The organism is Ramlibacter sp. PS3R-8, from assembly GCF_037572435.1.
Classification (GTDB): domain Bacteria; phylum Pseudomonadota; class Gammaproteobacteria; order Burkholderiales; family Burkholderiaceae_C; genus Ramlibacter.
In genome coordinates, this window is record NZ_JBBHGT010000006.1 from 55,776 (window position 1) to 110,189 (window position 54,414).

Genomic DNA, 54,414 nt, shown 5'->3' on the forward strand with positions numbered 1-54,414 from the left:
CGCGCTCCGGCCAGCCGGGCAGCTTCTCCTGCACGTGCTCGAGCAGTTCCTGCGCGTACTCGGTGATCTTGAGGTAGTAGCCGGGGATCTCGCGCTTTTCCACCGCCGCGCCGGTGCGCCAGCCCTTGCCGTCGATCACCTGCTCGTTGGCCAGCACCGTCTGGTCCACCGGGTCCCAGTTGACGACCTGCGTCTTGCGGTAGGCGATGCCCTTTTCCAGCATCTTCAGGAACAGCCACTGGTTCCACTTGTAGTAGCTGGGGTCGCAGGTGGCGATCTCGCGCGACCAGTCGATGGCCAGGCCCATCGCCTGCATCTGGCCCTTCATGTACGCGATGTTCTCGTACGTCCACCTGGCCGGCGGCACGTTGTTCTTCATTGCGGCGTTTTCGGCCGGCAGGCCGAAGGCGTCCCAGCCCATGGGCATGAGCACGTTGTAGCCGTTCATGCGCAGGTAGCGCGTCAACATGTCGTTGATCGTGTAGTTGCGCACGTGGCCCATGTGGAGCTTGCCCGAGGGGTAGGGCAGCATGGAGCACGCGTAGAACTTCTTCTTGCGCGGATCCTCCGTCACGCGGTAGGCATCGCGCGCGGTCCATTCAGCCTGGGCGGCCTTTTCCACCGCCAGGTGGTTGTACTTGTCATCCATATGGGGAAATTGTAGGGCCGAGGGGAAATACGGACAGCCGGACGCAGAAGACGCAGAAACTACGCAGAAGACGCAAAAGGAATCCAAAACCCTTTTAAGGTTTTTTCTGCGACTTCTGCGCAACTTCCGCGCCTTCTGCGTCCGGTAGTTCGGACCCCGCTTCTACTTCGGTTGCTCGGCAACAAAGCCGATTCGCGAGAGCCCCGCCTTGTGCGCCACGCCCATCACTTCCACGATGCGGCCATAGGGCACGGCCTGGTCGGCGCGCAGCTGGATCTCGGTGTCCGGATTCGCCTTGGCTGCGGCCGCCAGTTGTTCGGCGAGCTGCGGCGGGGTGACGGGCTTGTCGTTGACGAAGACCTGCCCGGCCTTGTCCAGCACCACCGTCACGAAGCGTGGGGCGTCACCCGGCTGGGCGCCGTCGGCCTTGGGCAGGTCCAGCCGGATCGAACTGGCCAGCAGCGGCGCGGTGATGATGAAGATCACCACCAGCACCAGCATCACGTCCACCAGCGGCGTGACGTTGATCTCGCTCATCGGCGCGTCGCCCCTGGTGCGCTCCAGGCGGCCGAATCCCACGGTCAGGCTCCGGAGGCGGGATGCGCCAGCAGTTCGCGCAGGTCGCGGGCGAAACCTTCCAGGTCCGCTTCGATGCGCCCGATCAGCCGGCCGAAGATGTTGTAGCCCAGCACGGCCGGGATCGCGACGGCCAGCCCGGCCGCGGTCATGATCAACGCCTCGCCGACCGGGCCGGACACGCGGTCGATGGTGATCTGGCCGGCATTGGCGATGTTGGTGAGCGCGTGGTAGATGCCCCAGACCGTGCCCAGCAGCCCCACGAAGGGCGCGGTGGAGCCCACGGTGGCCAGCAGCACCTGGCCGAACTGCAGCTTGTCCAGCACGCGGTGCAAGGCGTCGCGCAGCACGCGGGTGAGTTGCTGCGACTTGTCGCCGGCGGCCGCCAGCGAGCCGGGCGCATGCGTCTGCGTGGCGGCGATCAGCGGCAGCACCAGCGCCTCGCGGTCGAACGCGCCGATCTTCTGCCGCGCCTCGTCGATCGTGGCGGCCTGCCAGAACGCCGCGGTACTGCGGGCGACGTCGCCGGTCGCCCGGCGCAGCATCCAGGCCTTCCAGAGGATGACGACCCAGCTGGACACCGACATCGCCAGCAACAGGATCGCCACCACCTGGGTGATCGCATCGCCCTGGCGGAACAGATCCATGAAGCTCATGTGGTGGTCAATCCCTCAAACCGAGCACGTCGAACATGTCGAACATGCCCTTCGACTGTCCGCCGAGGAAGCGCACGGCCCGCAGGCTGCCTTGCGCGTAGGTGGCGCGGCTGGCGGACTTGTGCGTGATCTCGATGCGCTCGCCGGTGCCGGCGAACAGCACCGTGTGGTCGCCCACGATGTCGCCGCCACGAATCGACGAGAAACCGATGGTGGAGGGATCGCGTTCGCCGGTGACGCCCTCGCGGGCGAAGACGCCCACTTTCTTCAGGTCGCGGCCGATGGCGGCGGCGATCACCTCGCCCATCTTCAGCGCGGTGCCGGACGGCGCATCCACCTTGTGCCGGTGGTGCGCTTCGATGATCTCGATGTCGTAGCCGGTGGCCAGGGCCTTCGCCGCCATCTCCAGCAGCTTCATCGTCACGTTCACGCCGACGCTCATGTTGGGCGCCATCACGATGGCGATGTCGCGCGCGGCGTCGGCGATCTCGCGCTTCTGGCCCTCGCTGAAGCCGGTGGTGCCGATCACCGCCTTCACGCCGAGTTCGCGGCACATCTTCAGGTGGGCCAGCGTGCCTTCCGGCCGGGTGAAATCGATCAGCACCTGCGCATGCTCGAGGCCGGTGCGCAGGTCGGCGCTGACGGGTACGCCGCTGGCATGGCCCAGGAAGGCCGCCGCGTCATTGCCGATGGCGGGGCTGGACGCGATGTCGAGCGCGCCGGCAAGCCGGCAGTCGTCGGAAGCGCGAATCGCTTCGATCAGCATGTGGCCCATGCGGCCCGATGCGCCGGCCACCGCCACCTCGTGATGGGCCGTAGGCGCGGCAGGGCGCTGCACCGCGCCCGCGACCGCAACCTTCTTGAGTGCCTGCGTGCCCTTGCTCATGCAGGCTCAGCGGGGCGTTTCGAGCGGGGGGTAGTTCGCCGGCGCGGCAGTCACCGGCTGGTCGACGACGGCAGCGGCCGGCGTGCGCTTGCCGTCGAAGGACTGCAGCTCCGCCTCGGTGGCCTCGAGGCGCGGCACCTTGCCGCCCTTGCGCCGGTTGTCCAGGGCCGTCACGAACTCGGCCTCGCTGGGCATGGTGTCGCCCTCGGCGCGGTCCATGGTGTCTCCCTGGAAGTACACGGTCAGGCGGCGCTGCTGGGGCTCGACGCCCTGGCGCTTGAGCGTGAACACGTAGTCCCAGCGCTCGCCGTGGAACACGCTCGTCACCAGCGGCGTGCCGAGCACCTGCCGCACCTGGTCGCGGCTCATGCCCTTCTGCAGCGCATCGACCTGTTCCTTCGACACGAAGTTGCCTTGCACGATCTCGATGCGGTAGGGCGTGAGGGCGGTGGTGATGCGGGCGCTGGAAGTCAGCGTCCCGCAACCGGCGAGCGCCGCGAGGACCGCGGCGGCAAGCAGGATGAGTCGCGACTGGCGCGGGAGCATGACGGGCATGGCGGGGGCAGGCGATATGATCGGGGCATTGTAGCGGGCACCATGGCGAACATCGACGAACTCAAGAGCACGGGACTCAAGGCCACGCTGCCGCGCCTGAAGATCCTCGACGTGTTCCACAAGGGGTCGCAGCGGCACATGACCGCGGAAGACGTGTTCCGCGTGCTGCTGGACGACAGGTCGGACATCGGCCTGGCCACCGTGTACCGCGTGCTCACGCAGTTCGAGCAGGCGGGGATCCTGAGCCGCAGCCATTTCGAAAGCGGCAAGGCCGTCTACGAACTCAACGAAGGCCAGCATCACGACCACCTGGTCTGCCTGGACTGCGGCCGCGTCGAGGAGTTCTACGACGCCGAGATCGAGAAGCGCCAGAACGACGTGGCCAAGCTCAAGGGCTTCGAGATCGCCGACCATGCGCTGTCGCTCTATGCGCATTGCACCAAGCCGAACTGTCCCAATAAGCCGTCTCGCTGAAGGCTAAACCCAACAGCAGGACGCAGAAGGCGCAGAAGTTACGCAGAAATCGCAAAAGGACATCCAAAACCTTTTTGGATTTTTCTGCGTCTTCTGCGTAACTTCTGCGCCTTCTGCGTCCGGTTGTTGGGAGTTCGGTGGCGCGTCGACTCTCACCCGCCCTTTTCCATCGCCCGCCGATGCCGCTCGACAAACTCCTGGTAGGTGTCCACGCCCCGTAGTTGCAGGATGGTGTTGCGCACCGCGGCTTCCACCAGCACGGCCATGTTGCGGCCGGCGACGACGGGGATGACCGCCTTGCGCACCGGCACGCCCAGCACGTCCTGCGTCAGCGGCTCATAAGGCAGGCGCTCGTACTCGCGCTCCATCGTCTCGCGCCGCACCAGGTGGACGATCAGCCGCAGCCGCATCTTCCGCCGCACCGCCGTCTCGCCGAAGATCGCGCGGATGTCCAGCAGGCCGATGCCGCGCACCTCCAGCAGGTTCTGCAGCAGCTCGGGACAACGCCCTTCGATCGTGGTCTGGTTGACGCGGTAAAGGTCCACCGCGTCGTCGGCCACCAGGCCGCTGCTGCGCGTGATGAGCTCCAGCCCCAGCTCGCTCTTGCCGAGGCCCGACTCGCCGGTGATCAACACGCCCAACCCCAGGATGTCCATGAACACCCCGTGCATCGAGGTGCGCTCGGCGAAGTGCTTGGACAGGTAGGCGCGCAGCACGTCGATGACGAAGGCCGACGGCTCGCCCGTGGAGAACATCGGGATCTGCGCGCGCTCGCACATGGACAGCAGCGCGTCCGGCGCGACCTTGTTGTCGGTCAGCACCAGCACCGGCGGCTCCAGCGTGACGATGCGCGAGATGCGCCGGGCACAGTCCTCCGGCGTGGCGTTGGTCAGGTAGGCGACCTCGCGCTCGCCCAGGATCTGGACCCGGTACGGATGGATGTAGTTGAGGTAGCCGACCAGGTCGGCGCCGGAGCGCGCTGCGCGCACGGCCACTTCGTCGAAGCGGCGCTCCGAGGCGCCGAGCCCGGCCACCCATTCCCACTTGAGCGTGGCGCGGTGGTCCTCGAACAGGACGTCGGCGCTGACGACGGTGGGTTTCAAGCTATTGCGGCTGCGCCGACTGCCAGCCGGCGATCAACTGGTGGAGCTGGGCAGCGTCCGCGCTGAACTTGACCTTCTCGCGCAGCGGCGCGTCGCTGAGCAGCTCGGCGATCTCGGACAGGATTTCCAGGTGCTTTTGCGTCGCCGCTTCCGGGACCAGCAGGAAGATCAGCAGGTTGACGGGTTGTTCGTCCGGCGCGTCGAAGCCGATCGGGTTGGCCAGCTGGAACAGCGCGGCCATCGGCGCCTTCAGGCCCTTGATGCGCCCGTGCGGGATGGCGACGCCGTGGCCGAGGCCGGTGGACCCCAGGCGTTCGCGCGCGAACAGGCTGTCGGTGATCAGGGCGCGAGACAGGCCGTGGAGGTTCTCGAACAGCAGGCCGGCTTCCTCGAAAGCGCGCTTCTTGCTGGTGGCGTCGACGCCGACCAGGACCTGGGCGGGCGGCAGGATGGACGCAAGGCGGTTCATGGCAGTGGGCGGATTATGCACAGGCGGGCATTCACATCACCAGAACGGCCGGATGCCTTTCGACGAAGACACCACACATCGCAAGGCCCCTTTCGGGGCCTTGTTTTACCGGGCATTCACATCAGGCGCTTGGGGGCCTCGAGGTGATGGTGGTCCTGGATGCGGGTCTTGTGGCGGCCCACCTGGCGGTCGAGCTTGTCGACCAGCTCGTCGAGGGCGGCATAGAGATCCGAGTGCGAGCTTTCGGCGAACATCTCGCCGCCCTTCACGTGGATCTTGCATTCGGCGCGTTGCCTTCGTTCCTTCTCCTTTTGCTTCTCCACGGTGAGCAGAACCTTGATGTCGACGACCTGGTCGAAATGGCGGGTGATGCGATCGAGCTTGTTGGTCACGTAATTTCGCAAGGCGGGGGTTACTTCGAGGTGGTGACCGCTGATCGTCAGGTTCATGGAGCCTCCTGTTTGCACTCGGGTGGATTGCGCCGACATGGCGCGGAAGGGAACGCGGAGATGTCGAAAAAGCTTCGATCCACTATGCGCCCGGGTCCCGCAAAACGCAATGATTTCCCTCAATGCCGAGGCGCGAATCCGGTGTAACGACGCTGCGCGAAATGCAATGAAAAAGAGAGCACAAAAGCGAAGCGGCCCCTGAGGGCCGCGACGTTGGGTCGGGTCGGCTTGCACCGCCCGCGACGATTCAATGAAGGGGATGCACGTTCAGCGCAGGCGCCAGGCGGCAGCCGCATCGATGCGGTTCCAGCCCGTGGCCTTCGGGTGCGCCTGCGCGCCCGGGCGCTCCAGGTTCGCATGCTCCACGCGCTCTGCATGGGGCTTGTCGCGCGGCGTGTCGTTGAATCGGTTGCTGGTCTTGGGCTCTTTGTACATGCTGTGCTCCGGTGCGTGCGGTCAGCTGCCGCTGTCGCTGGTATGGGTGGGCTTGCTTTCCTGGGGAGCCAGAGGCCGCTCGCCGTGCCGGCTGATGAAAGGCCAGGCGTGGGCGCTGCGGGGCTGCCGTTGCACCAGGTTGGCCTGGGCCTCCGCGGCTGCTGGACGCCAGGTCGAGCGGCTGGCGTTCGGGTCGGTCGCTAGCTGGATCATCTCGGCTCCTTGGGGAAAGCTGCTCCAGACCCAACTGGGCCGGAGCGATGAGCAAATTTAAGGGGGCCTCCTGGGCAATGCTGTCGGACGTTCTGGCCCAGCCGTGTAGGATTTGTCCTGCGCGCCGACCCAGCAGTAAGTGCCTGCACCCGAATGAGCCTTGAAACCATCATCCATGGCGGCCTGACCAGCCCGGATCGGCCCGTGAACGGGTTGGTCCTGATGGGCGGCGGCGCCCGCACGGCCTACCAGGTCGGGGTGCTGGCCGGAATCGCCTCGATGATCCGGCTGCAGCCGTTCAGCACCACCGGTTTCCCCTTCCAGGTGATGGTGGGCACCTCGGCCGGCGCGCTGAACGCCGCGTTCCTGGCCTCGCACGCCAGCCGCGGGCTGGCGGCCTTCGACGCGTTGCGCCAGTTCTGGGACGTCCTGCATTGCGACCGCGTGTACCGGCTGGAGGCGCCGATGTGGGTCGGCTTCAGCCGGCTCCTGGCCGCCGTCAAGCTGTGGGGACACGCCCGCAGCCGCGGCGCGGTGCTGGACACGATGCCGCTAGTGGACACGCTGCACCAGCGCATTTCCCTGGCCGGCATCGACGACGCCCTGGAGGCGGGCGCCATCGACGCATTGGCGATCACCGCATCGAGCTACACCACCGGCATCCACTGGACCTTCTGCCACACCGCGCGCGACAGCCGCCACAAGCCGTGGCAGCGCCCGGGCCGGCGCGCCGAGTTCCAGCCGCTGACCATCGAGCACCTGATGGCGTCCAGCGCCATCCCGTTCCTGTTCCCGGCGACGCCGCTGTGGGTGGACGGCCGCCGCGAATTCTTCGGCGACGGCTCGATGCGGCAGGTCTCGCCGCTGTCGCCCGCCGTGCACCTGGGTGCGCGCAGGGTGCTGGTGATCGGGGTCGGGCAGCCGGAGCGCGCCGGGCTGGGCAAGGCCGCGGCCGGGGCGCCGGGGCTGGGCGGCATCGCGGGCCATGCGATGGCGAGCGTCTTCCACGACACGCTGCAGGCGGACGTGGAGCAGACGCAGCGCCTTGCGCGCACGCTGCGTGAACTGCCGCGCGAGATCGCGGCCGTGCTGCCGTACCACGCCATCGAGGTGTTGGCGATCCAGCCGACGGAGTCGCTCGACGGGCTGGCGCGCAGCCACGCGCGGCTGCTGCCGCCCTCGGTGCGGCGGGCGCTCGGCGGCTTCGGCGGCATGGGGGACGGCGGCGCGGCGCTGGCGAGCTACCTGCTGTTCGAGCCGGAGTTCGTGCAGGCGTTGGTTGCGCTGGGCGAGCGCGATGCGTTCGCAAAGAAGGCCGAGCTGCTCGCGTTCCTCGGGCTCGGCGCGGCATAATCCCGCCGCCCATGCTCAACATCTTTTCACTCGCCAACGGCCGGCTCTTCCAGGAAGAGATCGAGTCGCTGGAGGAGCTGTCGAAATTCCAGCCGATCTGGGTGGACCTCGAAGCGCCGACGCTGGAGGAAAAGCGCTGGGTCAAGCAGTACTACGGCCTGTCCATCCCGGAAGACGCGATGGACGAGGACATCGAGGAGTCCGCGCGCTTCTACGAAGAGGACAACGGCGACCTCCACATCCGCAGCGATTTCCTGATCGCCGACGCCGAGCCGCGCACGGTGCGCGTGGCGTTCATCCTGAACCTGATGAACGAGGCGCTCAAGAGCCATGGCGTGCTGTTCTCCATCCACGACGAGGACGTGCCGGTGTTCCGCCTGCTGCGGCTGCGCGCGCGCCGCGCCCCCGGCCTGATCGAGGATGCCAAGGAGGTGCTGCTCAAGCTGTACGACGCCGACGCGGAGTACTCGGCCGACACGCTGGAAGGCATCTACGACGAGCTCGAGAAGTCCAGCAGGCAGGTGCTGTCCGGCGAGGTGACGGACACCCTGGCCGGCGAAGTGCTGGCTGCCATCGCCCGGCAGGAGGACTTGAACGGCCGCATCCGCCGCAACATGATGGACACGCGCCGCGCCGTGAGCTTCATGATGCGCAGCCGCATGCTGAATGCCGAGCAGTTCGACGACGCGCGGCAGATCCTGCGCGACATCGAATCGCTGGACAGCCACACGGCGTTCCTGTTCGACAAGATCAACTTCCTGATGGACGCCACCGTCGGCTTCATCAACATCAACCAGAACAAGATCATCAAGATCTTCTCGGTGGCCAGCGTGGCGCTGCTGCCGCCGACGCTGATCGCCAGCCTCTACGGCATGAACTTCCGTTTCATGCCCGAACTCGAATGGCGCGGCGGCTATCCGTTCGCGCTCGGACTGATGGTGGCGTCGGCGCTGGTGCCGATGTGGTACTTCCGCAGGCGCGGTTGGCTGCGGTGATCGGCCGGCGGCTCGGCTGCGGCGTCATGGTGGCGGCGCTCGTGCTGCTGTCGGCAGGCAGCGCGAGCGCGGCCGGCGGCCACCACGCGGTGGACGATGCCGGCATCCTGGGCCCCGGCGAATGCGAGCAGGAAAGCTGGTATTCGCGTGCCCAGGGCGGCGGCCAGTTGGTGCATGCCGGCGCGGGTTGCCGCGTCGGGCCGATCGAACTCGCCGCGGCGGGAGACCTCGCGCGCAGCGGCGGCAGGTCCGAAACTGCCTGGACCGTGCAGGCGAAGTGGGCCACCGAGGTGGCGGACGGCGTGAGCATCGGCCTGGCCGTGCAGCCGGCGCTCCTGCCGCAACAGAGTCCGCGCTTTGCGGGGACGACATTGGCGGCGCTGGCCACCTGGAAACCGCGCGACGACCTCGCCTTCCACCTGAACATCGGCCGCGACTTCGTGAACCAGGGGCCCGACGGCCCACGCAACGGGATCGCGGCGGAGTGGGCTCCCGTGGCACGCTGGTGGCTGCTGGCCGAACGCTATATCGAGGGTCGTACGCATTTCGTCCGCGCCGGCGCTCGCTGGGTGGCAGGCTCCAATTGGAGCCTGGACTTCAGCCATGCCCACCGCCTGAGCGGGCCCATCCCATCGCGCTGGACCCTGGGCCTGACCTTCGCGTTCGGCGGCGAGGACTGAAGGTCAGCCGGCTCGCAGGAAAGCCTCGACGATCGCCGCCGAATGGCGGCTGGCCACCTGATCGATGAAGCTGAGGAAGTCCCCGTGCGCGGCGTCGTCGGCGCGATCGGAAATTGTCCGCACTGCGGCGAAAGGCACCCCGTAATCGCGGCACACCTGCGCGCAGGCGGCGCCTTCCATCTCCACCGCCAGCGCATCGGGCAGCGCCTGCCGCAAGGCCTGGCTCTCCGCAAGGCTGGAGACGAAGCGGTCGCCACTGGCGACCAGGCCCCGGTGCAGCCTGGTGCCGGGCAACGCATGTTCGACGGCGGCGAGCAACTTGTGCGTGAGCACCGGGTCCGTGGCGAAGCGGTCGGTGCCATACAACGGAACCTCGTAGCGCGGAAAGAGCGGCGACGCGTCCAGGTCGTGCTGGAGAAAGGCGTCGGCCACCACGACGTCACCGCGCTGCACGCCGGGCGCGATGCCGCCGGCGACGCCGGTGAAGACGATGCGGTCGACCGCGAAGCGTTCGACCAGGACCGTGGCCGTGGTTGCCGCCGCCGCCTTGCCGATGCGCGACAGCACGGCCACCACTTCCTGCCCGTGCAGGTGGCCGACCCAGAACTCACGCCCCGCCACGACCTGCTTGTGCTCGTCCGGCAGCAGGGCCAGCACGGCGGACAGCTCCTCGTGCATGGCGGAGACGATAGCCGTTCGCATGGGAAGATTCTGTCACCCCGCGCAGGCGGGGGCCCAGGGCGCCCAAAGAAAAAGCGGCCTCGCAGCCGCTTCTTCGAAAGCCCTGACCCGTCCTGTATTGGGTTGACACCTTTCTGTTCATCAGAAAGGAAAGTCAATTGGATCAATGGGTTAAGAGGACGCAGCGGGATTACCCGTTGGCTTTTAAGTTGGCAGTGGTTGACCAGGTCGAAAGAGGCGAACTCACGTACGCCCAGGCGCAGCAGCGATACGGCATCCAGGGGGCATCGACGGTGCTGGTTTGGCTGCGCAAGCACGGGCGACAGGACTGGAAGGCGGCATCATCGGCATCCAAAGGGTTGCAAAAGATGTCCGAGCCGCCGAAGCCGCTGACGCCGGAGCAGCGCATCAAGGAACTTGAGGTGCAGTTGAAGGAGGCGCAGGAGAAGGCGCAGTTCTTCGAAGCAGTGGTGACTGTGCTCAAGCGCGACTACGGAGTCAAAGTCGCAAAAAAGCCTGTGGGCAAGTCCTCGCGCAAAAGCTCGTCCAAGGGCTGAGCGTCTCGAGGGCTTGCCGCTACATGGGGATCAGCCGGCAGGCGCATTACAAGCGCCTGGCCTGCGAGCGTCAGCGCATTGAGCAGCACACCGTCGTGGCGGAGCTGGTGAGCGCGGAGCGCAGGCATCAGCCACGCATTGGCACGCGCAAGCTGCACCACATGCTAAAGCAGCCGCTGCAGCAGGCGGGAATCAAGATGGGGCGCGACGCGCTGTTCAACATGCTGCGTGAGGAGCGCATGCTGGTGCTGCCGCGACGGGCGTTCCACAAGACGACCAACAGCCATCATCACTACCGTCGGCATCCCAATCTGCTCAAGGGTGGCGCCGGCAAGCTGGTGCCCACTGGGTGCGAGCAGCTGTGGGTTGCCGATCTGACCTATCTGCCGACCAAGGAGAAGACGGCCTATTTGAGCTTGGTGACCGACGCCTACTCGCGCAAGATTGTGGGCTGGCACGTTCACGACGGCCTGGAGACGAGGCAAGTCAGCCAAGCGCTGAAGATGGCGTTGCGCCACAGGCAAACCAGCCAGAAGCTTGTGCACCACTCGGACCGCGGGATCCAGTACTGCTCAGCCGAATACCAGAGCATCCACGCCCGCCACGGAATCACCTGCTCAATGACCGACGGCCACGACTGCTACCAGAACGCCTTGGCCGAGCGGGTCAACGGCATCTTGAAGATGGAATTCCTGCTGCAAAGACCAGGCGATCTCCAGCAGGCCCGCACCATGGTGGGCGAGTCGATTCGGCTGTACAACGAGCGCCGCCCGCACCTGTCCCTAGAATGCAAAACGCCCGATGCGGTGCATCGGGCGTCTCTTGCCAGCCAAATGCGGCTGGAATTTAGTCCCGGATAGGCGTCAACCTATATCAGGACGGGTCACCCTGGATTCCCGCCTGCGCGGGAATGACGGAGCAGTTATTCCTTGATGTCCACGCCGTAGAAGTTGTGGCGGCCGAAGGGCGACAGCTTGAAGTCGATCACTTCCTTGCGGACCGGCTTGAGCTGCACCGCGTGGGCGATGGTCAGCCACGGCTCCTGCTGCTTGAAGATCACCTGCGCCTGCTTGTACAGCGCATCGCGCTCGGCGGGACGGGTCACCGTCTTGGCCTTCACGACCAGGTCATCGAAAGGCTGGTGGCAGAACTTCGCCACGTTCGAGCCGTTGCCCTTGGTGGAATCGCAGCCCAGCAAGGTGTGCAGGAAGTTGTCCGGGTCGCCGTTGTCGCCCGTCCAGCCCAGCATGCCCATCTGGTGCTCGCCCGCCTGCATGCGCTTGCGGTACTCGCCCCACTCGAAGGTCTTGATCTCGGCCTTCACGCCCACTTTCGCCAGGTCCGCCTGCATCAGTTCGGCGATCCGCTTGGCGTTGGGGTTGTACGGGCGCTGCACGGGCATCGCCCACAGGTCCACGGTCAGGCCGTTGGCATGGCCGGCCTGCGCCAGCAGCTTCTTCGCGCCTTCCGGATCGAACGGGGTGTCCTTGACGTCGTTGTTGTACGCGGACATGGTCGGCGGGATCGGGTTCTTGGCCACCACGCCGGTGCCCAGGTACACGCCGTCGATGATCGCCTTGCGGTCGATGGCCATGCTGACGGCCTTGCGCACGCGCACGTCGTCGAAGGGCTTCTTGGTGGTGTTGTACGCCAGGTAACCCACGTTCAGGCCGGGTTGCTCCAGCACCGTGACGTTGGCGTCCTTCCGGATCGCTTCCAGGTCGGCCGGGTTCGGGTACGGCATGACATGGCACTCGCCCTTCTGCAGCTTGGCCCAGCGCACGGAGGCGTCCGGCGTGATCGAGTAGACGAGGTCGTCGATCTTGGCCTTGCCGCCCCAGTACTGCGGGAAGGCCTTGTAGCGGATGACGGCGTCCTTCTGGTACTGCACCAGGTAGAACGGGCCGGTGCCGATCGGCTCCTGGTCCACCTTGTCCGGCGTGCCGGCCTTGAGCATCGCGTCCGCGTATTCCTTGGACTGGATGGCGGCGTACGGCATGGCCAGGTTGGCCAGGAACGGCGCCTCGGGCTTCTCGAGCACGATCTTCACCGTGTAGTCGTCCACCTTGGACACCGACTTGAGCAGCTTGGGCATGCCCATGTCGTTGAAGTACGAATGGTTGGTGCTGGTGACCTTGAAGTATGGGTTCTCTTCCTTCCACTGGCGCTCGAAACCGAAGATCACGTCGTCGGCGTTGAAGTCGCGCGACGGCTTGAAGCCGCGGTGGTTGTGCCACTTCACCCCCTTGCGCAGGTGGAAGGTGTACTCCTTGCCGTCGGCGGAGATGTCCCAGCGCTCGGCCAGGCCCGGCACCACGCGGGTGCCGCCACGCTCGAATTCGACGATGCGGTTGTAGATCGGTTCGTTGCCGTCGAAGGACGTGCCGGTGGTGTTGACGCCGGGATAGAAGTTTTCCGGGCTGCCTTCGGAGCAGAACACCAGCGTCTTGGCGCCGGCGCCTGCGGCGGCCGCCAGGGCGAGTGCGGCGACTGCGAAGTGCCTGCGGTAGGGGATGCGCTTCATGGGGAACTCCTTGCGTGTGGTGCCGGACTCAGCCGGGAAGAGAAGCATTATCTGCAAGCGCCTCTTCGGGGAAACCCTTGGCCAGGAAGTCGTCCGCAAAGTGACAGGCGACGATGCGATCGTCCAGCGGACGCGGCAACGGCCGCTGCTCATGGCAGACGGCTTGCGCGTACGGACACCGGCTGGAGAACACGCAGCCGGCGGGAGGATGCAGCGGCGAGGGCAGTTCCCCCTGCAGCACGATGCGCTTGCGGGTGCGCGCACCGATGCCGGGCGTGGACGCCAGCAGTGCGTGCGTGTACGGGTGCAGCGGCCGCTCGAAGATCTTCTGCCGCGGCCCCTGTTCCATGACGTGGCCCAGGTACATCACCAGCACGTCGTGCGCGATGTGGCGCACCACGGCCAGGTCGTGCGAGATGAACAGGTAGGCCAGCTTGAATTCCTGCTGCAGGTCGGACAGCAGGTTCAGCACCTGCGCCTGGATCGACACATCGAGCGCCGAGACCGGCTCGTCGGCGACCACCAGCTTGGGCCCCGGCATCAACGCGCGCGCGATGGCGATGCGCTGGCGTTGGCCGCCGGAGAACATGTGCGGATAGCGGTTGGCGTACTCGGGGCGCAGGCCCACCTGCGCCAGCATGGCGCGCGCACGTTCGGCCCGCTCGGTCGGCTGGAGGTCGGTGTTGATCGCCAGCGGCGCCTCCAGCACGGCGCTGATCTTCTTGCGCGGGTTGAGCGACCCGTACGGGTTCTGGAACACCAGCTGCACGGCCTGCCGCAGGCGGCGGCGATCGGCCGACGGCGTATCGACCGCATCGGTGCCGTCCAGCATGAGCGATCCTTCGGTCGGCTTCTCGATCAGCGCCACCATGCGGGCCAGCGTCGACTTGCCGCAACCGGACTCACCGACGACCGCGAGCGTCTTGCCCTCTTCCAGCGTGAACGACACGCCACCCACCGCCTGCAGGCGCGCCGGTTCGCGGAACATGCCGCGGCGGATCGGATAGACCTTGCGCAGGTCCCTGGCTTCGACCACCACGCGGGATTCGGAAACCTCCGAGCTTCGCACTGCGGTACCAGCGCCTTCGGGCGGCCGTGCGGTGCTCATGCGGCCGCCTCGGCCTGCACCTGCACGGGCCCGTCCTGCTGGATCGCCAGTTGCCGCGCCGGGTCGCCCAGCGGGTAATGGCAGCGCACCTGCCCGCCCTGCCAGGCGCGAAGTTCGGGCCGCACCTGCATCGAATGCGCGGTGGCGTAGGCGCAGCGCGGCGCGAACAGGCAGCCGGTGGGCCGATCGAACACCCCCGGCACCACGCCAGGGATCGTCGCGAGGCGCTGGCCCGCCTCGCCCTGCTCCGGCAGCGCGGACAACAGCGCCTCGGTGTACGGATGCTGCGGCTGCGCGAACAGGGCGTCCACGGGCTGTTGCTCCATCACCTGGCCCGCGTACATCACCGCGATGCGCTGCGCCATTTCGCTCACCACGCCCATGTTGTGCGTGATCAGCACCAGCGCCATGCCGCGCTCCTGCTGCAGGTTGCGCAGCAGGTCGAGGATCTGCGCCTGGATCGTCACGTCGAGCGCGGTGGTCGGCTCGTCTGCGATCAGCAGCCGCGGATTGCAGGAGATCGCCATCGCGATCATCACGCGCTGGTTCATGCCGCCAGAAAGCTGGTGCGGATAGTCATTCATGCGCGAAGCCGCGGCCGGGATGCCCACCTGCTCCAGCAGCTCGATCGCGTGGCGCTGCGCCGCGCGGCGGTCCAGCGGCGAATGCAGCCGCAGCGCCTCCACCAGCTGGTAGCCGATGGTGAAGCAGGGATTCAGGCTGGTGGTGGCCTCCTGGAAGATCATCGCCATGTCCTTGCCCACCAGCCGCCGGCGCTCGCGGTCGGAGATCCCGAGCAGGTCGTTGCCGGCAAAGCGCATGGTCTTCGCCCGCACGCGGCCTGGCCAGGGGATGAGCCCCATGAGCGCCATCATGGTGACGCTCTTGCCGGAGCCGGATTCCCCGACGATGCCGAGCACTTCGCCCTCTTCGAGCGTCAGGCTCACGCCCTCGACCGCGTGCATCACGCTGCCCTGCGTGGGGAATTCGACGTGGAGGTCTTCGATTTCTAGCAGTGGCATAAGCTAAATCCAACTGCCGGACGCAGAAGTCGCAAAAGCCTTCGGCACGCAGAAGACGCAGAAGGACATCCATGAAAAGGGAATTTTTTCCCCTGACTCTTTTGCGTCTTCTGCGTCACTTCTGCGCCTTCTGCGTCCGGATGTCCGGTTTGATTCATCGCTTGAGCTTCGGATCGAGTGCATCGCGCAGTCCATCCCCCAGCAAATTGAAGGCCAGCACCGCGACCAGGATCGCCAGGCCGGGGAAGGTCACGACCCACCAGGCCCGCATGACGAACTCGCGCGCGTCCGCCAGCATCGTCCCCCATTCGGACGCCGGCGGCTGGGCGCCGAGGCCGAGGAAGCCGAGCGCGGCGGCGTCGAGGATCGCGGTGGACACGCCCAGCGAGGCCTGCACGATCAGCGGCGCGGCGCAATTGGGCAGCACCTCGCTGAACATCAGCCGCAGCGTGCCCGCCCCGCTCACCCGTGCCGCGGTCACATAGTCACGCGAGACTTCGGCGATGACGGCCGCGCGCGTGATGCGCACGTAATGCGGCAGCACCACCACCGCAACGGCGAGCATCGCGTTCATCAGCCCCGGACCGAGGATCGCCACGATCACGATCGCCAGCAACAGGCTGGGAAGCGTGAGGATGATGTCCATCAGCCGCATGATCGCGATCTCGACGATGCCGCGCGCGAAGCCGGCGATCAGGCCCAGTGCGATCCCCGCGGCCACCGAGATCAGCACCACGGCAATGCCGATCGACAGCGACAGGCGGGCGCCGTAGATCAGGCGCGACAGGATGTCGCGGCCGATCGCATCGGTGCCCAGCAGGTACTTCGCCGAGCCGCCGGCCTGCCAGACCGGGGGCTTGAGGAACGCCGCGCTGTTGGTGGCGTCCGGCGCATGCGGCGCCACCCACGGCGCGAACAGCGCGAGCAGCAGCAACCCCACCACCACGAACAGTCCGGCGACGGCGCCGCGGTTGGCGGAAAACGAAATCCAGAACTCGCGCCACGGACCGGGCGGCGTGCCCGCAGTGGCGATCGGCGAAGGAGTTGCGATGCTGCCCATGTCAGTGCCCCTGCTGCCGGATGCGCGGATTGATGAACCCGTAGGTCAGGTCCACCAGCAGGTTCACCGCCATCACCACGGCGCCGAGCAGCAGCATGCCGCCCTGCAGCACCGGGTAGTCGCGCCGGTTGATCGCCTCGATCAGCCACTTGCCGACACCGGGCCAGGAGAAGATGGTCTCGGTGAGGATGGCGCCGGTGAAGAGCACCCCCACCTGCAACCCGATCACGGTGACCACCGGAATGAGTGCATTGCGCAGCGCATGCACCCCGATGACGCGCAGCGGCGGCAGGCCCTTGGCGCGGGCGGTGCGGATGTAGTCCTCGCCCAGCACCTCAAGCATCGCGGAGCGCGTCATGCGCGCCACCACCGCCAGCGGGTTGGTGCCGAGCACGATCGTCGGCAGGATCAGGTGCTTCGCAGCGGACCAGAACGCGCCCTTCTCGTTCGACAGCAGGGAGTCCACCAGCAGCAAGCCGGTGGTGGGCTCGATGAAGTACTTGACGTCCATGCGGCCGGACACCGGGGTGAGCCCCAGTTGCACGGAGAACAGCAGGATCAGCAGCAGCCCCCACCAGAAGATCGGCATGGAGTAGCCGGTCAGCGAGGTGGCCATCACGCCGTGGTCGAACACCGAATTGCGCTTGACCGCCGCGATGATGCCCGCCGGGATGCCGAGCAGCAGCGCGAACAGGATCGCGCAGACGGCGAGCTCGACGGTGGCCGGGAACAGTGCCACGAACTCGCGGATCACCGGCTCCTGCGTGATGATGGACTTGCCCAGGTCGCCGTGCAGCACGCGTCCGATGTAGATGCCGTACTGCACGATCACCGGCTTGTCGAACCCGTATTCCTTCAGCAGCTTGGCATGCCGCGCCGCATCGATGCCGCGCTCGCCGGCCATGGTCTCGATGGGGTCGCCGGGGACGAGGCGGATCAGGAAGAACGCCAGCAGCGTCATCCCGAAGAAGGTCGGGATGACCAGCGACAGGCGGGTCAGGATGAAGCGGAGCATGGCTTATGGGAACGGGAGCGGGTACCGGACGCAGAAATCGCAAAAGCCTTCGGCACGCAGAACACGCAAGAAAAATCCATGAAGGTTTTCGGAATTCCTTTTGCGTCTTCTGCGCAACTTCCGCGGCTTCTGCGTCCGGCTGTCCGCTCCCGCATTCCTATTTCTTGTCGCGCAGTTCCCGCCGCAGGATCTTGCCCACCGGCGTCTTGGGCAGGTCGGTGCGGAACTCGATGACCCGCGGGCGCTTGTAGCCGGTCAGGTTGGCCTGGCAGAAATCGCGCACCTGCTGTTCGGTCAGCGCCGGGTCCTTCTTGACGATCACCAGCTTGACTGCTTCGCCGGTCTTGTCGTCGGCCACGCCGACCACGGCGCACTCCATCACCCCGGGCATCTGCGCCACGACTTCCTCGACCTCGTTGGGGTACACGTTGAAGCCGGACACCAGCACCATGTCCTTCTTGCGGTCGACGATCTTGAAGTAGCCGCGCGCGTCCATGATGCCGATGTCGCCGCTCTTGAAGTAGCCATCGGCCGTCATGACCTTGGCCGTCTCGTCGGGACGCTGCCAGTAGCCCGCCATCACCTGCGGGCCCTTGATCGCGATCTCGCCGGCCTGGCCGACCGCGACCTCGCGGCCTTCGTCGTCGATGCACTTCATGAAAGTGGAAGGAAGCGGCACGCCGATGGTGCCGGTGAATTCCGTGCTCGTGACCGGGTTGCAGCTCGCGGACGGCGAGGTCTCCGACAGGCCGTAGCCCTCGCAGATCGGGCAGCCCGTCTTCTGCAGCCACAGGTTGGCAACCGCGCCCGTCACGGCCATGCCGCCGCCCACCGAGATCTTCAGGTTGGACCAGTCCACCTTGTTGAAGTCAGGATGGTTGGCCAGCGCGTTGAACAGCGTGTTGACGGCCGGGAAGGTGTGGAACTTCTGCTTGGACAGCTCCTTCAGCACCGCCGGCAGGTCGCGCGGATTCGGGATCAGGATCAGCTTGGCGCCGGTGCGCATCGACAGCATCATGCCGACCGTGAAGGCGAAGATGTGATACAGCGGCAATGCGCACACGCCGGCGGGCTGCTCGTTGGGCGCGAGCTTGTCGGTGGCGGGCTTGTTCCACTGTTCGGACTGCAGCACGTTGGCGATCACGTTGCGGTGCAGCAGCACCGCGCCCTTGGAAACACCGGTGGTGCCGCCGGTGTACTGCAGCACCGCGACGTCGTCGTGGCGGATCTCCGGCTTGCGCAGCGTGCCGCGGGTACCGCGGTCGACCGCCTCCTTGAACCGCACGGCGCCGGGCAGGCTGTACGCCGGCACCATCTTCTTGACCTTGCGCACGACGTAGTTGACCAGCGCGCCCTTCAAGCCGCCGAGCATGTCGCCCATCGAAGCCAGCACCACGTGCTTGACCGGCGTGTTGGCGATGCACTGCTGCAGCGTGTTGGCGAAGTTCTCGATGATGACGATGGCCTTGGAGCCGGAGTCCTTGAGCTGGTGCTCCAGTTCGCGCGGCGTGTACAGCGGATTGACGTTCACCACCACGAAGCCGGCGCGCAGGATCGCCGCCACGGCCACCGGATACTGCGGACAGTTGGGCATCATGATCGCCACGCGCTCGCCCTTGGCCAGGCCCAGGCCCTGCAGGTAGGCGGCAAAGGCGCGGCTGAGCGAATCGGTCTCGCCGTAGGTGACCTCCTTGCCCATGAACACGTACGCCGTGCGGGCCGCATACTTCTGGAAGCTCTCCTCCATCAGCTGCACCAGCGAGGCGTATTGCGACGGGTCGATGTCGGCCGGCACGCCTTGCGGATAGGCGCCGAGCCAGGGGCGGTTGACCATTGACGTTGTCTCCTGTTTCATGACTTCAGCGCGCCGAGAACCTCGTCCAGCATCTTCTTCGCGTCCCCGAACAGCATGCGGTTGTTGTCCTTGTAGAACAGCGGATTGTCCACCCCCGCATAACCGGAGGCCATGCTGCGTTTCATCACGATGGAGGTCTTGGCCTTCCACACTTCCAGCACCGGCATACCGGCGATCGGGCTGCCGGGGTCTTCCTGCGCGGCGGGGTTCACGATGTCGTTGGCGCCGATCACCATGACCACGTCCGTCTTCGGGAAGTCCTCGTTGATCTCGTCCATCTCCATGACGATGTCGTAGGGCACCTTGGCCTCGGCCAGCAGCACGTTCATGTGCCCCGGCATGCGCCCGGCGACGGGATGGATGCCGAAGCGCACGTTGACGCCCTTGTCGCGCAGCAGCCGGGTGATCTCGAACACCGTGTGCTGGGCCTGCGCCACGGCCATGCCGTAGCCCGGGACGATGATCACGCTCCTGGCTTCGCGCAGCAGTTCCGCCGTCTCGGCCGCGGAGATCGGGGACACCTCGCCCTCGGGTTGGGAGGCATCGCCCTTGGTCACGGTGCCGCCGCCGGTGCCGAAGCCCCCGGCGATCACGCTCAGGAAGTTGCGGTTCATCGCGCGGCACATGATGTACGACAGGATGGCGCCCGAGGAGCCGACCAGCGCGCCCACCACGATCAGCAGGTCGTTGCTCAGCATGAAGCCCGTGGCGGCCGCGGCCCAGCCCGAATAGCTATTGAGCATCGAGACCACCACCGGCATGTCCGCGCCGCCGATGGCCATCACCATGTGCACGCCGAACAGCAAGGCGATGACGGTCATGATGATCAGCGGCAGCATGCCCGCTTCGTGCGTCCCGGCCTGCAGGAACACCCGCCCGAACCAGATCACGATGAGCAGGCCGGCCAGGTTGAGCCAGTGGCGGCCGGGCAGCAGCAGGGGCTTGCCGCCGACCTTTCCGGAGAGCTTGAGGAAGGCCACGATCGATCCCGAGAAGGTGACCGCCCCGATCAGGATGCCGATGTAGATTTCCATCTCGTGGATGGACTTCTCCGCAGGCGTCGGGAACACGGTGGAGGTGTCGATGTAGCTGGCGAAGCCGACCAGGCAGGCCGCGAGGCCGACCAGGCTGTGCATCAGGGCGACCAGCTCCGGCATCTGCGTCATCTGCACCTTCTTCGCGGCGATCAGGCCGACGGCCCCGCCGACGACCAGTGCGCCGATGATCCAGGCGTATCCGGCCGGGGTCACCCGCGGGCCGAACACCGTGGCGACGACGGCCAGTGCCATCCCGATCATGCCGAACAGGTTGCCGCGGCGGGCGGTCTCCGGATTGGACAGGCCACCCAGGCTCAGGATGAAGAGGATGGTGGCAGCGATGTAGGAGACGGTGGAGAGGCTTGCGTTCATGACCGTCTCTCTTTATTTGCGGAACATCGCCAGCATGCGACGCGTCACCGCGAAGCCGCCGAACATGTTGACGGCGGTGAGCGCCAGCGCGAACACGGCCAGGCCCAGGATCACCTGGTTGGGCCGGTCGGCGCTGCTCCCGGCCAGCGGCGGCGCCACCTGCACCAGCGCCCCGATCGCGATGATCGAGGAGATGGCGTTGGTCACGCTCATCAGCGGGGTGTGCAGCGAAGGCGTCACGTTCCAGACCACCATGTAGCCGACGAAGCAGGCCAGCACGAAGACGGTGAAGTGCGACAGGAAGCTCGCCGGCGCGTACAGGCCGACCAGCAGGAACAGCAGCGCGCCGACGCCGAACACGATGGCCAGCGATTGGGCCGACATCGGCGCGCCGGGCCCGTGGCCGTGGGACTTGCTCGCGACCACCGGCGCGGCCGCGGCCTTGGGCTTGGCCGCCGGGATCTTCGGTGGCGGCGGCGGCCAGGTGATGTTGCCCTCTTTCAGCACGGTGAGGCCGCGGATCGCGTCGTCCTCCATGTTGACGTCGAGGCGGCCGTCCTTGGCCTTGCACAACTCCTCGACCACGCGCAGCAGGTTGTTCGAATAGAGGGTGGACGCCTGCTTGGCCAGGCGGCTCACCAGGTCCAGGTAGCCGACGATGGTGACGCCGTGCTTGACCACGGCCTGGCCGGGCTCGGTCAGCTCGCAGTTGCCGCCCTGCTCGGCGGCCATGTCGACGATCACGCTGCCCGGCTTCATGCTGCGCACCATCTCGGCGGTGATCAGCCTGGGCGCCGGCTTGCCGGGAATCAGCGCCGTCGTGATGATGATGTCCGCGTCCTTCGCCTCGCGCGCATACATCTCGCGCTGCGCCTGCAGGAAGCCTTCGCTCATGACCTTGGCGTAGCCGCCGCCGCCCGAGCCTTCTTCCTCGTAGTCGACCTTGACGAATTCGCCGCCGAGGGAGACGACCTGGTCGGCCACCTCCGCGCGCGTATCGTTGGCGCGCACGATGGCGCCGAGGTTGGCCGCGGTGCCGATGGCGGACAGGCCCGCCACGCCCGCGCCCGCGATGAAGACGCGCGCCGGCGGGATCTTGCCCGCGGCGGTCACCTGGCCGTTGAAGAAGCGGCCGAATACATTGGCGGCCTCGATCACGGCGCGGTAGCCGGTGATGCCCGCCATGGAAGTCAGCGCGTCCATCTTCTGCGCGCGCGACAGCTGGCGCGGCAGGGAGTCGATGGCGAGCACCGTCGCGCGGCGCGCCGCCAGTTGCTGCATCAGCTCGGGGTTCTGCGCGGGCCAGACGAAGCCGATGAGCGTCGCACCTTCCCGCAGCATCCGGACTTCGTTCGGCGTGGGCGGCCGGACCTTCAGGACGATGTCGGCGCGCGACCAGAGCTGCGTCGCGTCCGGCACCACTTCGGCCCCCGCGGCCCGGTAGGTGTCGTCGGCGAAATTGGAAGCATCCCCCGCCCCGCTTTCCACCGCGACGGCGAAGCCGAGCTTGACGAGCTTGGCGACGACCTCGGGCACCGTGGCGACGCGCTTTTCGCCCGGGGCCGTTTCCTGCGGGATACCGATCAGCAGAGGCGGGCGGGCGATGGTCTGGTGGCCGGCAGCGGCGGACTCGCTCGCCGGCGGCACGGCAGGTGCAGCGGTTTGCATTTTTGTCTCTTCTCCTCGGTGGGGACCTGTTGATCTTCTGGAGCTGAACCCAAGCTTACATGAAGGCTTTGCATGTCCCTCCCCTCCGTCCTCGCCCTTTCGGCGCTCCTTCATCTTTATATCGGTGCGCGCATCGTCCCCAGCCTGGCCCGGCCGGGGGCGGTCGCCGTTGCTCTGCTGCTGGTCGCGTCGGCGGCGCTGGTGCCGGCGGGAATGATGGCGCGCCGGCTGTTGCGGCCGCCGGCGGCCGATCGGCTCACCTGGGTCGGCATGCTGTGCATGGGACTGTTCTCGTCCCTGCTGGTCCTCACCTTCCTGCGCGACCTGCTGCTCCTGGGTTTCGCATTGGCAGGCGGCGCGACGCCGGACCTGCGGGGCGACTCGGCTGCCGTCGTGGTGCTGGCGGCCCTGGCGCTGACGGCCATCGGCTTCTTCAACGCCCGGCGCACCGCGCGCGTGCGGCAGGTGCGCGTGGAGCTGCGGGACCTGGACCCGGCGCTGGCCGGCTTTCGCATCGTCCAGATCAGCGACATCCATGTCGGGCCGACCATCAAGCAGGACTACCTGCAGGCCATCGTCGAGCGGGTCAATGCGCTGGCCCCGGACGTCGTGGCGATCACCGGCGACCTGGTCGACGGCTCGGTGCCGGAGCTGGCGCGCCACGTGGCTCCGCTGGCCGACCTGCGCGCGCGGCATGGGGTGTACTTCGTGACCGGCAACCACGAGTACTACGCCGGCGTGCATCCATGGGTGGCCGAGGTGCGGCGGCTGGGCATCCGCGTGCTGCACAACGAGCACGTGGTGCTGGCGCACGAGGGTGCGTCGCTGGTGCTGGCCGGGGTGACCGATTTCAATGCGCATCTGTTCGATCCGGCGCATCGCAGCGATCCCGCCGCCGCGGTCGCCGACGCTCCGCCGGGCGCACTGCGCGTCTTGCTCGCCCACCAGCCGCGCAGCGCGCCGGCGGCAGCGCTCGCCGGCTTCGACCTGCAGATCTCCGGCCACACGCACGGCGGCCAGTTCCTGCCGTGGAGCCTGTTCGTGCCGCTTCAACAGCCTTACGTGGCCGGCCTGCACCAGCTCGGCCGTATGCGCATCTATGTCAGCCGTGGGACCGGTTATTGGGGTCCGCCGAAGCGCGTCGCTGCACCATCTGAAATTTCGGAGCTGCTTCTGGCGCCGTACGGCTGAGTCCTACAGACCGGCGGCGTCCCGTCCGACATGGATGAGCTTGGGCTGGGACGAACACTGACCGCATGGCACGTACGGCTTTCCTTCCTTTCCCTCCCGCCGGCGCTGGTGCAACCAACGTCATCTACCTCGGCGCGGCGCATGCGCGCCGCAAATTCGAACTGTTCTATCCCGATGGCTTCGAGGACGAGACCTACCTCGTGGCCGAGCGCTCGCACAAGGACCGGGCCCACCTGGAATGGGAAACCGAGCTGGGCGCCGCCGACTTTCGCAAGCTGCTCGCCCGCGGCGAGTTTCGCGACGTCGCCGATGCGGCGGTGCGCATCGAGGCCCGCGCCAGCCTGCTCTCCACTTTTGAACGCATGGCCTTGCGTGACGCCGTCAAGTCGCCCGCGGGCGCCCGGCTGTTCGCCACCGAGCTCTATGGTTTCCTGCACGGCCCCGGCTCGGCGCAACGCCGCTTCAACGACTGGCTGGAGGCGCTGGGCGACCTGCCGCAGCGCCAGAGCCGCGTCCTCACCTGGCCGGTGGCCACGGTGTTCGGCTTCATCGCGAGGCCGGACCGGCACCTGCTGTTCAAGCCGCGCGCCACGCGCCGCGCCGCGCATCTCTACGGTTACGCGCTCGGTTATGACGCCAGGCCTTCATGGGCCCTGTACCAGGACCTGATGACTTTTGCGGGCGTGGTGCGGCGCGACCTGGATCGCAAGCCGGGCTTCAAGTCGCGCGACATGATCGACCTGCAGTCGTTCATGTGGGTGCAGGGCGCGCCGGAATACGAGGCCTAACGCCGGGTGCGCAAGCACCGGATCGTCTCCTCCACCATCGGCAGGACGTTCAGCACCAGCACGGCCAGGCCGATGGCCGCCAGGTAGGCCGGCGGCCACGGCTCGGACTTGGGCTGCAGCCCGAAGTCGGGCGTGCCCGCGTCGAACAGCGCCAGCACCTGGTCCCACTGCATCACGGCGAGCAGCGCCAGGATGGCCAGCGGCAACAACTCCATGAAGCTGTGCACCATCTGCTCCACCGGGCGCACCTGGCGCTTTTCCACCGTGTAGCGCAGCTCCACGTAGGTGGTCAGTTCATGGGCCAGGAAGCCGGCGAACGCGATCAGCAGGACCGCCGCATCCACCTCGCACACGGCGACGGCCAACAGGACCAGCCCGCCCTCGGCCATCAGCAGCCAGTGCAGCAGGTTCTCGCGCAGGCCGCTGGTGCGTTCGATCGCGGTGCTGCGGTGGCAGGCCCAGTCCGCCAGTCCCGCCGCTATCCATAGCGGAAGCACCCCGTACATCAGGACGGCCTGGGCGGCTTGCACGCTGTTCACTGCGCGAACTGCTCCGATCCCACCAGGCCGATCCTGGCCAGGCCCAGGCGCTGGGCGCTCGTCAGCGCGGCGGCCACCGGCGCATATTTCGCACGGGGATGCGCGCGGACGTGGACCTCCGGCTGGTCCGGCTGTTGCGCCGCCTCGCGCAGCTTCGACTCCAACGCCTCGCGACCGGCCAGCAATTCGCCGTTCCACAGGAAGCGGCCGGCCGCATCCACTTCCAGTTGCACGATCACCGGCGGCGACGCAGGCACGGGCGCGTTGCGACCCGGCATCTCGAGCGCCACGGCGTGCAGCTGGATGGGGATGGTGATGATCAGCATGACGATGAGCACCAGCAGCACGTCGACCAGCGGCGTGGTGTTGATGTCCACCATCGGTTCGGGATCGGGCTCGGTGCCGGTGCGGATGATCATCGCGCGGGGGGCTCCGTCAGGAAGCCGATGCGGGCGATGCCGGCCTGCTGCGCGGCGAACACCACGCGGCCCACCGGCGCATACTCCGCGCGGACGTCGGCGCGGATGTGCAGCTCGGGCTGCGGCTGCATCGCGGACACCTTGGTGAGCAGCTCCACCAGGCCGCTCGCGTCCGGCAGCAAGGTTTCGAACCACCAGGTGCGGCCCTGTGCGTCGACCGTGACGATCACGTTCTCCTGCTGCGCGTCACGCCGCTGGTTCTGCTCCAGCGGCAGGGTGACCGCGATGGAACTGTTCACCACCGGGATGGTGATGAGGAAGATGATCAGCAGCACCAGCATCACGTCCACCAGAGGCGTGGTGTTGATCTCGGCGATGAGCGCGTCGTCGCCGCCCTGCTGGTCGCGATACCGGATCGCCATGTCAGACGCCCCGGCCGCCCGTGGCCAGCAGCACCGTGTGCAGGTCGGAACCGAAGGCCCGCACCGTGTCCATCGCCACCTTGTTGCGCCGCACCAGCCAGTTGTAGCCGAGCACCGCAGGCACGGCGACGGCCAGGCCGATGGCCGTCATGATCAGCGCCTCTCCCACCGGGCCCGCCACCTTGTCGATGGAGGCCTGGCCGGAAGCGCCGATGCGCACCAGCGCGTTGTAGATGCCCCAGACCGTGCCGAACAGTCCCACGAACGGCGCGGTCGATCCGACCGTGGCCAGCACCGCCAGCCCTTCCTGCGTGCGGCTGTGCACGGTGCCGACGGCGCGTTCGATGCTCTGCGCCATCCAGGTGTTGAGGTCGACCTTGCCGATCAGTCCATCGTGCTTTTGCGTCGCTTCCAGAGCGGATTCGGCGATGAAGCGGTAGGGGCTGCCCGGCTGCAGCGCATCCGCGCCTTGCCGCACCGAATCGGCCTTCCAGAAACTGGCGTTCGCCTTGCGGGCCTGGCCGCCCATGCGCGACTGCGCCAGCAGCTTGGTCACCAGCACGTACCAGCTGGCCAGCGACATGACGACCAGCACCGACAGGGTGGCCCGCGAGACGATGTCGCCCTGTGCCCAGAGCGCGCCCAGCCCGTAGGGGTTGGCGGAGGCCGGCGGCGCCTGGATGGCGGGGAGGTTGCCTTGTGCGCCGGCGGCGGATGCGGCGAGGAGAAGGAGGAACGCTGCGGCTCGATGCATGGACGATGGGTGGGCTGGGGCCCTTATTCTGCTGAAGACCAACATAATGCGCCATGGACAATCGCTGGAGACCGAGCGTCACCGTGGCCGCCGTGATCGAACGCGACGGCCGCTTCCTGATGATCGAGGAGGAAACCTCCGAAGGGCTGCGCATCAACAACCCGGCGGGCCACCTGGACCCGGGTGAGACGCCGGCGGAAGGCTGCGCGCGCGAGACGCTGGAGGAAACCACCTGGTCCTTCACGCCCACGGCGCTGCTGGGCGTGTACATCTCGCGCTTCCAGCGTTCCACCACCGGCGAGGACATCACCTACCTGCGCTTCGCCTTCACCGGCGAGCTCGGCGCGCCGGTGCCCGGCCGCACGCTCGACCATGGCATCGTGCGGACGATGTGGATGTCGGTCGATGAGCTGCGCGCCTCGGCGGACCGCCACCGCAGCCCGCTGGTGCTGCGCTGCCTGGAGGATTACCTCGCCGGCGTGCGCCATCCCATGTCGGCCGTGTACTGCGATCCGAGCATCCGCGGGCCGGGTGAACGCGACGAGCCGAGCGGGGACGGCGAAGGGCAGTAGCCGTCACGGCGGGGTGCGCGTTGCGCAACCGCCCTGCGATTCCGGCAATGGCGGGGTGCGCGTTGCGCAACCCGCCCTGCGACTCCGGCAATGCGCAATCCGCTACGACTCGGACCTGTAGGGCGGGTTCGCGCAGCGACCCCGCCGGGCATGCTTACCTCGCACACCGCCCCGACAGCGCCCGCCCGATCACCGACGGCGCCGCCAGCAGGCCGCCCGCCTGTTGCTGCTGGTCCGGCGCATGCAGGCAATCGTCGCGCCCCGCCCCTTCCATTCCTTCGGCCAGCGGATCCCTGGGCTTGCCGCGCCGCAATTGCTCGTTGGCCATGTCGGCCAGGCTGCGGCGCGGCGTGTTCCACGGCCCTGGAGCGACCTGCCGCGGCGCGGGCGGCAGGATCAGCGGCGCCGGCGGCAGGGCTTGTGGACGTGCCACGGCCGGTGGCGCCACGCCGGGCGCGCCCCAGCCCGGGGCCGGACCGGCAGGGGCTGGCGCCGCGCTGCCGGGCCGCGCCGGTCCCGGTGAAGCCGGCCCATCGGTGACCGGGCCTGAGGGAAGCGGCGCAGGCGGTGCGACGGGCGCAGGAGCTGCGACCGCAGGTGCGGGCGGCGCGGGCGGTGCGGGCGCGGGAGTGGGGGCCGCAACGGGTGGCGCCGGCGTTGGTGCTGGGGCGGGAGCGGCCGCAGGCGCAGGCGCAGGTGCAGGTGCAGGTGCTGGTGCTGGTGCTGGCGGCGCCGGTGCCGGTGCCGGGACGGGCGCTGGAGCAGGCGCCGGTTCCGGGACCGGCACGGGCGCAGGCGCCGGAATGGGAGCCGGCACAGGAGCGGGGACCGGCGCGGGCGTCGGGATCGGCGCCGGCACTGGCGCCGGCACTGGCGCCGGCACTGGCTCCGGCACGGGCACGGGCACGGGCACAGGTGCCGGCACCGGCACGACCACGGGGGGCGGAAGCGGCGCTGGCGCGGGCTCCTCCACTGCCGGCGCCGTTGCCGGCTCGGCCACGGGCGCCGGCTCCGCCTTCGGCTGCGGCAATGGCGTTTCGGTCCGCGTGCGCGCCGCCGGCGCAGCATCGGGCAACGGCGCTTCGCGTCGCTGCCGCCGCGGCCTGGGCTTCGGCGCCGGGGTGAATTCCGGCAACGTAGCGGTCACCTGCATTGGAAGGCTGGAGTCCGGACGTGCGCTGAACACCGACGGCGTGTCGCCCGGCTGCCCCGCTGCAGGCGGCGTGATGGCGCGGCTGCTGCTGCGGCTGGCGGTCGCCGGCGCAGGTGGCGCGGTGGGCCGCGTGGCCTGCACGACGACATAGCGAACAGCCTGCTGCACGGGCGCGTACTGCAGCAGCAGCCAGACCAAGGCGACGTGCAGCGCACCGCTGGCCAGCAGGGCCGGGGGCGACATGCGCTGGCGCGGCAGCGCCACGGGGGTGGGCCGTTGCAGCATAGGGACAAGAGGTCACGGGGATAATCGCACACATGGGTCGCAAGCCACGGGTCGTCGTCGGGTTGAGCGGGGGCGTCGACTCCGCGGTCACTGCGCACCTGCTCAAGCAGCAGGGTTACGACGTCGTCGGCATCTTCATGAAGAACTGGGAAGACGACGACGACAGCGAGTACTGCTCCTCGAACGAGGACTTCGTGGACGCCGCCAGCGTGGCCGACGTCATCGGCATCGAGATCGAGCACGTCAACTTCGCGGCCGAGTACAAGGACCGCGTCTTCGCCGAGTTCCTGCGCGAATACCAGGCCGGCCGCACGCCCAACCCCGACGTGCTGTGCAACGCGGAGATCAAGTTCAAGTCCTTCCTCGACCACGCCATGCGCGTGGGCGCCGAGAAGATCGCCACCGGCCACTACGCGCGTGTGCGCGAACGCGCGGGCCGCTTCGAGCTGCTCAAGGGGCTCGACGACAGCAAGGACCAGAGCTACTTCCTGCACCGCCTGAACCAGGCGCAGTTGTCGAAGACGCTGTTCCCGGTCGGCGAGCTGCGCAAGACCGAGGTGCGGCGCATCGCGGAGGAGATCGGCCTGCCCAACGCGAAAAAGAAGGATTCGACGGGCATCTGCTTCATCGGCGAGCGGCCATTCCGCGATTTCCTCAACCGCTACATCAGCAAGGAGCCCGGGCCGATCAAGGACGCGCGCGGCCGCGTCATCGGCCAGCACCAGGGCCTGTCGTTCTACACGCTCGGGCAGCGCCAGGGCCTGGGCATCGGCGGCGTCAAGGAAAAGGGGGCGCAGCGCGGCGGCGGCGAACACCAGCCGTGGTTCGTGGCGCGCAAGGACATCGCGAAGAACACGTTGTGGGTCGTGCAGGGCCACGACCACCCGTGGCTGCTGTCGTCGGAACTGGCTGGCGACGATGTGAGCTGGGTGGCAGGCGAAGCGCCCGCGCCGGGCAGCTACGGCGCGAAGACGCGTTACCGGCAGGCCGATGCGGCATGCACGCTATCCAACGCAAGCGACGGCTTTCGCCTGGCATTCGACGAGCCGCAGTGGGCCGTGACGCCCGGGCAGTCGGCCGTCTTGTACGACGGCGAGGTCTGCCTGGGCGGCGGCGTGATCGCTTCCGCGCTGGAAGCGGTGCCTGCCTGATCAGCCCTGCCGGTTTTCCTTGGGGTCGGACTCCAGGTCCTTGAGCCCTTCGCGTGCCAGGCGTGCCGTCTCGTCGAGCACGCGGTCGTCCGACGCCGTCGGCAGCGGGCCGTCCTCACGCATGGGTTTGTCTTGTTCCGATGTCTCGCGTGGCGTGGGTTCGGGCATGGCGGCTCCTGAGGTGGAGACCCATTGTTGAGGGCTGCAGTTGCCAGTGGGTCGGCCGTGTGCACCGCCCGCCGTCGGTGCCGGACTACGAGCCGGACGCACAAAGCCGGATCGCGGCCCTACGAACGGGCCAGTCGAGCGCGCGACAACGGCTTGTGCTTCTTCACCCGCCCCAGATTGGCGGTGACGAGCGCGGCGGCGAGCGTCACCAGCCAGGAGAGATACACCCACAGCAGGAACACGGGCACCAGCGCGAACGCCCCGTACACCGTCTTGTACGTCGGCACGTGCAGCAGGTAGGCGGCGAAGCCGCGCTTGCCGAGCTCGAAGGCGACGCTCGCCAGCAGGCCGCCGATGATCGCATCGCGCTTGCGCACCGGCGTGTTCGGCACGAAATAGAACAGGCTGCCCATCGCGACGGCGCCGATGAGGACCGGCCCGAGATTGAGCACGAACGACGCCTGCGGCGACAGCGTGCCGATCAGCCCGATGGACGCGCGCAGCAGCTGCGAAGTGGCCCACAGGCTGGCGCCCAGCGCCAGCGGACCGAACGAGAGCACCAGCAGGTACAGGTTGATGCGCCTGAGCAGCGGCCTGTCCTTCTTCACCAGCCAGATGCGGTTGAGCGCGTTCTCCACCGTCAGCAGCATCAGCACCGCCGTCGCCAGCAGGAAGACCGAGCCGATCATCGTCAGGCCGCCGGCGTTGGCGGCGAAATGTTCCAGGTGCCGCAGCACGGCACGCGAGATGTCCGCCGGCAGCAGCACCTTCAGCAGGTGCTCGTTCAACGCTTCCTTCACCGGGCGAAAGACGGGAAAGCGCGTCAACAACGCCAGGCACACGGCCAGCAGCGGCACGACCGACAGCACGGTGGTGAAGGTCAGGCTGCCGGCCACCTGGGGCAGGCGTTCCTGCCTGGCGCGCTGGACGGTGAGTTGGGTCAGGCGGATCATGCCGCGCCGGGGCTCCTGCGAACGATGCAGGCATTCTGCCGCACTACGGCCGAGCTGCGCTGTTCGCCTTCTCTTCCTCGGCGCGCTCGAGGGCGGCGAGCAACAGGTCGGCCACCTCGGCGACCCTGGGCTTCTCCAGCAGGCCCAGGTGATCCGCGTCCACCGTGTGGCGGTCCAGCCGGGCCACGTGCTGGGTCCAGCCGCAGTCCGCGCGCTGCCGGGGGTCGCGCGCCAGCCGCTGTCCCGAAACCACCAGCGTCGCCGCGCCTTGCCACGGCTGCACCTGCGACAGGTACCCCCACATCGCACGGCGGTACGCCTCCTGGCGTCGGCTGTCGAGCGGCGATTGCTGCTCCCTGTCGTCATAGCGGGTGAACTCGGCCCGCCTGGGCGACGTGGCCGGTGGCGGCCGGAACCGCTTGAGGATCCGGGCGCCGACCGCCCGAACGAAAGGTCCTGGCCGCAACAGGAACAGGCGCAGCATGCGGCCCGCCCACTTCTCCGGCAACACGGCATCGAGCAGGCCGAGGAAGACCACCTCTTCGCCCTGCCCCCGCAGCTGCTGCGCCACCTCGTACGCGACCACGCCGCCGAAGGACATGCCGATCAGCCGGTAGGGGCCCCTGGGCTGCTGCTGGCGGATGATCTCGATGTAGTCGCGCGCCAGTTCCTGCACGGTGGGGCCGGCGGCGCCGGCCTCGAACATCAGCAGCTCCCGGCCCGCGTAGACGCCGTAGGCGGCGTAGCGGCCTTCGAGGCGGCGCGCCAGCTCGCGGTACAGGTGCACGCCGAGCAGCATGAAGACGGCCGGAGCGTCGGGGCTGCCGTTCAGGAGCAAGGGCCGCGGCGAGCGCGAGAACTCGCCCTTCGCCTGGGCCGCCAGCGCGCGGACGGTGGAGTGCTCGAACAGGATGTCCGGCGACAGCTTGATTCCCAGCACGTTCTCCAGCTCGAGCAGCAGCAGCACCGCCGTCAACGAATCGCCGCCCTGGTCGAAGAAATCCGCGTCGGGGCTGACCTCGGGGCACTTGAGCACACGCGCCATCGTCTCGCCGATCTGCTGCTCGAGCGCCGTGCGCTGTGCGACCTTGCCCGCGCCCGGTGACGATTGCTCCGTGTTGGGATCCCAGGGCAGCAGGGCGAGCTTGTCGCGGTCCAGCTTGCCGTTGGCCGTCAGGGGCAGCGCTTCCAGGACCACCAGATGCTGCGGCAGCATGTATTCCGGCAGCCGCGCCGCCAGCGCCCTGCGGAACGCGCCCACGCTGGGGTTCTCCACCTGCGCGACGAAAGCCACCAGCCGCACGTCCTGCTCGTCGAGCTTCTTGAGCACCACCGCGCACTGCGCCGCCAGCCCGAGTTCGCGCACGGTGTTCTCGATGCCGGCCAGCTCGATGCGCACCCCGCGCACCTGCACCTGGAAGTCGCGCCGCCCGAGGATCTCCAGGTTGCCGTCCGGGTGGACGCGGCCCATGTCGCCGGTCAGGTAGAAGCGGCGCCCCTCCCGCTGCACGAACTTCTGCGCCGTCAGCTCTTCGCGCTGGTAGTAGCCGCGCGTGACGCCCCGCCCCGAAAAGCAGATCTCCCCGACCACGCCGATGGGCACCAGCGCGCCGCGCGCATCCATCACGCGCACCGCGGTGTCCGGGAACGGCTTGCCCACGAAGCTTCGGGTCGCCTTCACCTCGCGGCGGATGGGGTAGGTGCAGCCCATCACGCTGACTTCCGTGCAGCCGTAGATGACGAACAGCTCCGCGTTGGGGAAGACGGTCTTGAGCTCTTCCTGGATATGCGGGGGCACCAGGTCGCCGCCGCTGGACGCGTGCCGCATCCGCGGGAAGGTCTTGCCAGTGGACGACGCCGCTCGCAGGTAGCGAAACAGGCTGCCCAGCAGGCTCGGGCCGCAATGCAGGACGGTGACGTCTTCCAGCACCTGCGCCAGCCGGTCGGGGGCCAGCACGTGTTCCCGGTTCATCAGCCGGACGCTGCCGCCCGAGCAGAGCGGGAACAGCAACTCGAAGAAGCTGATGCTGAAGGTGTAGCGTGCCACCGAGAGGAACACGTCGTCCGGCCGGAAACCGTACCTCTGCAGCCCGACGTGCACGTAGTGCGCCAGGTTTGCGTGCGTTGCGACCACCCCCTTGGGGCGGCCAGTGGTGCCCGAGGTGTAGAACATGTGGCTCGCGTGATCGAGCGTCACCGCCACGGCCGGCGCGCCCGTGGGCAGCGACGAGAGTTCGGACAGGTCGGCGTCGAAGCAGAACCGCGGGAAGCGCTCCGGCTGGGTCAGCGCGGACAGGTGCGACAGCGTCAACACCTGCGCCGGCTGCGCTTCGTCCACGATCATCCCGATCAGCAATTCAGGATGGGTCGGATCCAGCGGGACGTAGACCGCGCCGACCTTCCAGATGGCCAGCATGGAGACCAGCACGTCGAAGGACGGGCCCAGGCAGACAGCGACGCGTGCGCCCTCGGTGACGCCGCGGGACTGAAGCAGGTGCGCCAGCTGGTTGCTGCGGATGTCCAGTTCGCCATAGGTGAGGGATGCGTCGTGCAGGCGCGCCGCCCTGGCCTCCGGCCGCAGGCGCGCCTGCTCTTCGACCAGGCGAAAGACCGGCACCGGGTCGTAGGCGACGGTGCCGCTGTCGAAACGGAGCACCTCTTCGTCGGCCGGTGACAGCAACCGCAGCTCACCGACGTGAACCTCCGGATCGATGCGGACCTGCTCGACCACCAGCCGGAAGCTGCTCATCAGCCGCTGCACGGTGGCGGGCTTGAAAAGCCGTTCGTTGTAGCGGACGGTCAACGCCGTTGCGGCATCGCCCGGGTGCAGGAACAGGTGCAGGTCATACGGTGTGATCGGACTTTCGGCGCTGCCGGCACCGTCGTCGGCGGGCGGACCCTCGGTGAAGCTGACCGCCACGTTCGCCATGCCGCGTCCGAGCCCGATGCCGGATGCCGCCATCAGCATCGCAGCACTCACCCGGGCGGCCAGTGTCCCCATGGTCACGTCCGCGTCCACCTCGCAGTCGACCGCGAGGCGCTGGTCGCGGAGGATGTCGCAGGCGATCATCGCCTGGTGCGTGAAGCGGTGGAGCACCGCGGCAACGGCGGCGACGAACGAAGCCACCGCGCGTTCGTCACCGGGCGGAAACGTACCCATGTCCAGGTCAGGGATGCGGTGCAGTCCCGGCGCGTAGCCCAGGGTCGAGGACCGCTCCGCATCGAAAGGCAGCTGGACGAAGCGGCGTTCGGAGGGCGCGCGCGCCGCGGATACGGCAGCGTTGCCCGACGAGGGGCTGCCCTCTGCCACGTCAACTGAAACAACCTGTTGCGGCATATACACCTTCACGCGCAGGATAGCGTGAAATCAGCGCACCAGAACGGGTCGTGGGTCAGCAGCAAGGACCCGAAAGAACCAACGGCGTCACGTAAGAGCGAAATCCGGGAGGCCAAGGCGCCCCGCGTCAGCCGCGCCGGGCCGCCTCGATCGCCGCGATGTCGATCTTGCGCATCTCCATCATCGCCGCGAAGGCGCGCCTGGCCACGGCCGGATCGGGGTCGGTGATCGCCTCGATCAGCACGCGGGGGGTGATCTGCCAGGACAAGCCCCACTTGTCCTTGCACCAGCCGCAGGCGCTCTCCTCGCCGCCGTTGCCGACGATCGCGTTCCACAGCCGGTCGGTCTCCGCCTGGTCCTCGGTGGAAACCTGGAACGAAAAAGCTTCGCTGTGCTTGAACGCCGGGCCCCCGTTCAAGCCGACGCACGGGATGCCGGCGACGGTGAATTCCACCGTGAGGACGTTGCCCTGCTTGCCGGACGGAAAGTCGCCTGGCGCGTGCATCACGCGTCCCACCTTGCTGTTGGGGAATGTCCTGGCGTAGAACTGCGCCGCCTCCATGGCGGTGCCGTCGTACCAGAGGCAGATGGTGTTCTTGGGCGTCACTGTCTTTCTCCGTTCCTGGGCGGGGCGAGCAGTCTGCCACGGATCAATCCCCAGCGGAATGCTTACCATGGAGAGAGAGCTGTCAGCTGGGAGCAGACCCATGTGCCGGAACATCAGGACCCTCTTCAACTTCGAGCCGCCTGCGACGGAACTCGAGGTCCGTGACGCTTCGCTGCAGTTCGTCCGGAAGCTCAGCGGCTTCAACGTTCCCTCGAAGGCCAATGAAGCGGCCTTCGAACGCGCTGTCGAAGAAGTGGCGGCATCGGCGCGAACGCTGATCCTTTCGCTGGTCACGCATGCCGAGCCTCGCACCCGCGAGGCCGAGGCGGCCAAGGCACGGGAGCGTTCCATCGCGCGTTTCGGCCAACGAGGTTGACCCGTCGGGCGCGCGCTCAGCGCAGGACCTTCTCCATCTTGCGCACCTTGGCGCGCACGCCGCAGACCACGCCCGTGGGCTACGCGGCCTCGCCGGCGGCACCCGGCATGGGCCCGGGCCGCTTCGGCGCCGGCGTGACGGGCAGCTGGCTCAGGATCAACAACGACAGCACGGCGGTCGCTGCCATCACTCCGAGCAGCATCGCAAAGCCCGCTTGCTTCACCAGCGGGCCGATCAGCCACACGGCCAGCGAGCTCGCGCCGAGCGAGACCGCCAGGCGCATGCCCGACACCCGCGAGCGCATGCTGTCGTCGACGAAGCGCACGATCATCGCGTCGGTGAAGGGGATGGCGCCGAAGATGGCCGTCATGAAGAGGAACTGCAGCCCGTAGAAAACCCATCCATCGGCCATCGTCGCCAGCGCGAGCAGCACGGCCTGCGCGGCGACCACGCCAAGGTAAAGCCGCTTGAGGGGCATGCGATCGATGAGATGGCCCACGACCAGCTGGGCGAGGGAAGCGGCCGCATAGACCGCGGCGAGCAGCGCGCCCAGGCGGGCGGGATCCTGCAGGATGCTGCGCAGCCTCTCGGACAACAACTCGTAGTTGCTGTTGGTCGAAAAGTTGAACAGCAGGCTGCCGCTGGTGGCCGCCACGGTCATCACCAGCAGCAGCCTGGCCATCGACACACCGGGGAGCGCCACCGCGGCACTGGCCTTCTTCTTTGCCGGCGCCGCCTGTTCCGGGCTGGCCAGCACGGCGAAGGCGCATCCCACCAGGAGGCACAACACGCCGGGGATGGCGAAGGCCATGCGCCAGTCCAGGTACTTCACGAGGAACCCGGTCGTCACCGCAGCCACGGCCACCCCGAGGTTGCCGACCAGGCCGTTGATGCCGATGCTCAAGCCCGGACGGGTCGCTGTCTGCACGAGCATCGGGATGCCCACCGGGTGATAGATCGAGGCAAAGCATCCCAGCAGCGCCAGGGCGACGGCCATCTGCATCGGCGACTGCGTCACGCTCACCAGCAGGGCAGCGGCGCCCATGCCGAAGAAGAACACCGTCATCATCTTGCGGCGGCCCCAATGGTCCCCCAGCCTGCCGGCGGGCAATGAGCCGATGCCGAAGAAGAAGAAGGCCGCCACGCTGTAAGGCATGAGGTCCTCCCAGCGGGCAACGCCGAAATCGGCCGCGATGCTGGTCACCGCGGTCGCGAAGATCAGCAGGAACATGTGGTCGATGGCATGGCCGATGTTCAGGAGCCATTGGGTCGCCATCGAATTGGCGGGGCGGGCGGGGTGCGAAGCGTCCATGGTGCGAATTGTCGGCGGAACGCGAATCGGACGCCATGCACCCAAAAGGTCAAGCGGTCATTTATTCCAGCGGTTTCGCTAGGGATGACCCTGAGCCCGCGCAGTGTGCACGTGATGCGTAATCGCGCGTCATGACACAAGGATCCCCCATGCGCTACCGCCTCCTCGCCGCCGCCCTTGCCGCCACCGCCCTACTCGCGTCCTGCGCGACTCCGACGAGCAGCACCGGACCGATGAGCTTTTTCGTCACCAGCGCCGGCTCGGGGCGCGGTGGCGACCTCGGCGGCCTCGCCGGTGCGGACGCCTTGTGCCAGCGCCTGGCGGCAGGCACCGGCGCGGGCGGACGGACCTGGCGCGCTTACCTGAGCACGCCGCCCACCATGGCAGCCAACAACAACCCCGCCATAGCCGCCGTGAACGCACGGGACCGCATCGGCAACGGGCCCTGGTACAACGCCAAGGGGGTGCTGGTGGCGCGCAACCTCGAGCACCTGCACAACGGCAACAACCTGGGCAAGGAAACCGCCTTGGACGAGCGCGGCAACGTGGTGCGGGGGCGTGGCGACACGCCGAACGAGCACGACATCCTGACCGGTTCGCGCTCCGACGGCACCGCCTTTGCGCCGCAGACCGACACGACCTGCAAGTCGTGGACCAGCAGCACGGACGGATCGGCCATCGTCGGCCACCATGACCGCTCGGGTCCGATGCCGGAGAACTGGGCGCGCTCCTGGAACTTCTCGCACCAGTCGGCCGGCTGCAGCCAGGAGGCGCTGGTGCGCACCGGCGGCGCCGGGCGCCTGTACTGCTTCGCGGCCAACTAGCGTCGCCGGCTGCGGTGCCGAAGCCGGCCTCGGGGCCTCGACACCACCCCTGACGGGGCGGACGGGCCCGAACGCAATCCCCCGAAACCCTTGGCTTCGGGGGAGTGTCCCGTTCCTATACTCGCCCCCATGTCATCCATCCGCCTGATCGGCGTGACCAAGCACTGGGGCGCGGCCACCGCCCTCGAGGGCATCGACCTGGAGATCGCCTCCGGCAGCTTCTGCGTCCTGCTCGGGCCGTCCGGCTGCGGCAAGTCCACGACCTTGCGGATCATCGCCGGCCTGGAGACGGCGTCCAGCGGGCAGGTGCTCATCGACGGGCGTGACGTCACTGCCCTGCCCCCGGCCCAGCGCGGCGTGGCGATGGTGTTCCAGAACTACGCGCTGTTCCCGCACCTCACCGTCGCCGACAACATCACCTTCGGCCTGTCGGTGCGCAAGATGCCGGCCGCCGACAGGGCCCGGCGCCTGGCGGAGACCGCCGACCTGCTGGGCCTGGGCTCCTACCTCGCCCGCAAGCCGTCGCAGCTTTCCGGCGGCCAGCAGCAGCGCGTGGCGCTGGCCCGCGCGCTGGTGGCGCAGGCCAAGGTGTGCCTGATGGACGAGCCGCTGTCCAATCTGGACGCGCAATTGCGCCAGGAGATGCGCACCGAGTTGCGGCAATTGCAGCAGCGCCTGGGCCTGACCGTCGTCTACGTGACGCACGACCAGGCCGAGGCCATGAGCATGGCGGACCAGGTGGTGCTGTTGAACCGCGGGCGCATCGAGCAGGCGGCGACGCCGCGCAGGCTGTATGCGCAGCCCGCCACCACCTTCGCCGCCCGCTTCATCGGCACGCCGGCCATGAACCTGCTGCGCCTGGACGGCGACCGCATCGCCGGCAGCGACGTGCCGGCCGGGCGCACCGCGCATTGGCTCGGCATGCGGCCCGAAGCGGTGACCCTCGGCGGGCGCGTGCCGGCCCGGGTGCGCAGCATCGAATACCTGGGCGCCGACCTGATCGCGCATTGCGCCGTCGGCAGCGAGACGCTCACAGTGCGCACCACGGGGCAGGCGGACCTTGCCGCCGGCAGCGAGGTGCGGCTGGACTGGCCGGCCGCAGGCGCCCACCATTTCGACGCCGAAGGCCGGCGCCTGGCCTGACACGGAACATTCACGACAACGAAGGAGACTCGGGACATGCAGCGCAAACACTTCACCTCCCTGCTGGCGGCCACGGCCGTCGCCGCCTCGCTGGGCTGGGCCCCGGCACGAGCCCAGACCACGGAGATCTCGTTCTACTACCCGGTGGCGGTGGGCGGCGCGATCGCCAAGTCCATCGACGGCTTCGCGGCGGACTTCATGAAGGCCAACCCCGGCATCAAGGTCACGCCGATCTACGCCGGCACCTACCAGGAGACGCTGGTGAAGGCGCTGACGGCGCACAAGTCGGGGACGCCGCCGGTGACCTCGGTGCTGCTGTCCACCGACATGTTCACGCTGATCGACGAGGACGCGATCGTGCCGATCGACAACTTCGTGAAGACCGCCGACGACCGGGCGTGGCTGAACAGCTTCTACCCCGCGTTCATGATGAACAGCCGCACCGGCGGCAAGACCTGGGGCGTGCCGTTCCAGCGCTCCACCGTGGTCATGTATTACAACAAGGAGCTGTTCAAGGAAGCCGGGCTGAATCCGAACCAGCCGCCGCAGACCTGGGCCGACCTGAAGACGACGGCGACCAAGCTGACGAAGAAGGACGCGAGCGGCAAGGTCACCCAGTGGGGCGTGCAGATCCCTTCCAGCGGCTTCCCCTACTGGCTGTTCCAGACGCTCACCACCACCAACGGCGCGATCCTCGCCAACGAGGCGGGCACGCAAGTGAAGTTCGACGACCCGAAGGTCATCGAGGCGCTGCAGTACTGGGTGGACCTGGGCAAGGCCGGCATCCACCCGCCCGGCGTGGTGGAGTGGGGCACCACGCCGAAGGACTTCTTCGAGAAGAAGGTGGCCATGATGTACACCACCACCGGCAACCTGACCAACGTGAAGAACAACGCCAAGTTCGATTTCGGCGTGGCGATGATCCCCGGCAATACGCGCAAGGGTTCGCCCACCGGCGGCGGCAACTTCCACATCTTCAAGAAGGCCACGCCGGCGCAGCAGGAGGCCGCGTTCAAGTTCATCAAGTGGGTGACGCAGCCCGAGACGGCGGCGCAGTGGAGCATGGACACCGGCTATGTCGCCGTCTCGGAGGCCGCCTACGGCACCGACACGCTGCGCAAGTACGGCCGCGACTTCCCCGCCGCGCTGGTGGCGCGCGACCAGCTGGCGCATTCGGTGGCGGAGTTCTCCACCCATGAGAACCAGCGCGTGACCAAGGCGCTCAACGACGGCCTGCAGGCGGCGCTGACCGGCACCAAGACGCCGGCCCAGGCCATGCAGGACGCCCAGCGCGAAGCCGACCGCATCCTGCGCACCTACAAGTGACGACGGCTCGCGGCGCGGGCGGCAGCCACACGGCGGTCCACGCCTGGCTGCTGCTGCTGCCGGCCCTGGTGCTGCTGGTGGCCTTCACGCACTGGCCGACGGCAGCCACTTTCTGGGACAGCTTCCAGTCCGCGCCCAAGGGCGGGCGGGCGGGGGCGTGGGTGGGACTGGCGAACTACCAGGCCATGGCGGACGACCCGGTGTTCTGGAAGGCGCTGCGCAACAACCTGTGGTTCGCCGGCGCCACGATCCCGCTGTCGATCGGACTCGCGCTGGTCATGGCGCTGTGGGTCAACGAGCGCATCGGCGGCCGCGCCTTCCTGCGCATGGCGTACTTCACGCCGACGGTGCTGCCGATGATCGCGGTGGCCAACATCTGGCTGTTCTTCTACACGCCGCAGTACGGGCTGCTGGAACAGGTCACCGGCGCGCTCGGCCTGCCATCGCACAACTGGCTGGGGGACCAGTCGACGGCACTGGCGTGCGTGACGCTGGTGGCGGTGTGGAAGGAGGCCGGCTTCTTCATGATCTTCTACCTGGCGGCGTTGCAGTCGCTCAATCCGAGCCTGCGCGAAGCCGCCGCGATCGAGGGCGCCTCGCGCTGGACATTCTTTCGCCGCGTGCAGTGGCCGCTGCTGATGCCCACCACGTTGTTCGTGCTGGTCAACGCGGTGATCAACGCGTTCCGCATGGTCGACCACGTCTTCGTGCTCACGCGGGGCGGCCCCGACAACGCGTCCACGCTGCTGCTGTATCACCTGTACGAAGTGGGATTCAAGTTCTGGGACACGGGTTACGCCGCCTCGCTGACGGTCGTGCTGGTGGCGGTGCTCGCGAGCGTGGCGCTGTTCCAGTTCTTCGTGCTGGACAAGCGCGTGCACTACCAATGAGCGCCACGCACCGACTCGTCTACAACGAGCCGACCTGGCTGGACACGCTGGCGGCCTGGCTGCTGGCATTGCTGTGGATCCTGCCGCTGTTGTATGCCGTCTGGACGGCCTTCCATCCACCGGAGTTCTCCACGCGCTTCGAGCTGGCCGCGCCGTTGACGCTGGAGAACTTCCGCCGCGCCTGGGAAGCCGCGCCGTTCGCGCGCTACTTCCTGAACACCGCGGTGCTGGTGCTGATGATCCTGGCCGTGCAGCTGGTGCTGGCGACCATGGCGGCCTACGCCTTTGCGCGCTTCACCTTCCGCGGCAGCAACGTCGCCTTCTCGCTGGTCCTGGTGCAGCTGATGATCATGCCGGACATCCTGCTGGTGGAGAACTACAAGACGATGGCGCAGCTGGGCCTGGTCGACACCTTGCTGGCGATCGGCCTGCCTTACTTCGCCTCCGCCTTCGCGATCTTCCTGTTGCGGCAGACCTTCCTGGGCATCCCGAAGGAACTGGACGAAGCCGCGCGCGTGGAAGGCGCGTCCGCGTTGCAGACACTGTGGCGCGTCTACGTGCCGCTGGCGCGGCCGGTCTACACGGCCTTTGCGCTGGTGTCCATCAGCTTCCACTGGAACAACTTCCTGTGGCCCCTCATCGTGACCAACAGCGTCAACTCGCGCACGCTCACGGTGGGGCTGCAGGTGTTCTCGTCCACCGACCAGGGGGTGGACTGGTCGATCATCACGGCGGCGACGCTGCTCACCTCCGCGCCGCTGCTGGTCGCCTTCCTGCTGTTCCAGCGCCAGTTCGTCCAGAGCTTCATGCGCGCGGGGATCAAGTAGCCATGAAGCTGGTCACCTGGAACACGCAGTGGTGTTGCGGCCTCGATGGCGTCGTCAGCCCCGAGCGCATCGTGCAGGACGCGCGCGCGCTCGCCGACTTCGACGTGCTGTGCCTGCAGGAGATCGCGGTCAACTACCCCGCGCTGGCGGGCGACGCGGGGCACGACCAGCCGGCGCTGCTGGCGGAGTTGCTCCCCGGCTTCCAGCTGTTCTTCGGCGCGGCGGTGGACGAGTTCGATGGGTCCGGCCAGCGCCGCCGCTTCGGCAACCTGATCGCCACCCGGCTGCCCGTCACGCAAGTGCAGCACCATCCGCTGCCCTACCCTGCCGACGCCGGCGTGCGCAGCATGCCGCGCATGTGCACCGTGGTCACCGTGCGCGATGCCGAACTGGGGCCGGTGCGCGTGATGACCACCCACCTGGAGTACTACTCGAAGCTGCAGCGGATGGCGCAGGCGAGCGCGCTGCGTGACCTGCACCTGGCGTACTGCGCCCAGGCGGAGGCGCCGCCGCAGGAGAGCGACGATGGCTCGCCGTTCCAGTCGAAGGTGCACACCACCCAGGCCATCCTTTGCGGGGACTTCAACCTGGAGGCGAGCGAGCCGGAGTACGCCGTGCTGACGCAAGTCTCACCCCAGGGCCGGCTGTGGGACAGCTGGCGGCTGCTGCATGGCGCGACGCCGCATGCGCCGACCTTCCGCCTGTTCGATCGCCGCTATGGCCCGGAGCCCGTCGCCTGCGACTTCGTCTTCGTCAGCGACGCGCTGCAGGCGAACGTGCGCGCGCTGGCCATCGACGCGGCGACGCAGGTTTCGGACCACCAGCCAGTGCTGGTGCAAATCGCGCCGCCGGGCGAGCCGTAGTCCTGCGACCGCCCCGCGCGGCTGATGTCGGCCAGGCGCTATGCCGAGGTGTCGAGCGCGGCGGGCCGAAGATGCGCCCAGGGCCTCGCCCGCTCGAAGGCGCGTGCGGCCTGCATCACCAGCAGGTCGGAATGCATCGGACCGACGATCTGCAATCCCACCGGGAGCCCCGCCCGCGTGAACCCGCAGGGCACGCTGGCAGCGGGTTGGCGGGTGAAGTTGAAGGGGACCGTGAACGGCCACCATTCGTTCTGCCCATCGTAGCCCGGCGGGGCGCCGAGATCGGCGGAGAACGGCGCCACTGCCACCGCGGGGGTCAGCAGCAGCGGGTAGTCGCGGTGGAACAGGTTCATGCGCGCGCCGAACTTCGCCCGCTCCGTTTCGACGGCGAGGAAGTCGGTGACCGAGTTCACCCTGCGCGTCTCGCGGATCATCTGTACCACCTTCGGGTCCATCACGGCGAGCTTGTCCTCGCCGAAGGACTGGAAGGCGAAGTGGCTCACGGCGTCGCGCAGCTTGGCGATCAACGGCAGCGGGTTGTCCATGACGTGGGGCAGCGTCTCGACCCTGGCCCCCAACTGCGCGAACGCGCGGACCGCCTGCTCGCAGATCGCCACCACTTCATCGTCGACCCGCGCATAGCCCAGGGTCGGGCTCCACGCAACACGCATCCCGGCCAGCGAGCGCTCCAGCGCTTCGTGGTAGGGCACCGGGTCGTGCGGCAAGGCCGTCCAGTCGCGCGGGTCGGGCTCGCTCATGACGGTGAGCATGCGGGCCGCGTCCGCCACTGTCCGGGTCATGGGCCCGATGCTGGCGAATGTGGCGTAAGGCGTGGGCGGCCACGCGGGCACGCGCCCGCCGCTCGGCTTGTGCCCGAACACGCCGCAGAAGCTGGCAGGGATCCGGATGGATCCACCGGCGTCGGTGCCGACGGCCAGCGGGCCGATGCCGGCGGCAACCTGCGCCCCCGCCCCGCCGCTGCTTCCCCCTGGAGTCATTTCCGGATTCCAGGGGTTTCGTGTGACGCCCGTCAGCGGGCTGCGGGTGATCGGGCCAACAGCAAACTCCGGCGTCGTGGTCTTTCCGAACACGACAGCTCCGTGCTCGCGCAAGCGGGCCACGCACGGACCGTCCTCCAACCAGGGCTGGTCCGCCGGAATGGTGAGAGATCCGCGGCGGGTGGGCCAGCCCCTGGTGAGCACGATGTCCTTCACGGAGACCGGAACGCCATCGAGGAGGCCCTGCGGCTCACCGCGCTGCCAGCGGTCTTCCGACCCTTTCGCGCTAGCCAGTGCCGCCTCGGGGTCGAGCACGCAGAAAGCATTGAGCAGGGACTGGCTGCGCTCCGCGCGTTGAAGGACGGCGCGCGTCACTTCAACCGGCGACAGCTTGCGGCTGCGGTAGTTCTCCAGCAGTTCGTGTGCCGAGAGCCAGGCAATGGCGGGATCTTCGCGGGTCATGCATCTTCCTTCACGAATGCGGGCCAGCGCGACGGCGGTGCCGACTCCAGCGTGGTCCAGTCCAGGTCGGCCCCATGGGAATGGCCCGGGACGTCGAGAGACCCGATGCGGATGGAACCCTCGGAAATCTTCAGGCGGGCCACGACGTGGCCATCTGCCACCGCGTCAAGTCGGTAGAGGTCGGGGTGGGCGGCGGCGAAACGGCGCTGCTCTTCCTGGGGCCGGTGCCGCATGCCATCGATGAAGTGATGCGCGTTCTTCTCGACATGCGACAGCCCCAGCAGACTGACCAGGCCGAGGTCCTGCTGCAGCGAGATCCCCGGCAGGGTGGTGAGGTCCTCTGCCGCCATGAAGTGCCGTCCAGGCGCGACCGAGTTGCGCACGTCGCAGCGCGCGCGGTTGAGAATCGATTTGTAGAGGCCCTTGCAGTTCTTGGTGGAGACGCCGCGGTAGCCCAGCTCCAGCGCCTTCGGAAACGCATCGAGAGTCGCGTCCGACTCATCGATGACGACCGGCCGCAAGGCGTCGATCGCGCGGACGTCGGCGGTCAGCGCGACGTCGCGAGCCAAGGGTTGTTCGAGCCACAGGATGGAGGCATGGAACCGGCGCAGGCGGGTCGAGCCCTCGAGCGTGCGCAACAACTGCACGACCGGCTCGACGTCGCGGAACTGCTCGTTGCCATCCAGGGTGACGTGGTAGGGCGTGCCGGCCTGGTCCAGCACCGATGCGATGGCGGACAGCCGCTCGAGGTCGGCCGCCGGATCGCCCGCGACCTTGATCTTGTAGTAGCGATGGCGGTAAGTGGCGACCACGTCCTGCAGCGTTTCCGGCAGTCCATCGGCCGGGCCGCTGCCTTGCGGTTGGTCGGCCGCCACGATCGGATCGACCAGCCCCACCGTATGCCGCACTTGCAGCTCCTGCAAGGGCTCCCTGGCACGCAGGAAGCGGTCAAAGTCGAAGCCCACCAGGTCGGGGGTCAACGGCGTCGGCCGCAGGCCGGGGGCGTTGCCGCGCATCAAGGTCCAGAACGACTGGCTCGTCAGGCGCCCCAGCGCATCGACGATGCAGCGGTCCAGCAACGCGGCGCCGTAGCCGGCGATCAGCGCCGGCATCCGGAAGCGCGCGCACTCCGCGTTGAGCCACTCATATGCGCCCACGAAGTGATCGAAAGCCGTTTCGTCGCCCTGCTCCCGATAGCGCTTCGCCGCGAGCTCGATGGACAGCCGTAGCTGATCGTAGTTGTCTTCGTCGGACAAGGCGGGGTTCTTGTCAAACCACTTGGCGCTGAGCGCCTCCGCGGCCGCACCCCAGCACGACCGACCATCGGGCAGCGCGATCCGGGCGCGCACCACCACCTGCCGGCCATGCGTCTTCGTCGAGTTGCCGAAACGGAACGGCAGCCGGTTCTTCACCGCGCACTCCCGCACGTCGACCTCGCATACCTTCAGCCGCATCGCTTCCGTCATTCGTGCCTCTCGGTTCGCGGCCACTGTAACGACCGGCTCACGTGCATGTCAACCAAAAAGTTGATCGATCAGCGCTGGCAGAATCGCCCTGCCCGCGACTCCAACAGACAGAGAAGGCCAATGTCGACCCGCCGCACAGATCGATCAAAGACCGCAAGGAAAGAGGCCTCCCCCGCCGGTCAGGCACGCGAGGCCATCCTCGCGGCCGCGCGCCAGGAGTTCTCGGCCAAGGGCCCGGCCGGCGCGCGCGTCAACGAGATCGCGGCCCGCTCCGGCGTCAACAAGCAGCTGATCTACTACTACTTCGGCAACAAGGAAGGCTTGTACGCCGCGGCACTGGAAGCCGTCTACGGTGAGATCCGCGAACTCGAACAGGGTCTGCTGCTGGATGAGGAACCGCCAGACGTCGCCATGCGCGCCCTGGTGGCCTTCTCCTTCGACTACCTCGCCGCCCATCCCGAGTTCATCGGCATGCTCAAGCACGAGAACGCCAGCGGTGCGCACCAGATCCAGCAGTCTGAAACGCTTCAAGGACTGAATTCGCCGCTCATCGCGTCGATCCGCAAGACGCTGAAGCGGGGCGTAGCGGCGGGAGCGTTCCGCGAAGGAGTCGATCCTCTGAACCTGTACATCTCGATCGCGGGCATGTCGTACTTCTTCTTTTCCAATCGGCTGACGCTGTCGTCGATCTTCGGGCGCAACCTCGCCCACGCCCGCAGCGTGTCCGCCTACCGCCGCCATGTGCTCGACTATGCGATGGCCGGACTGAAGCCGGACTGAACCCGCAGGTTCAGCTGACCGTCTGCGGCACTTCTTCCAGGTTCTTCTGCGCGAGGTCGTTGTACAGCTCCAGAGTCATGCGGCCCAGTTCGGGCGAGACCCGGGTGGCCATCGTCCGGGGCCTCGGCACCGCCACGGACTTGATGGATGCGACACGCCCCGGCCGCGGCGACATGACCACCACGCGGTCCGACAGGAAGCAGGCCTCCGGAATCGAGTGGGTCACGAACACGACCGTCTTGCGCGGGCCGCCGTCCCCGGCTTGCTGTTCACCCCAGATGCGCAGCAGTTCCAGGTTCATGTCGTCGCGCGTCATGGCGTCGAGCGCCCCGAACGGTTCGTCCATCAGCAGGATCGGCGGGTCGAGGATCAGGGCTCGGCACAGGGAAGCGCGCTGCTGCATCCCTCCTGACAGTTCGCCGGGACGCTTCTTCGCGAAGTCGGCCAGGCCCACCAGCTTGAGCAGGTCGTGCGCGCGGTCGCGGTAATCGCGCGGGTTGAGCCCATAGAGCTCGACGGGAAGCAGCACGTTGTCCAGCACGGAGCGCCACTTCAGCATGACGGCGGCCTGGAACACCATGCCCACCTTGGGAATGGGCTTGTCCACCGGCGAGCCGTCGACGAGGATGCGGCCACCGGTGACGGACCGCAGGCCCGCGATGCAGCGCAGCAGCGTCGACTTGCCGCATCCGCTCGGGCCGACCAGGGACACGAACTCGCCCTGGTCCACCGTGAGCGAGATTCCCCGCAGCGCCTCCACCGGGCCGCTGGCGGCCTGGTAGACCATGTCGACGTCCTCAATCCGGATCAGCGGCTGCGGGTTCGGCATGCTCAGTTCTTCACGGGCAGCGGCAGGTCCACCTTGGTGAGGTACTGGTTGGTGAAGACGGTCTTGCAGTCCACCGGCTTGGGCAGCCCCATGTACTTGTTCGCGATCTCGACGGAATCGCACATCTTTTTCTCCTCGATCCAGCCGATGCCGTTTTGCGCGTACCGGGTCGTGCGCATCAGGTCGATGCCCATGGCCTGGTTGCTCCGGATGAATGGCAGGTTGATTTCCGGCGAGCGCTTCTTGTAGATCGCGAGCGACGGCTCGCGGTCGGCCATGACGTCGCGCCAGCCGGTATAGGCGGCCTTGAGGAAGGCGCGCACCTGCTCGGGCTTCTTCGCCAGCGTCTCCTCGCTGGCGATGAAGGCCATGCTGTACATGTTGAAGCCAAACTTCGCCCACGGCATCTGCACGACCTTGTCAGCGCCCATGGCCTGCTCGTAGTTGTACTGGCCGGTCAGCAGGTCAGCCACCCCATCGACCCGCTTGGCCGCCACGGCGGGCACCTTCGCCGTGGGCTCCACGTTCACCCAGGTCACGGAGTTGGGGTCGATGCCGTTCTGCCGCGCGAATGCGGGCCAGACCATCCTCTGGCTGTCCCCCGGCGGCGCGCCGATGCTCTTGCCCACCAGGTCTTTCGGCGTGCGCAGCGGCAAGTCGGTGCGGCTGAAGATGTTCTGCGGGGTCTCGTCGAAGATCATGCCGATGATCTTGACCTTGGCGCCGCGGGCGATCCCGGCCAGCACCACGCCCGTGTCGGCGATCGCTATGTCGGCGCGGCCGGTATCGGCCTTGGCGAGCGATTCACCGGAACCCTTGGAGTTCTCGATCTCGACGTTCAGTCCCGCCTGGTCGAAGTAGCCTTTTTCCTGCGCAACGAAGTACGCGCCATGGTCACCGGTGGGGAACCAGTTGATGGCCAGCTTGAAGGGCGCCTTGGCCTGCGCCTGCGCGGCAGCGGGCGCGACGGCGAGCACGGCGGCGGATGCGATGACCAGCCAGCGCGACAAGGTCAGCGGCGTTGTGGGGCTTTTCACGGGTTTCTCCTTCGATGTGGGCAAGGGACGGACGGGACATTCATCGGCCGCCGTCGACTGCCCAGGGAGCCAGCACGCGCCCGAGGCCGGCGACGATGCCGAACACAGTGAGACCGATGACGGACACCAGCGCCACTGCGGCGAAGGCGACGGGGGTATTCATGCTGCTTTGCGAGGTGATGATCACGTACCCCAGTCCCGCCTGTGAAGCGATGAACTCTCCGAGAATGGCTCCGACGACAGAAGACGTGGCGGTGATCTTCAACGCGCTCAGGATGTAGGGATAGGCGTTGGGAATGCGGATCTTGACGAACACGCGCCACTTCGGCGCGTTGAAGACGCGGCCCAGGTCGATCATGTCCTGGTCGATCTGCGACAGGCCAGCGGCGGTGTTGATGACCACGGAGAAGAACCCGATGATCGCGCCGATCAGCATGTTGGGCCCGATTCCGTAGCCGAACCACAGCAGGATCAGCGGGGCGATGGCCACCTTCGGCAGGGTGTTGACGAACACGAGGAAGGGCATCAGCGCCCGCGCGGCAGTGTCCGACCAGGCGATCGCGGTCCCGAGCAGCACGCCCACGACTGCCGCGAGCACGAAGCCGCCGACGATCTCGACCGTGGTGATCCACATGTGCTTGCCCCACGGCACGTCACTGCCGACCAGGGCATTCCACACGGACGCGGGACTGGGCAGGATGTATTCGCGCACGCCGAAGACGCTGACCACCAGTTGCCAGGCGGCGAACACGGCCACGAAGACCAGCACGCTCGGCATGTGGCGCAGCGCCGTCGACATCACGGTGGAACGAGGTTGCATGGTTGGGGTTTGCGAGGATCAACCAAACAGTTGAGTGGCGCTCATACTGCCACTACTTTTCAAACGGACGGTTGAGGGTTTCCCTGATGGCCGGCACCAACTTGGGCAAGGACGAACACACGGCGCTCGCCGGCACGTGGGATGCGCCGCGCAAGGTCGGCGGTGGTGCGCGCGACGCGTTGCTCGCCGCCGCGGTGGCCGAGTTCGCGGAGAACGGGTTCGCCGGCGCGCGGGTAGACGCCATCGCGCAGCGCGCCGGGGTGAACAAGCAGCTCGTGTATCACTACTTCCAAAACAAGCAAGGGCTGTACCAAGCGGCGCTCGAGGCGGTCTATGCGGAAATCCGGGACCGGGAGCGAGAACTTTCGCTTGATGCGCTCGCGCCTGCCGAAGCGATGGCGCGCCTGGTGGGTTTCTCCTTCGACTACCTCGCCGACCACCCCGAGTTCATCGCGCTGCTCGCCGACGAAAACCGCAATCGCGGCAGCCACTTGAAAGCCTCGCCACGACTGAAGCGGATGCACTCCCCTCTGATGGACTTGCTTCGCCGCACGTTGCGGCGCGGCGTGGAAGCCGGCGTGTTCCACAGGGGCTATGACGCAGTCAACCTCTACATCACCGTTGCGGGAGTCTCCTACTTCTACTTTTCCAACAACCACACGCTGTCCGCCATCTTCGGGCGCCCCCTTGCCACGCCCGCCGCGCTCGCCGGACGGCGGCGCCACGTCGTCCGGATCGTGCTGAACGCCTTGCGGGCCTGACCGTTCCGAGTTTTTCAACCGTTTGGTTGACACCGGCGGCGGCCCCCTCCTATCATCCCCGGCACTGCCCTGCCCTGCGCCCAACATGACTCAACCCTTCCTCGACGACCTGCCCTGCCCCGACCGTTTCGCGACCGAGGAGGCGCTGGAGGACTACCTCGCGGCGCCGTCGCGCGATCTGGTGCGCGACCTCGCCCGGGTGGAGGGCGACCTGCTGATCCTGGGCGTCGGCGGCAAGATGGGGCCGTCGCTCGCTCGGCTGGCGCGCAACGCGACGCCTGGCCGTCGCGTGATCGCCGTCGCGCGCTTCAGCGAAGCCGGCGTGCGCGAATCGCTGGAAGCCCATGGAGTGGAGACCATCGCCTGCGACCTGCTGGACGCGGCAGCGCTGGCAGCACTGCCCCAGTGCGCCAACGTGGTCTTCATGGCGGGACGCAAGTTCGGCGCCGACGCCAACCATCCCCTGACCTGGGCCATGAACGCGTACGTTCCTGCGCTGGTGGCGCAGGCGTTCCGCCGCTCGAGGATCGTCGCCTTCTCGACCGCTTGCGTGTATCCGTTCGTCCCGGTCACCAGCCAGGGCGCCGACGAATCGCTGCCGCCCGACCCGCCCGGCGAATACGCGCAATCCTGCGTGGCGCGCGAGCGGATGTTCGAGTACTTTTCGCAGCAGCACGGAACCCCCGGCCGCCTGTTCCGCCTGAGTTACGCGATCGACATGCGGTACGGCGTCCTGGTCGACGTCGCCACGAAGGTCTGGCGCGGCGATCCGGTCGACGTCACCATGGGGCACGTCAACGTCATCTGGCAGGGCGATGCCAACGCGCAGGCGCTGCGCTGTCTGGCCGTGGCTACCACGCCCACGTCGCCGCTGAACGTCAGCGGCCCCGAGACGCTATCGATCCGGTGGCTTGCGGAAGAGTTCGGCCGACGCTTCGCCAGGCCCGTGTCGATCACGGGCCAGGAGGCTCCGACGGCGTGGCTGATGAACACCACGGCGGCCGAGAGCCTTTTCGGCTATCCGCGCACGCCTCTCCTGCGGCAGGTAAGCTGGGTGGCGGACTGGGTCGCGCGCGAGCAGCGCCTCTACAACAAGCCGACCAAGTTCGAGAAACGCGATGGCAGGTACTGATCCCAACGGGCCCGTCCAGTTGCTGGAACTGCTCGACGCCGGCGTTCTCGCCATGCTCGAGGACCTGGTCGTGCAGAGCGGCTGGAACCAGACGGGCGACGACTGGCGCGTGTTCGGCCGGTACGGCGGCATCAGCGTGGTCCGCGATTCCGGGGACCGCATCGTCGCCAGCGGAGCCATGCTGCCCATGGGGGCGGCGCTGCAAGGCGGCACGGTTGCGTGGATCAGCATGATCCTGGTCACGCCGGCTCGGCGCGGCCAGGGCCTCGGACGCGCGGTGTTCGAGGACAGCCTGCGCCGGGCCCAGGCGCTGGGCCACCTGCCGATGCTGGACGCCACCCCGCAGGGCGAGCCGCTGTACCGCAAGTTCGGCTTCGAGCCGGTCTGGCGGCTGACCCGTTGGCGGCGGGGCGCCGTTGCGGCTCGGGCACCGGCACCGGGCCCCGAGGTTGCCGATCTCGCGGCCCTGGCCGCGCTCGATGCGCAGGCGCTCGGCTTCCGGCGCGCAGGCTTGCTCGGTGAACTGGCCGGACGCCCGGATTCGCGCTGCGTGCGACACGCCGCAGCGATTGGCGTGGTGCGCGCCGGCCGCATCGCGCACCAGATCGGCCCCGTGCTCGCCGCCGATGAAGCGCATGCCGCCGAACTCGTGGAACGCATGGCGAGTGGCGTGGAGGGGCCGATGATGATCGACGCCGCCGACGACAGTGCCGGATTCGGCCTCGCACTGGCGGCCATGGGCTTCGAGCGTCAACGCACCTTCACCCGCATGGCGCTGGTTGGTCCCGGTCAACGCCTGCCACAGGGAGACCAGCGCCTGATCCACGCGGTCGCAGGCCCCGAGTTCGCCTGACTATCCACGTGCCAAAGATACACATGCCACTGAACCGCTCCGACCTTCCTTCCGACGTCCTTGACCTGCTCGCCCAAGGCGCGGTCATTCCCGCTCACCCCCTGGCACTGGATGCCCGGCGCCAGTTCGACCGCCGCCGCCAGCGTGCGCTCACCCGTTACTACGTCGACGCCGGCGCCGGCGGCCTGGCCGTCGGCGTGCACACGACGCAGTTCAACATCCGCGATCACGGACTGTACGAGACTGTGTTGCGGGCGGCCATGGAGGATCGCGACGCCTGGACGTCTCGTCCCATGGCGATGATCGCCGGCTTGTGCGGTGCAACGGCGCAGGCCCGTGCAGAGGCCGGCACGGCGGTCCGGCTCGGCTACCACGCAGGGCTCCTGAGCCTGGCGGCACTGGCCGGCCAGCCCGAAGACGCGCTCATCGCGCATTGCGAGTCGGTGGCGCAGGAGATGCCGATCATCGGCTTCTACCTGCAGACTGCCGTCGGCGGCCCGGTGCTCTCCAGCGAGTTCTGGCGCCGGTTCGCATCGATTCCGAACGCCTTGGCGATCAAGGTGGCGCCGTTCAACCGCTACCGCACGCTCGACGTCGTGCGCGGGGTCGTAGCGGCCCGCGCCGAAGACCGCGTCTTCCTTTACACGGGCAACGACGACCACATCGTGCTGGACCTGGCCCTGCCCTTCACTGCCATGCGCGACGGGGTTCCGGTGACGGTGCGGTTTCGCGGTGGCTTGCTGGGGCATTGGTCGGTATGGACTTCCGCTGCCGTGCGCCAGCTGGCGCAGGTGAAGGCCGTGCTGGCGCAGGTCGGTGGCAGGCTGCCACCGGAGCTGCTGGCCCTGGACTCGCGCGTGACGGACTGCAACTCGGCATTCTTCGACGTGGCCAACAACTTCATGGGCTGCATCGCCGGCTGCCATGAGGTCCTGCGCCGCCAGGGGCTGCTGGAGGGCATCTGGTGCCTGGACCCTGCGGAGGGCCTGGGTCCTGGGCAGGCGCGCGAGATCGACCGCGTCTACCTGGAGCACGGCGACCTCGGCGACGACGCGTTCGTGCGCGAGAACCTCGCACGCTGGCTCGACTGACGCCGGCTCGTCAGCGACGCGTTGAAGGGGAACGTGCGCGCGCTGGCCGTCGACGCGGCGACGCAGGCTTCGGATCACCAGCCGGTGCTGCTGGAGCTTGCGCGTCCAGCCGCCGCAGGAGCGCTTCCACCGCATCGAGCGCTCTGAGGTGCAGCTTCGGGTCGCCCGCGCCCGTCAGCATCGCGAGCTCCATGCCGATCCAGTAGTTGCTGATCCAGCAGGCCACCACGTCGGGGGGAAAGTCCAGTTCCAATCCGTAGTGCTGCACGGCCTCGTTGGCCACGCCATTGATCACGTCGAACCAGGCGTTGATGCGCGGGCGGAACGCCTCGCGCAGCTTCTCGTTGGACATGCTTGCCGCATACAGCTCCATCAGTACGCGCACGAAGCCGGACGCCAGGTCGTTTTCGTAGAAGCGGCGCGCCTGGGCCCACTTGTCCGCGTACCTCCCGGGTGCTTCGTAGAGGCGCCGCTGGCGGGTGAGCAGCCTGCGGTTCGCTTCGTCGAGCACCGCGATGACCAGCTCGTCCTTGCTCTTGAAGTGGTAGTTGATGAGCGCGTGGTTGACGCCGGCGTCCTTGCCGATCTCGCGAACGCTCATGGCCGAATAGCCCTCCCGCGCCAGCCGCTGGAATGCGGCCTCCAGGATGCGTGACTTGGTGTCCACCCGGTCCGGGGCCGCCTCGGCGACCGGGCTGGCTGGGAGAGGTCGAAGGTTTGAACGCATGGGCAATGGAGGATGGCGTAACGAACACCTCTGCACGGGGCGAGGCCATTGTAGCCACCCAGGATTTGACGAAACCGGCCGCCATGGGTAAATTGAACACCTGTTCAACTTCCAGGAGCCGGCCATGGCCCGTGTCGTCATCTTCCTGTACAGCGTGGTCGCCTATGTGCTGTTCCTCGCGGTCTTCCTCTACCTGATCGCCTTCGTCGGCAACCTGTGGGTTCCCAAGTCCATCGACAGCGGCAGCGCGACGGATGTCGGCGTCGCGTTGATCGTGAACCTGGTGCTGATCTCGCTGTTCGGGCTGCAGCACTCGGTGATGGCGCGTCCCGCGTTCAAGCGCTGGATCACCGGCTTCGTGCCCGCCGCGACGGAGCGCAGCACCTTCGTGCTGGCCGCCTCCCTGGTCCTGGCGCTGGTGATGTGGCAGTGGCGTCCCATCCCCGGCGTGCTCTGGACCACCGAAGGAGCGGCCGCGACTGCGCTATGGGCGATGTTCGCGCTGGGCTGGGGCATCGTGCTGCTGTCCACGTTCCTCATCAACCACTTCGACCTGTTCGGCCTGCGGCAGGGCTACCTGCACCTGGTGCAGCGCGTGCCCACGCCGCTGGTCTTCCGCACCACGCTGCTCTACCGGCTGGTGCGGCACCCGATCATGCTGGGATTCCTGGTCGCGTTCTGGTTCACGCCGCACATGACCGTGGGCCACCTCCTGTTCGCGGTCGGCATGAGCATCTACATCCTGGTCGGCGTGAAGCACGAAGAGCGCGACCTGGTCGATGCGCTCGGCGCGGACTACATCGCCTACCGTCGCAGCACGCCGGCGCTCATCCCCGGCCTGCCCGGTGCAAGCGAGGATCTGCCGGTGCAGGCGCAGCGCGAACACGCGTGACCTGAAGGCGGTCGCGAGGCGGCAGAATCGAGGCATGACCGCCCCGCTCGCCACCGCCGCCGACGTCGTCGCTTTCTGGCGCGAGGCGGGGCCGGCGCGCTGGTACCGCAAGGACGATGACTTCGACCGGGAATTCCGCGATCGCTTCCTGGCGACCCACGAAGCGGCGGCGCGGGGTGATCTGGACGGCTGGCTGGCGACGGCACAGGGCGCCCTGGCCCTGTGCATCCTGCTCGATCAGTTCCCCCGCAACGCCTTTCGCGGCAGCGCCCGC

The 54,414-nt window shown here is 67.8% G+C and carries 58 protein-coding genes and 1 pseudogene (2 of these 59 running past the window's edge); 24 read left to right on the forward strand and 35 right to left on the reverse strand.

Annotation, left to right across the window (positions count from 1 at the left end; genetic code table 11):
* The 5 genes from leuS to WG902_RS18630 form a co-directional block, all read right to left on the reverse strand.
* Positions 1–649, reverse strand: partial view of a leucine--tRNA ligase gene (gene leuS / locus WG902_RS18610; protein ID WP_340061694.1) — the start only. It extends 1,967 nt beyond the left edge of the window; 649 of the gene's 2,616 nt are visible here — the first part of the coding sequence; its start codon is at positions 647–649; the stop codon falls past the left edge of the window.
* Positions 650–811: 162 nt separating this feature from the next.
* Positions 812–1,228, reverse strand: coding sequence for an ExbD/TolR family protein (locus WG902_RS18615; protein WP_340061695.1), 417 nt, complete (start codon positions 1,226–1,228; stop codon positions 812–814).
* A gap of 2 nt (positions 1,229–1,230) precedes the next feature.
* The gene (locus WG902_RS18620) at positions 1,231–1,881 is read right to left on the reverse strand and encodes a MotA/TolQ/ExbB proton channel family protein (RefSeq protein WP_340061696.1); all 651 of its coding nucleotides are present in this window, start codon (positions 1,879–1,881) and stop codon (positions 1,231–1,233) included.
* Positions 1,882–1,888: 7 nt separating this feature from the next.
* Positions 1,889–2,767 carry a 4-hydroxy-tetrahydrodipicolinate reductase gene (gene dapB, locus WG902_RS18625; protein ID WP_340061697.1) on the reverse strand — a complete coding sequence of 293 codons (879 nt, stop codon included), beginning with the start codon at positions 2,765–2,767 and terminating at the stop codon, positions 1,889–1,891.
* A gap of 6 nt (positions 2,768–2,773) precedes the next feature.
* Positions 2,774–3,322: an outer membrane protein assembly factor BamE gene (locus tag WG902_RS18630; protein ID WP_340061698.1), complete on the reverse strand. Its 549-nt coding sequence runs from the start codon at positions 3,320–3,322 to the stop codon at positions 2,774–2,776.
* Positions 3,323–3,364: 42 nt separating this feature from the next.
* Between WG902_RS18630 and fur the strand changes: the two genes are divergently transcribed.
* A complete protein-coding gene (gene fur, locus WG902_RS18635) occupies positions 3,365–3,796 on the forward strand; it encodes a ferric iron uptake transcriptional regulator (protein ID WP_332826711.1) in 432 nt (143 codons plus the stop codon).
* A 152-nt stretch (positions 3,797–3,948) separates the two neighbouring features.
* On the opposite strand, the gene hprK is transcribed toward fur, so the two are convergent.
* From hprK to WG902_RS18660, 5 genes are all read right to left on the reverse strand, one after another.
* Positions 3,949–4,899, reverse strand: a complete 951-nt coding sequence (gene hprK / locus WG902_RS18640) for an HPr(Ser) kinase/phosphatase (RefSeq protein WP_340061699.1) — start codon at positions 4,897–4,899, stop codon at positions 3,949–3,951.
* 1 nt (position 4,900) lies between these two features.
* Positions 4,901–5,368: a PTS sugar transporter subunit IIA gene (locus tag WG902_RS18645; RefSeq protein WP_340061700.1), complete on the reverse strand. Its 468-nt coding sequence runs from the start codon at positions 5,366–5,368 to the stop codon at positions 4,901–4,903.
* A gap of 116 nt (positions 5,369–5,484) precedes the next feature.
* Positions 5,485–5,817, reverse strand: a complete 333-nt coding sequence (gene hpf, locus WG902_RS18650; protein WP_340061701.1) for a ribosome hibernation-promoting factor, HPF/YfiA family — start codon at positions 5,815–5,817, stop codon at positions 5,485–5,487.
* A 267-nt stretch (positions 5,818–6,084) separates the two neighbouring features.
* Positions 6,085–6,252, reverse strand: coding sequence for a hypothetical protein (locus WG902_RS18655; protein ID WP_340061702.1), 168 nt, complete (start codon positions 6,250–6,252; stop codon positions 6,085–6,087).
* A gap of 21 nt (positions 6,253–6,273) precedes the next feature.
* Positions 6,274–6,465, reverse strand: coding sequence for a hypothetical protein (locus WG902_RS18660; RefSeq protein WP_340061703.1), 192 nt, complete (start codon positions 6,463–6,465; stop codon positions 6,274–6,276).
* Between the two features lie 153 nt (positions 6,466–6,618).
* On the opposite strand from WG902_RS18660, the gene WG902_RS18665 reads away from it, so the two are divergent.
* The 3 genes from WG902_RS18665 to WG902_RS18675 are packed head-to-tail and all read left to right on the forward strand — an operon-like array spanning position 6,619 to position 9,493.
* Positions 6,619–7,818 carry a patatin-like phospholipase family protein gene (locus WG902_RS18665; RefSeq protein WP_340061704.1) on the forward strand — a complete coding sequence of 400 codons (1,200 nt, stop codon included), beginning with the start codon at positions 6,619–6,621 and terminating at the stop codon, positions 7,816–7,818.
* A gap of 11 nt (positions 7,819–7,829) precedes the next feature.
* Positions 7,830–8,813, forward strand: a complete 984-nt coding sequence (gene corA / locus WG902_RS18670; protein ID WP_340061705.1) for a magnesium/cobalt transporter CorA — start codon at positions 7,830–7,832, stop codon at positions 8,811–8,813.
* Entirely contained in the window at positions 8,801–9,493 is a 693-nt protein-coding gene (locus WG902_RS18675; protein WP_340061706.1) for a hypothetical protein, read from the forward strand. The genes corA and WG902_RS18675 overlap by 13 nt, the downstream gene beginning before the upstream one ends.
* 3 nt (positions 9,494–9,496) lie before the next feature.
* Here WG902_RS18675 and WG902_RS18680 read toward each other — a convergent pair whose 3' ends face one another.
* Positions 9,497–10,195, reverse strand: a complete 699-nt coding sequence (locus tag WG902_RS18680) for a 5'-methylthioadenosine/adenosylhomocysteine nucleosidase (RefSeq protein ID WP_340061707.1) — start codon at positions 10,193–10,195, stop codon at positions 9,497–9,499.
* Between the two features lie 137 nt (positions 10,196–10,332).
* On the opposite strand from WG902_RS18680, the gene WG902_RS18685 reads away from it, so the two are divergent.
* Positions 10,333–11,591, forward strand: a protein-coding gene (locus tag WG902_RS18685; RefSeq protein WP_340061708.1) for an IS3 family transposase whose coding sequence is annotated in 2 segments (ribosomal slippage) — positions 10,333–10,680 and positions 10,683–11,591 — 1,257 coding nt in all. Because the reading frame shifts where the segments join, the coding sequence is not laid out codon by codon here.
* A gap of 62 nt (positions 11,592–11,653) precedes the next feature.
* Here the strand turns inward: WG902_RS18685 and WG902_RS18690 are convergent.
* The 8 genes from WG902_RS18690 to WG902_RS18725 all read right to left on the reverse strand — a co-directional run bounded on the left by WG902_RS18690 (position 11,654) and on the right by WG902_RS18725 (position 22,392).
* The gene (locus WG902_RS18690; RefSeq protein ID WP_340061709.1) at positions 11,654–13,255 is read right to left on the reverse strand and encodes an ABC transporter substrate-binding protein; all 1,602 of its coding nucleotides are present in this window, start codon (positions 13,253–13,255) and stop codon (positions 11,654–11,656) included.
* Between the two features lie 28 nt (positions 13,256–13,283).
* Positions 13,284–14,363, reverse strand: a complete 1,080-nt coding sequence (locus WG902_RS18695; RefSeq protein ID WP_340061710.1) for a dipeptide ABC transporter ATP-binding protein — start codon at positions 14,361–14,363, stop codon at positions 13,284–13,286.
* Positions 14,360–15,385, reverse strand: a complete 1,026-nt coding sequence (locus tag WG902_RS18700; RefSeq protein ID WP_340061711.1) for an ABC transporter ATP-binding protein — start codon at positions 15,383–15,385, stop codon at positions 14,360–14,362. The genes WG902_RS18695 and WG902_RS18700 overlap by 4 nt, the downstream gene beginning before the upstream one ends.
* A gap of 154 nt (positions 15,386–15,539) precedes the next feature.
* Positions 15,540–16,445: an ABC transporter permease subunit gene (locus tag WG902_RS18705; protein WP_340061712.1), complete on the reverse strand. Its 906-nt coding sequence runs from the start codon at positions 16,443–16,445 to the stop codon at positions 15,540–15,542.
* Position 16,446: 1 nt separating this feature from the next.
* On the reverse strand, positions 16,447–17,460 hold the full coding sequence (locus tag WG902_RS18710; RefSeq protein ID WP_340061713.1) for an ABC transporter permease subunit: 1,014 nt from the start codon (positions 17,458–17,460) through the stop codon (positions 16,447–16,449).
* Between the two features lie 157 nt (positions 17,461–17,617).
* Positions 17,618–19,294, reverse strand: a complete 1,677-nt coding sequence (locus WG902_RS18715; protein WP_340061714.1) for a long-chain-fatty-acid--CoA ligase — start codon at positions 19,292–19,294, stop codon at positions 17,618–17,620.
* A 17-nt stretch (positions 19,295–19,311) separates the two neighbouring features.
* Entirely contained in the window at positions 19,312–20,724 is a 1,413-nt protein-coding gene (gene pntB, locus WG902_RS18720) for a Re/Si-specific NAD(P)(+) transhydrogenase subunit beta (RefSeq protein ID WP_340061715.1), read from the reverse strand.
* Positions 20,725–20,736: 12 nt separating this feature from the next.
* On the reverse strand, positions 20,737–22,392 hold the full coding sequence (locus WG902_RS18725) for a Re/Si-specific NAD(P)(+) transhydrogenase subunit alpha (RefSeq protein WP_340061716.1): 1,656 nt from the start codon (positions 22,390–22,392) through the stop codon (positions 20,737–20,739).
* 72 nt (positions 22,393–22,464) lie between these two features.
* Between WG902_RS18725 and WG902_RS18730 the strand changes: the two genes are divergently transcribed.
* The gene (locus WG902_RS18730; protein WP_340061717.1) at positions 22,465–23,583 is read left to right on the forward strand and encodes a metallophosphoesterase; all 1,119 of its coding nucleotides are present in this window, start codon (positions 22,465–22,467) and stop codon (positions 23,581–23,583) included.
* Between the two features lie 65 nt (positions 23,584–23,648).
* Positions 23,649–24,371: a hypothetical protein gene (locus WG902_RS18735; RefSeq protein ID WP_340061718.1), complete on the forward strand. Its 723-nt coding sequence runs from the start codon at positions 23,649–23,651 to the stop codon at positions 24,369–24,371.
* Here WG902_RS18735 and WG902_RS18740 read toward each other — a convergent pair.
* Genes WG902_RS18740 through WG902_RS18755 form a run of 4 tightly spaced genes read right to left on the reverse strand, consistent with a single transcriptional unit; the run spans position 24,368 to position 26,505 of the window.
* Positions 24,368–24,910, reverse strand: coding sequence for a diguanylate cyclase (locus WG902_RS18740; RefSeq protein WP_340061719.1), 543 nt, complete (start codon positions 24,908–24,910; stop codon positions 24,368–24,370). The two genes, WG902_RS18735 and WG902_RS18740, sit on opposite strands and share 4 nt — an antisense overlap.
* On the reverse strand, positions 24,907–25,329 hold the full coding sequence (locus tag WG902_RS18745; protein WP_340061720.1) for an ExbD/TolR family protein: 423 nt from the start codon (positions 25,327–25,329) through the stop codon (positions 24,907–24,909). Before WG902_RS18745 ends, WG902_RS18740 begins: the two co-directional genes overlap by 4 nt.
* Complete coding sequence (locus tag WG902_RS18750) at positions 25,326–25,751, reverse strand: ExbD/TolR family protein (protein ID WP_340061721.1); 426 nt, start codon at positions 25,749–25,751, stop codon at positions 25,326–25,328. Before WG902_RS18750 ends, WG902_RS18745 begins: the two co-directional genes overlap by 4 nt.
* Position 25,752: 1 nt before the next feature.
* Positions 25,753–26,505: a MotA/TolQ/ExbB proton channel family protein gene (locus WG902_RS18755; protein ID WP_340061722.1), complete on the reverse strand. Its 753-nt coding sequence runs from the start codon at positions 26,503–26,505 to the stop codon at positions 25,753–25,755.
* 53 nt (positions 26,506–26,558) lie between these two features.
* Between WG902_RS18755 and WG902_RS18760 the strand changes: the two genes are divergently transcribed.
* Complete coding sequence (locus WG902_RS18760; protein WP_340061723.1) at positions 26,559–27,077, forward strand: NUDIX hydrolase; 519 nt, start codon at positions 26,559–26,561, stop codon at positions 27,075–27,077.
* 154 nt (positions 27,078–27,231) lie between these two features.
* Here WG902_RS18760 and WG902_RS18765 read toward each other — a convergent pair whose 3' ends face one another.
* Positions 27,232–27,510: a hypothetical protein gene (locus tag WG902_RS18765; RefSeq protein ID WP_340061724.1), complete on the reverse strand. Its 279-nt coding sequence runs from the start codon at positions 27,508–27,510 to the stop codon at positions 27,232–27,234.
* A gap of 370 nt (positions 27,511–27,880) precedes the next feature.
* Here WG902_RS18765 and WG902_RS18770 point away from each other — a divergent pair, with 370 nt between their 5' ends.
* Both WG902_RS18770 and mnmA read left to right on the forward strand, forming a co-directional pair.
* Positions 27,881–28,381 carry a hypothetical protein gene (locus tag WG902_RS18770; RefSeq protein WP_340061725.1) on the forward strand — a complete coding sequence of 167 codons (501 nt, stop codon included), beginning with the start codon at positions 27,881–27,883 and terminating at the stop codon, positions 28,379–28,381.
* A 166-nt stretch (positions 28,382–28,547) separates the two neighbouring features.
* Positions 28,548–29,666, forward strand: coding sequence for a tRNA 2-thiouridine(34) synthase MnmA (gene mnmA / locus WG902_RS18775; RefSeq protein WP_340061726.1), 1,119 nt, complete (start codon positions 28,548–28,550; stop codon positions 29,664–29,666).
* Here mnmA and WG902_RS18780 read toward each other — a convergent pair whose 3' ends face one another.
* The 4 genes from WG902_RS18780 to WG902_RS18795 all read right to left on the reverse strand — a co-directional run bounded on the left by WG902_RS18780 (position 29,667) and on the right by WG902_RS18795 (position 34,731).
* The gene (locus WG902_RS18780) at positions 29,667–29,834 is read right to left on the reverse strand and encodes a hypothetical protein (RefSeq protein ID WP_340061727.1); all 168 of its coding nucleotides are present in this window, start codon (positions 29,832–29,834) and stop codon (positions 29,667–29,669) included.
* A 119-nt stretch (positions 29,835–29,953) separates the two neighbouring features.
* The gene (locus tag WG902_RS18785) at positions 29,954–30,787 is read right to left on the reverse strand and encodes a YihY family inner membrane protein (protein WP_340061728.1); all 834 of its coding nucleotides are present in this window, start codon (positions 30,785–30,787) and stop codon (positions 29,954–29,956) included.
* 43 nt (positions 30,788–30,830) lie between these two features.
* Positions 30,831–34,097 (reverse strand): non-ribosomal peptide synthetase, encoded by a 3,267-nt coding sequence (locus tag WG902_RS18790; RefSeq protein WP_340061729.1) that lies wholly within the window; start codon positions 34,095–34,097, stop codon positions 30,831–30,833.
* Between the two features lie 154 nt (positions 34,098–34,251).
* Positions 34,252–34,731, reverse strand: coding sequence for a VOC family protein (locus tag WG902_RS18795; protein ID WP_340061730.1), 480 nt, complete (start codon positions 34,729–34,731; stop codon positions 34,252–34,254).
* Between the two features lie 100 nt (positions 34,732–34,831).
* Here WG902_RS18795 and WG902_RS18800 point away from each other — a divergent pair, with 100 nt between their 5' ends.
* Positions 34,832–35,107 (forward strand): DUF2277 domain-containing protein, encoded by a 276-nt coding sequence (locus WG902_RS18800; protein ID WP_340061731.1) that lies wholly within the window; start codon positions 34,832–34,834, stop codon positions 35,105–35,107.
* A gap of 79 nt (positions 35,108–35,186) precedes the next feature.
* On the opposite strand, the gene WG902_RS18805 is transcribed toward WG902_RS18800, so the two are convergent.
* On the reverse strand, positions 35,187–36,419 hold the full coding sequence (locus WG902_RS18805) for an MFS transporter (protein ID WP_340061732.1): 1,233 nt from the start codon (positions 36,417–36,419) through the stop codon (positions 35,187–35,189).
* Between the two features lie 149 nt (positions 36,420–36,568).
* Between WG902_RS18805 and WG902_RS18810 the strand changes: the two genes are divergently transcribed.
* The 6 genes from WG902_RS18810 to WG902_RS18835 all read left to right on the forward strand — a co-directional run bounded on the left by WG902_RS18810 (position 36,569) and on the right by WG902_RS18835 (position 42,292).
* Entirely contained in the window at positions 36,569–37,243 is a 675-nt protein-coding gene (locus WG902_RS18810; protein WP_340061733.1) for a hypothetical protein, read from the forward strand.
* 129 nt (positions 37,244–37,372) lie between these two features.
* Complete coding sequence (locus WG902_RS18815) at positions 37,373–38,386, forward strand: ABC transporter ATP-binding protein (RefSeq protein WP_340061734.1); 1,014 nt, start codon at positions 37,373–37,375, stop codon at positions 38,384–38,386.
* Positions 38,387–38,422: 36 nt separating this feature from the next.
* The gene (locus tag WG902_RS18820) at positions 38,423–39,712 is read left to right on the forward strand and encodes an ABC transporter substrate-binding protein (RefSeq protein ID WP_340061735.1); all 1,290 of its coding nucleotides are present in this window, start codon (positions 38,423–38,425) and stop codon (positions 39,710–39,712) included.
* Complete coding sequence (locus WG902_RS18825; RefSeq protein WP_340061736.1) at positions 39,709–40,602, forward strand: carbohydrate ABC transporter permease; 894 nt, start codon at positions 39,709–39,711, stop codon at positions 40,600–40,602. Before WG902_RS18820 ends, WG902_RS18825 begins: the two co-directional genes overlap by 4 nt.
* Positions 40,599–41,429, forward strand: a complete 831-nt coding sequence (locus WG902_RS18830) for a carbohydrate ABC transporter permease (protein ID WP_340061737.1) — start codon at positions 40,599–40,601, stop codon at positions 41,427–41,429. Before WG902_RS18825 ends, WG902_RS18830 begins: the two co-directional genes overlap by 4 nt.
* A gap of 2 nt (positions 41,430–41,431) precedes the next feature.
* Positions 41,432–42,292, forward strand: coding sequence for an endonuclease/exonuclease/phosphatase family protein (locus WG902_RS18835; RefSeq protein ID WP_340061738.1), 861 nt, complete (start codon positions 41,432–41,434; stop codon positions 42,290–42,292).
* Between the two features lie 38 nt (positions 42,293–42,330).
* Here the strand turns inward: WG902_RS18835 and WG902_RS18840 are convergent, their stop codons facing one another.
* Positions 42,331–43,752, reverse strand: a complete 1,422-nt coding sequence (locus tag WG902_RS18840) for an amidase (RefSeq protein ID WP_340061739.1) — start codon at positions 43,750–43,752, stop codon at positions 42,331–42,333.
* Positions 43,749–45,218 carry a mandelate racemase gene (locus WG902_RS18845; protein WP_340061740.1) on the reverse strand — a complete coding sequence of 490 codons (1,470 nt, stop codon included), beginning with the start codon at positions 45,216–45,218 and terminating at the stop codon, positions 43,749–43,751. Before WG902_RS18845 ends, WG902_RS18840 begins: the two co-directional genes overlap by 4 nt.
* A gap of 120 nt (positions 45,219–45,338) precedes the next feature.
* Here WG902_RS18845 and WG902_RS18850 point away from each other — a divergent pair, with 120 nt between their 5' ends.
* On the forward strand, positions 45,339–45,998 hold the full coding sequence (locus WG902_RS18850; RefSeq protein ID WP_340061741.1) for a TetR/AcrR family transcriptional regulator: 660 nt from the start codon (positions 45,339–45,341) through the stop codon (positions 45,996–45,998).
* Positions 45,999–46,008: 10 nt separating this feature from the next.
* Here WG902_RS18850 and WG902_RS18855 read toward each other — a convergent pair whose 3' ends face one another.
* From WG902_RS18855 to WG902_RS18865, 3 genes are read right to left on the reverse strand one after another with little or no spacing between them, the layout of a single operon-like run.
* Positions 46,009–46,827, reverse strand: a complete 819-nt coding sequence (locus WG902_RS18855) for an ABC transporter ATP-binding protein (protein WP_340061742.1) — start codon at positions 46,825–46,827, stop codon at positions 46,009–46,011.
* Between the two features lie 2 nt (positions 46,828–46,829).
* Entirely contained in the window at positions 46,830–47,864 is a 1,035-nt protein-coding gene (locus WG902_RS18860) for an ABC transporter substrate-binding protein (protein WP_340061743.1), read from the reverse strand.
* Between the two features lie 40 nt (positions 47,865–47,904).
* Positions 47,905–48,684: an ABC transporter permease gene (locus WG902_RS18865; RefSeq protein WP_340061744.1), complete on the reverse strand. Its 780-nt coding sequence runs from the start codon at positions 48,682–48,684 to the stop codon at positions 47,905–47,907.
* A gap of 86 nt (positions 48,685–48,770) precedes the next feature.
* On the opposite strand from WG902_RS18865, the gene WG902_RS18870 reads away from it, so the two are divergent.
* From WG902_RS18870 to WG902_RS18885, 4 genes are all read left to right on the forward strand, one after another.
* Positions 48,771–49,445 carry a TetR/AcrR family transcriptional regulator gene (locus WG902_RS18870; RefSeq protein WP_340061745.1) on the forward strand — a complete coding sequence of 225 codons (675 nt, stop codon included), beginning with the start codon at positions 48,771–48,773 and terminating at the stop codon, positions 49,443–49,445.
* An 85-nt stretch (positions 49,446–49,530) separates the two neighbouring features.
* Entirely contained in the window at positions 49,531–50,577 is a 1,047-nt protein-coding gene (locus WG902_RS18875; RefSeq protein ID WP_340061746.1) for an NAD-dependent epimerase/dehydratase family protein, read from the forward strand.
* On the forward strand, positions 50,564–51,430 hold the full coding sequence (locus WG902_RS18880) for a GNAT family N-acetyltransferase (protein WP_340061747.1): 867 nt from the start codon (positions 50,564–50,566) through the stop codon (positions 51,428–51,430). Before WG902_RS18875 ends, WG902_RS18880 begins: the two co-directional genes overlap by 14 nt.
* A 23-nt stretch (positions 51,431–51,453) precedes the next feature.
* Positions 51,454–52,521, forward strand: a complete 1,068-nt coding sequence (locus WG902_RS18885; protein ID WP_340061748.1) for a dihydrodipicolinate synthase family protein — start codon at positions 51,454–51,456, stop codon at positions 52,519–52,521.
* 520 nt (positions 52,522–53,041) lie between these two features.
* On the opposite strand, the pseudogene WG902_RS18890 reads toward WG902_RS18885, so the two are convergent.
* A pseudogene (locus WG902_RS18890) lies at positions 53,042–53,389 on the reverse strand (TetR/AcrR family transcriptional regulator); the annotation flags it as partial.
* On the opposite strand from WG902_RS18890, the gene mddA reads away from it, so the two are divergent.
* Together mddA and WG902_RS18900 are read left to right on the forward strand one after the other, a co-directional pair.
* Positions 53,373–54,140, forward strand: a complete 768-nt coding sequence (mddA, locus tag WG902_RS18895) for a methanethiol S-methyltransferase (RefSeq protein WP_340061749.1) — start codon at positions 53,373–53,375, stop codon at positions 54,138–54,140. The pseudogene WG902_RS18890 and the gene mddA sit on opposite strands and share 17 nt — an antisense overlap.
* Positions 54,141–54,174: 34 nt before the next feature.
* Positions 54,175–54,414 carry the 5' portion of a DUF924 family protein gene (locus tag WG902_RS18900; RefSeq protein ID WP_340061750.1) on the forward strand. It continues 309 nt past the right edge of the window, so only the first 240 of its 549 coding nucleotides appear in the window; it begins with the start codon at positions 54,175–54,177; its stop codon lies off the right edge, out of view.

What these genes read in the sequence shown, in the direction of transcription:
- WG902_RS18810 (WP_340061733.1), top strand. Translation starts at nt 36,569, where the DNA reads ATGCGCTACCGCCTCCTCGCCGCCGCCCTTGCCGCCACCGCCCTACTC.
- WG902_RS18665 (WP_340061704.1), top strand. Translation starts at nt 6,619, where the DNA reads ATGAGCCTTGAAACCATCATCCATGGCGGCCTGACCAGCCCGGATCGG.
- WG902_RS18830 (WP_340061737.1), top strand. Translation starts at nt 40,599, where the DNA reads ATGAGCGCCACGCACCGACTCGTCTACAACGAGCCGACCTGGCTGGAC.
- WG902_RS18850 (WP_340061741.1), top strand. Translation starts at nt 45,339, where the DNA reads ATGTCGACCCGCCGCACAGATCGATCAAAGACCGCAAGGAAAGAGGCC.
- WG902_RS18880 (WP_340061747.1), top strand. Translation starts at nt 50,564, where the DNA reads ATGGCAGGTACTGATCCCAACGGGCCCGTCCAGTTGCTGGAACTGCTC.
- WG902_RS18710 (WP_340061713.1), bottom strand. Translation starts at nt 17,460, where the DNA reads ATGCTCCGCTTCATCCTGACCCGCCTGTCGCTGGTCATCCCGACCTTC.
- WG902_RS18780 (WP_340061727.1), bottom strand. Translation starts at nt 29,834, where the DNA reads ATGCCCGAACCCACGCCACGCGAGACATCGGAACAAGACAAACCCATG.
- WG902_RS18750 (WP_340061721.1), bottom strand. Translation starts at nt 25,751, where the DNA reads ATGGCGATCCGGTATCGCGACCAGCAGGGCGGCGACGACGCGCTCATC.
- WG902_RS18660 (WP_340061703.1), bottom strand. Translation starts at nt 6,465, where the DNA reads ATGATCCAGCTAGCGACCGACCCGAACGCCAGCCGCTCGACCTGGCGT.
- WG902_RS18785 (WP_340061728.1), bottom strand. Translation starts at nt 30,787, where the DNA reads ATGATCCGCCTGACCCAACTCACCGTCCAGCGCGCCAGGCAGGAACGC.
- WG902_RS18705 (WP_340061712.1), bottom strand. Translation starts at nt 16,445, where the DNA reads ATGGGCAGCATCGCAACTCCTTCGCCGATCGCCACTGCGGGCACGCCG.
- WG902_RS18760 (WP_340061723.1), top strand. Translation starts at nt 26,559, where the DNA reads ATGGACAATCGCTGGAGACCGAGCGTCACCGTGGCCGCCGTGATCGAA.
- WG902_RS18745 (WP_340061720.1), bottom strand. Translation starts at nt 25,329, where the DNA reads ATGATCATCCGCACCGGCACCGAGCCCGATCCCGAACCGATGGTGGAC.
- pntB (WP_340061715.1), bottom strand. Translation starts at nt 20,724, where the DNA reads ATGAACGCAAGCCTCTCCACCGTCTCCTACATCGCTGCCACCATCCTC.
- WG902_RS18655 (WP_340061702.1), bottom strand. Translation starts at nt 6,252, where the DNA reads ATGTACAAAGAGCCCAAGACCAGCAACCGATTCAACGACACGCCGCGC.
- mnmA (WP_340061726.1), top strand. Translation starts at nt 28,548, where the DNA reads ATGGGTCGCAAGCCACGGGTCGTCGTCGGGTTGAGCGGGGGCGTCGAC.
- WG902_RS18730 (WP_340061717.1), top strand. Translation starts at nt 22,465, where the DNA reads ATGTCCCTCCCCTCCGTCCTCGCCCTTTCGGCGCTCCTTCATCTTTAT.
- WG902_RS18695 (WP_340061710.1), bottom strand. Translation starts at nt 14,363, where the DNA reads ATGAGCACCGCACGGCCGCCCGAAGGCGCTGGTACCGCAGTGCGAAGC.
- WG902_RS18715 (WP_340061714.1), bottom strand. Translation starts at nt 19,294, where the DNA reads ATGGTCAACCGCCCCTGGCTCGGCGCCTATCCGCAAGGCGTGCCGGCC.
- hpf (WP_340061701.1), bottom strand. Translation starts at nt 5,817, where the DNA reads ATGAACCTGACGATCAGCGGTCACCACCTCGAAGTAACCCCCGCCTTG.
- WG902_RS18770 (WP_340061725.1), top strand. Translation starts at nt 27,881, where the DNA reads ATGGGAGCCGGCACAGGAGCGGGGACCGGCGCGGGCGTCGGGATCGGC.
- WG902_RS18845 (WP_340061740.1), bottom strand. Translation starts at nt 45,218, where the DNA reads ATGACGGAAGCGATGCGGCTGAAGGTATGCGAGGTCGACGTGCGGGAG.
- WG902_RS18875 (WP_340061746.1), top strand. Translation starts at nt 49,531, where the DNA reads ATGACTCAACCCTTCCTCGACGACCTGCCCTGCCCCGACCGTTTCGCG.
- WG902_RS18725 (WP_340061716.1), bottom strand. Translation starts at nt 22,392, where the DNA reads ATGCAAACCGCTGCACCTGCCGTGCCGCCGGCGAGCGAGTCCGCCGCT.
- WG902_RS18820 (WP_340061735.1), top strand. Translation starts at nt 38,423, where the DNA reads ATGCAGCGCAAACACTTCACCTCCCTGCTGGCGGCCACGGCCGTCGCC.
- WG902_RS18870 (WP_340061745.1), top strand. Translation starts at nt 48,771, where the DNA reads ATGGCCGGCACCAACTTGGGCAAGGACGAACACACGGCGCTCGCCGGC.
- WG902_RS18835 (WP_340061738.1), top strand. Translation starts at nt 41,432, where the DNA reads ATGAAGCTGGTCACCTGGAACACGCAGTGGTGTTGCGGCCTCGATGGC.
- WG902_RS18865 (WP_340061744.1), bottom strand. Translation starts at nt 48,684, where the DNA reads ATGCAACCTCGTTCCACCGTGATGTCGACGGCGCTGCGCCACATGCCG.
- fur (WP_332826711.1), top strand. Translation starts at nt 3,365, where the DNA reads ATGGCGAACATCGACGAACTCAAGAGCACGGGACTCAAGGCCACGCTG.
- WG902_RS18630 (WP_340061698.1), bottom strand. Translation starts at nt 3,322, where the DNA reads ATGCCCGTCATGCTCCCGCGCCAGTCGCGACTCATCCTGCTTGCCGCC.
- WG902_RS18645 (WP_340061700.1), bottom strand. Translation starts at nt 5,368, where the DNA reads ATGAACCGCCTTGCGTCCATCCTGCCGCCCGCCCAGGTCCTGGTCGGC.
- dapB (WP_340061697.1), bottom strand. Translation starts at nt 2,767, where the DNA reads ATGAGCAAGGGCACGCAGGCACTCAAGAAGGTTGCGGTCGCGGGCGCG.
- WG902_RS18800 (WP_340061731.1), top strand. Translation starts at nt 34,832, where the DNA reads ATGTGCCGGAACATCAGGACCCTCTTCAACTTCGAGCCGCCTGCGACG.
- mddA (WP_340061749.1), top strand. Translation starts at nt 53,373, where the DNA reads ATGGCCCGTGTCGTCATCTTCCTGTACAGCGTGGTCGCCTATGTGCTG.
- WG902_RS18690 (WP_340061709.1), bottom strand. Translation starts at nt 13,255, where the DNA reads ATGAAGCGCATCCCCTACCGCAGGCACTTCGCAGTCGCCGCACTCGCC.
- WG902_RS18805 (WP_340061732.1), bottom strand. Translation starts at nt 36,419, where the DNA reads ATGGACGCTTCGCACCCCGCCCGCCCCGCCAATTCGATGGCGACCCAA.
- WG902_RS18815 (WP_340061734.1), top strand. Translation starts at nt 37,373, where the DNA reads ATGTCATCCATCCGCCTGATCGGCGTGACCAAGCACTGGGGCGCGGCC.
- WG902_RS18620 (WP_340061696.1), bottom strand. Translation starts at nt 1,881, where the DNA reads ATGAGCTTCATGGATCTGTTCCGCCAGGGCGATGCGATCACCCAGGTG.
- WG902_RS18855 (WP_340061742.1), bottom strand. Translation starts at nt 46,827, where the DNA reads ATGCCGAACCCGCAGCCGCTGATCCGGATTGAGGACGTCGACATGGTC.
- corA (WP_340061705.1), top strand. Translation starts at nt 7,830, where the DNA reads ATGCTCAACATCTTTTCACTCGCCAACGGCCGGCTCTTCCAGGAAGAG.
- WG902_RS18735 (WP_340061718.1), top strand. Translation starts at nt 23,649, where the DNA reads ATGGCACGTACGGCTTTCCTTCCTTTCCCTCCCGCCGGCGCTGGTGCA.
- WG902_RS18885 (WP_340061748.1), top strand. Translation starts at nt 51,454, where the DNA reads ATGCCACTGAACCGCTCCGACCTTCCTTCCGACGTCCTTGACCTGCTC.
- WG902_RS18840 (WP_340061739.1), bottom strand. Translation starts at nt 43,752, where the DNA reads ATGACCCGCGAAGATCCCGCCATTGCCTGGCTCTCGGCACACGAACTG.
- WG902_RS18680 (WP_340061707.1), bottom strand. Translation starts at nt 10,195, where the DNA reads ATGCGAACGGCTATCGTCTCCGCCATGCACGAGGAGCTGTCCGCCGTG.
- WG902_RS18700 (WP_340061711.1), bottom strand. Translation starts at nt 15,385, where the DNA reads ATGCCACTGCTAGAAATCGAAGACCTCCACGTCGAATTCCCCACGCAG.
- WG902_RS18755 (WP_340061722.1), bottom strand. Translation starts at nt 26,505, where the DNA reads ATGCATCGAGCCGCAGCGTTCCTCCTTCTCCTCGCCGCATCCGCCGCC.